Origin of the sequence: Paenibacillus sp. BR2-3 (assembly GCF_046529485.1) — a bacterium.
Classification (GTDB): Bacteria; Bacillota; Bacilli; order Paenibacillales; family Paenibacillaceae; genus Paenibacillus_AQ.
Genome location: NZ_CP126311.1, coordinates 1,326,444 through 1,384,114 on the forward strand (window position 1 = coordinate 1,326,444; position 57,671 = coordinate 1,384,114).

General features: G+C 41.4%; 38 protein-coding genes and 2 pseudogenes (1 of these 40 only partly in view). 32 read left to right on the top strand and 8 right to left on the bottom strand.

The features are described from left to right. Nucleotides 1–211: 211 nt before the first annotated feature. Nucleotides 212–649: pseudogene (locus PaeBR_RS06365) on the top strand (sigma-70 family RNA polymerase sigma factor); the annotation flags it as partial. Between the two features lie 652 nt (nt 650–1,301). On the opposite strand, the gene PaeBR_RS06370 reads toward PaeBR_RS06365, so the two are convergent. After that, nucleotides 1,302–1,868 carry an IS630 family transposase gene (locus PaeBR_RS06370; protein WP_410515095.1) on the bottom strand — a complete coding sequence of 189 codons (567 nt, stop codon included), beginning with the start codon at nt 1,866–1,868 and terminating at the stop codon, nt 1,302–1,304. Between the two features lie 150 nt (nt 1,869–2,018). Next, the gene (locus tag PaeBR_RS06375) at nt 2,019–2,414 is read right to left on the bottom strand and encodes a helix-turn-helix domain-containing protein (protein WP_410514025.1); all 396 of its coding nucleotides are present in this window, start codon (nt 2,412–2,414) and stop codon (nt 2,019–2,021) included. Nucleotides 2,415–2,771: 357 nt separating this feature from the next. Between PaeBR_RS06375 and PaeBR_RS06380 the strand changes: the two genes are divergently transcribed. The 3 genes from PaeBR_RS06380 to PaeBR_RS06390 all read left to right on the top strand — a co-directional run bounded on the left by PaeBR_RS06380 (nt 2,772) and on the right by PaeBR_RS06390 (nt 11,249). Beyond that, nucleotides 2,772–4,388: a hypothetical protein gene (locus PaeBR_RS06380; RefSeq protein WP_410514026.1), complete on the top strand. Its 1,617-nt coding sequence runs from the start codon at nt 2,772–2,774 to the stop codon at nt 4,386–4,388. A 726-nt stretch (nt 4,389–5,114) separates the two neighbouring features. Continuing rightward, entirely contained in the window at nt 5,115–10,988 is a 5,874-nt protein-coding gene (locus PaeBR_RS06385; protein WP_410514027.1) for an RHS repeat-associated core domain-containing protein, read from the top strand. A gap of 12 nt (nt 10,989–11,000) precedes the next feature. Continuing rightward, nucleotides 11,001–11,249 carry a DUF1871 family protein gene (locus PaeBR_RS06390; protein ID WP_410514028.1) on the top strand — a complete coding sequence of 83 codons (249 nt, stop codon included), beginning with the start codon at nt 11,001–11,003 and terminating at the stop codon, nt 11,247–11,249. 256 nt (nt 11,250–11,505) lie between these two features. Here the strand turns inward: PaeBR_RS06390 and PaeBR_RS06395 are convergent, their stop codons facing one another. After that, nucleotides 11,506–12,243, bottom strand: coding sequence for an ExeA family protein (locus tag PaeBR_RS06395; RefSeq protein WP_410515096.1), 738 nt, complete (start codon nt 12,241–12,243; stop codon nt 11,506–11,508). Nucleotides 12,244–12,734: 491 nt separating this feature from the next. On the opposite strand from PaeBR_RS06395, the gene PaeBR_RS06400 reads away from it, so the two are divergent. The 4 genes and pseudogenes from PaeBR_RS06400 to PaeBR_RS06415 all read left to right on the top strand — a co-directional run bounded on the left by PaeBR_RS06400 (nt 12,735) and on the right by PaeBR_RS06415 (nt 15,914). Continuing rightward, nucleotides 12,735–13,244 (top strand): DUF2247 family protein, encoded by a 510-nt coding sequence (locus tag PaeBR_RS06400; RefSeq protein WP_410514029.1) that lies wholly within the window; start codon nt 12,735–12,737, stop codon nt 13,242–13,244. A gap of 552 nt (nt 13,245–13,796) precedes the next feature. Then, nucleotides 13,797–13,895: pseudogene (locus tag PaeBR_RS06405) on the top strand (RNA polymerase subunit sigma-70); the annotation flags it as partial. Between the two features lie 336 nt (nt 13,896–14,231). Beyond that, nucleotides 14,232–14,867 (top strand): DUF4433 domain-containing protein, encoded by a 636-nt coding sequence (locus tag PaeBR_RS06410; RefSeq protein ID WP_410514030.1) that lies wholly within the window; start codon nt 14,232–14,234, stop codon nt 14,865–14,867. A 12-nt stretch (nt 14,868–14,879) separates the two neighbouring features. Next, on the top strand, nt 14,880–15,914 hold the full coding sequence (locus PaeBR_RS06415) for a macro domain-containing protein (protein WP_410514031.1): 1,035 nt from the start codon (nt 14,880–14,882) through the stop codon (nt 15,912–15,914). A 51-nt stretch (nt 15,915–15,965) separates the two neighbouring features. Here the strand turns inward: PaeBR_RS06415 and PaeBR_RS06420 are convergent, their stop codons facing one another. The 3 genes from PaeBR_RS06420 to PaeBR_RS06430 are packed head-to-tail and all read right to left on the bottom strand — an operon-like array spanning nt 15,966 to nt 19,004. After that, a complete protein-coding gene (locus tag PaeBR_RS06420; RefSeq protein WP_410514032.1) occupies nt 15,966–16,892 on the bottom strand; it encodes a tyrosine-type recombinase/integrase in 927 nt (308 codons plus the stop codon). 11 nt (nt 16,893–16,903) lie between these two features. After that, a complete protein-coding gene (locus PaeBR_RS06425) occupies nt 16,904–17,998 on the bottom strand; it encodes a tyrosine-type recombinase/integrase (RefSeq protein WP_410514033.1) in 1,095 nt (364 codons plus the stop codon). 4 nt (nt 17,999–18,002) lie between these two features. Further along, a complete protein-coding gene (locus tag PaeBR_RS06430) occupies nt 18,003–19,004 on the bottom strand; it encodes a tyrosine-type recombinase/integrase (RefSeq protein WP_410514034.1) in 1,002 nt (333 codons plus the stop codon). Here PaeBR_RS06430 and istA point away from each other — a divergent pair. The 3 genes from istA to istB all read left to right on the top strand — a co-directional run bounded on the left by istA (nt 18,972) and on the right by istB (nt 21,249). Beyond that, complete coding sequence (gene istA, locus PaeBR_RS06435; protein WP_410514035.1) at nt 18,972–20,087, top strand: IS21 family transposase; 1,116 nt, start codon at nt 18,972–18,974, stop codon at nt 20,085–20,087. The two genes, PaeBR_RS06430 and istA, sit on opposite strands and share 33 nt — an antisense overlap. A 48-nt stretch (nt 20,088–20,135) precedes the next feature. Then, a complete protein-coding gene (locus tag PaeBR_RS06440) occupies nt 20,136–20,417 on the top strand; it encodes a hypothetical protein (RefSeq protein ID WP_410514036.1) in 282 nt (93 codons plus the stop codon). Between the two features lie 88 nt (nt 20,418–20,505). Further along, nucleotides 20,506–21,249, top strand: coding sequence for an IS21-like element helper ATPase IstB (istB, locus tag PaeBR_RS06445; protein WP_410514037.1), 744 nt, complete (start codon nt 20,506–20,508; stop codon nt 21,247–21,249). 89 nt (nt 21,250–21,338) lie between these two features. Here istB and PaeBR_RS06450 read toward each other — a convergent pair whose 3' ends face one another. Both PaeBR_RS06450 and PaeBR_RS06455 read right to left on the bottom strand, forming a co-directional pair. Then, complete coding sequence (locus tag PaeBR_RS06450; protein WP_410514038.1) at nt 21,339–22,109, bottom strand: hypothetical protein; 771 nt, start codon at nt 22,107–22,109, stop codon at nt 21,339–21,341. Between the two features lie 731 nt (nt 22,110–22,840). Continuing rightward, entirely contained in the window at nt 22,841–23,455 is a 615-nt protein-coding gene (locus PaeBR_RS06455; RefSeq protein WP_410514039.1) for a hypothetical protein, read from the bottom strand. A gap of 260 nt (nt 23,456–23,715) precedes the next feature. Between PaeBR_RS06455 and PaeBR_RS06460 the strand changes: the two genes are divergently transcribed. The 21 genes from PaeBR_RS06460 to PaeBR_RS06560 all read left to right on the top strand — a co-directional run. Then, the gene (locus PaeBR_RS06460) at nt 23,716–24,666 is read left to right on the top strand and encodes a helix-turn-helix transcriptional regulator (protein ID WP_410514040.1); all 951 of its coding nucleotides are present in this window, start codon (nt 23,716–23,718) and stop codon (nt 24,664–24,666) included. Between the two features lie 30 nt (nt 24,667–24,696). Continuing rightward, nucleotides 24,697–25,053, top strand: a complete 357-nt coding sequence (locus tag PaeBR_RS06465) for a hypothetical protein (RefSeq protein ID WP_410514041.1) — start codon at nt 24,697–24,699, stop codon at nt 25,051–25,053. 95 nt (nt 25,054–25,148) lie between these two features. Then, nucleotides 25,149–28,058 carry a PD-(D/E)XK nuclease family protein gene (locus PaeBR_RS06470; protein WP_410514042.1) on the top strand — a complete coding sequence of 970 codons (2,910 nt, stop codon included), beginning with the start codon at nt 25,149–25,151 and terminating at the stop codon, nt 28,056–28,058. Beyond that, nucleotides 28,051–31,290 carry a UvrD-helicase domain-containing protein gene (locus PaeBR_RS06475; protein ID WP_410514043.1) on the top strand — a complete coding sequence of 1,080 codons (3,240 nt, stop codon included), beginning with the start codon at nt 28,051–28,053 and terminating at the stop codon, nt 31,288–31,290. The genes PaeBR_RS06470 and PaeBR_RS06475 overlap by 8 nt, the downstream gene beginning before the upstream one ends. Nucleotides 31,291–31,320: 30 nt before the next feature. Next, entirely contained in the window at nt 31,321–32,004 is a 684-nt protein-coding gene (locus tag PaeBR_RS06480; protein WP_410514044.1) for a hypothetical protein, read from the top strand. After that, nucleotides 32,001–32,138, top strand: coding sequence for a hypothetical protein (locus tag PaeBR_RS06485; RefSeq protein WP_410514045.1), 138 nt, complete (start codon nt 32,001–32,003; stop codon nt 32,136–32,138). Before PaeBR_RS06480 ends, PaeBR_RS06485 begins: the two co-directional genes overlap by 4 nt. Before the next feature lie 81 nt (nt 32,139–32,219). Beyond that, on the top strand, nt 32,220–33,803 hold the full coding sequence (locus PaeBR_RS06490; protein ID WP_410514046.1) for a restriction endonuclease subunit S: 1,584 nt from the start codon (nt 32,220–32,222) through the stop codon (nt 33,801–33,803). An 11-nt stretch (nt 33,804–33,814) separates the two neighbouring features. Then, entirely contained in the window at nt 33,815–35,296 is a 1,482-nt protein-coding gene (locus PaeBR_RS06495; protein ID WP_410514047.1) for an N-6 DNA methylase, read from the top strand. Beyond that, nucleotides 35,286–36,575 (top strand): restriction endonuclease subunit S, encoded by a 1,290-nt coding sequence (locus tag PaeBR_RS06500; protein WP_410514048.1) that lies wholly within the window; start codon nt 35,286–35,288, stop codon nt 36,573–36,575. The genes PaeBR_RS06495 and PaeBR_RS06500 overlap by 11 nt, the downstream gene beginning before the upstream one ends. Then, the gene (locus PaeBR_RS06505; RefSeq protein WP_410514049.1) at nt 36,576–39,755 is read left to right on the top strand and encodes a type I restriction endonuclease subunit R; all 3,180 of its coding nucleotides are present in this window, start codon (nt 36,576–36,578) and stop codon (nt 39,753–39,755) included. Nucleotides 39,756–39,979: 224 nt separating this feature from the next. After that, complete coding sequence (locus PaeBR_RS06510; protein WP_410514050.1) at nt 39,980–42,028, top strand: DUF4145 domain-containing protein; 2,049 nt, start codon at nt 39,980–39,982, stop codon at nt 42,026–42,028. Between the two features lie 72 nt (nt 42,029–42,100). Further along, nucleotides 42,101–42,223, top strand: coding sequence for a hypothetical protein (locus PaeBR_RS06515; protein ID WP_410514051.1), 123 nt, complete (start codon nt 42,101–42,103; stop codon nt 42,221–42,223). Between the two features lie 79 nt (nt 42,224–42,302). Further along, nucleotides 42,303–42,521 carry a hypothetical protein gene (locus PaeBR_RS06520; RefSeq protein WP_410514052.1) on the top strand — a complete coding sequence of 73 codons (219 nt, stop codon included), beginning with the start codon at nt 42,303–42,305 and terminating at the stop codon, nt 42,519–42,521. A gap of 49 nt (nt 42,522–42,570) precedes the next feature. Then, nucleotides 42,571–42,810 carry a hypothetical protein gene (locus tag PaeBR_RS06525; RefSeq protein WP_410514053.1) on the top strand — a complete coding sequence of 80 codons (240 nt, stop codon included), beginning with the start codon at nt 42,571–42,573 and terminating at the stop codon, nt 42,808–42,810. A 120-nt stretch (nt 42,811–42,930) separates the two neighbouring features. Beyond that, nucleotides 42,931–43,992, top strand: coding sequence for a hypothetical protein (locus tag PaeBR_RS06530; protein WP_410514054.1), 1,062 nt, complete (start codon nt 42,931–42,933; stop codon nt 43,990–43,992). After that, nucleotides 43,989–47,072, top strand: coding sequence for a hypothetical protein (locus PaeBR_RS06535; protein WP_410514055.1), 3,084 nt, complete (start codon nt 43,989–43,991; stop codon nt 47,070–47,072). Before PaeBR_RS06530 ends, PaeBR_RS06535 begins: the two co-directional genes overlap by 4 nt. Continuing rightward, on the top strand, nt 47,069–49,555 hold the full coding sequence (locus PaeBR_RS06540) for a pPIWI_RE module domain-containing protein (RefSeq protein ID WP_410514056.1): 2,487 nt from the start codon (nt 47,069–47,071) through the stop codon (nt 49,553–49,555). Before PaeBR_RS06535 ends, PaeBR_RS06540 begins: the two co-directional genes overlap by 4 nt. Before the next feature lie 231 nt (nt 49,556–49,786). Further along, nucleotides 49,787–52,477, top strand: a complete 2,691-nt coding sequence (locus tag PaeBR_RS06545) for a DEAD/DEAH box helicase (RefSeq protein WP_410514057.1) — start codon at nt 49,787–49,789, stop codon at nt 52,475–52,477. Between the two features lie 54 nt (nt 52,478–52,531). Then, nucleotides 52,532–55,240: a DEAD/DEAH box helicase gene (locus PaeBR_RS06550; protein WP_410514058.1), complete on the top strand. Its 2,709-nt coding sequence runs from the start codon at nt 52,532–52,534 to the stop codon at nt 55,238–55,240. A 93-nt stretch (nt 55,241–55,333) separates the two neighbouring features. Then, nucleotides 55,334–57,127: an McrB family protein gene (locus PaeBR_RS06555; protein ID WP_410514059.1), complete on the top strand. Its 1,794-nt coding sequence runs from the start codon at nt 55,334–55,336 to the stop codon at nt 57,125–57,127. Next, on the top strand, nt 57,124–57,671 hold the start of the coding sequence (locus tag PaeBR_RS06560) for a 5-methylcytosine restriction system specificity protein McrC (protein WP_410514060.1). Its footprint extends 829 nt past the window's final position; 548 of the gene's 1,377 nt are visible here — the first part of the coding sequence; its start codon is at nt 57,124–57,126; its stop codon lies beyond the right edge, outside the window. The genes PaeBR_RS06555 and PaeBR_RS06560 overlap by 4 nt, the downstream gene beginning before the upstream one ends.

Below are 57,671 nucleotides of genomic sequence, written 5' to 3' on the forward strand. Positions count from 1 at the left end.
TCTCAATTATCATCTTCAAATACGGTCAGTTGGATAAAGAGTTTCCTATCACTGGTCTGAATGAACGCTTATAGAATCAGGATTCTTACTTCGTTGACATACTATATCTTAAGTCATATTTATAGCTGGTAGCGATGAGGTAAGGTGTGATTTTTAAATAAGACTCACAAGATTACATCATATCGTGTCCATATCGTCAAGAAATTTGACAACGGTGATCGAAAGCTACCGTCCCAACAAAGGGACGAAGCTGGCCACTTTTGCTGCCCGTTGTATTGAAAATGAAATTCTAATGCATCTCCGTTCACTCAAAAAGACCCGAAAGGACGTGTCGCTGCACGATCCCATTGGAACGGACAAAGAAGGTAATGAGATTACTTTGATAGATATTTTAGGCTCGGGAGCCGACGATCTGCTGCTCACCGTAGACCTTAATATTGAGAAGAGTAAAATCTACCGGAACCTAGATATTCTGGACGACCAGGAGAAGGAAGTTGTGGTTGGACGCTTTGGGCTGGATACCGGCGGGGAAGAGAGGACCCAGCGGGAGATCGCGAAGGAACTTGGGATAAGCCGGAGTTATGTGTCACGGATTGAGAAGAGGGCGCTCATGAAGCTGTATCATGGGTTTTATAAGGCGAAGCGATAAATTTTGAAAGCGACTTGTCCTCGGATGAGTCGCTTTTATTTTAGAATGTGCAGTGTTTAAATTTCTAAAATCATTTCAGCTGGTGTCAATGCAGAGAAAGCCGACTCAACTATCAGTTATTTCTTCTACACCATTGGAAAGAATTTAAAATCTGGTTTCTTCATTAAATGAAAAGCATACAAAATTAGATATATGTAGCACACGATCACCCTAACGGTAGGGTGATTTTCTTTTCCCTCTTTTTTGTTTATTCCAAAAGAAGGAATAGTGTCGTTTGGACTCGAAATTAAAATCGTGCCTTACTAGAGGAGGGGATATTTATGTATCAAAATGTTAGCATCAATTGGGATGTTTTTAATTATAAATTTTCAGGGAATAATCGAAATGCCTTTGAACAATTGGCATATATTTTGTTTTGTCATGAATTCAATAAACCATTCGGCCTCTTTAGATACTTTAATCAAACAGGCATAGAAACAGAAGTAATTCAAGTTGATTCCGATGTTATCGGTTTTCAAGCGAAATACTATGATGCCAATATTAATTTATCTAGTAGAAAGGATGACTTTATTGATACGATAGATAAATCCATACAGAATTATCCTGATATTACGTGCTTACTTTTTTATGTAAATAAGGAACTAGTGCCCCTTCAGAGAACCTTGATCTTGTTTTGCTCTCTTAAAATAATGACCTTGCGTTTGTTTTTGTTCCGCCAACGCAGATACGCTTGAATAGCTAGCCTCAAGTCCTGGTGTTTAGCAAAATCACTGCCTTCGAGTACGAACTTCCGGAGTGGACCAAAATGGCATTCAATTCGGTTGAGCCATGAAGCATACGTTGGGGTGTAGACGAGTTCCACGTTGTGGTCTTCCGCCCAATCTTTGACCTTATGATGCAGATGCGGTGAGAAATTATCAAGAATGATATACAACCGCTCCGAGCGATGGAAGCGACGCCGAAGCACCTGGAAGAAACGGAGAAGATCCTGATGCTTTTTCGTTCGGGAAGCATGTCCGTAAAGTTGGTCTGTTTTCAAATCCAGTGCGGCAAGCAAGTGTTTGACGCCATGAGGACGGTTGTATGTCGCCCGAAGCCGAGTGGGTCTCCGTTTGGGAAACCAGCCTTTGCCCCGATAGGGCTGAAGCGACAGCGGACCAAATTCATCCACACAGATTACACGCCCGTCCGTTGGAGGGTTGTGGTAGAGGTCCTCGATTCGTTTTTTTTAGACTCAAATTCGGGATCGGTTGAAGCTTTCCACGTTTTGGTGTTTTGATACGTGATTTTGGCCTCATTTAAAATGACACGAAGCGTCTCGATGGAAATCGAAGAAACGATTTTCCGTTCTTCCACCGCTTGTTTCAATTTAGAGAGCGACCAATTCGTAAACGGATAGCCAGCCACTTTTGGGGGGGATTTGGGCAAGTTCGATGATCTCGCTCCGCTCTTCTGGAGTGAACGTGGGCGGACGGCCACCGCAGTACTTCGGTTTCAATGAATCCATTCCTTCGTCGTTGAAACGGTGAATCGTATGGCGAATATGCTCGCCGGAGATATGGTAAAGTCGGCTGATTTCCGGCACTTTCATCTTTTGGGCAGAGGCCAAAATGAGCAAAGCTCGGCGCACTTGGACAGGGTCTGCTCCTTTACGGGCAATTCGCAAGAGGCGATTGCCTTCTTCCAAGGTCAAATCACGAACAAATATAGTCATGCTGCTCACCTCGAAATAGTTGGTTTTACGGTATATTACCCTTTTTCCCAACTACGATTTCAGAGAGGGCACTAGAGTAATTTGGAATATTCTCAGAATAACATCACCGCTTACTGAATCTTAGAATTTCTGGCATTATCCTGGCATCATACAATATTCAAAGGCTTCACCTGCACTATTGTAATATATTCAAAAATAAAACTATTTTCCAATTCTGAATTTTATAGTACGCTAATATGCGACAGGTAATATTTACCTTATTCCTAGTAAAATCATTTTAAGGAAAAAGAGGGTGATTATTGAATTGAGCCTTACTTTTACCAATTTAAATAAAATGGAGGTTTTTCTTTGAAAAGGTGTCTTAGTGTTCTTCTGTTGTTGCTTTTTTTTCTGACAGGCATGTTTGGTATGGGAACAACCATTAACGCAATTAATGATAGCGCTACCATTGCTAAAGATCAGCAAATTGAAGAAAGTATATTGGGCAGTCTGCTAAATAAATCAAAAGAACCCATTGAGTTGGTAGATCAGCGGACACAATTCACACGAACTTTTAAAAATTCAGATGATACATACACAACAGTGTCATCAGGTCAGTCTATTAATTATTATAATAATAATAACAAATGGGAGCCGATCGATACTGATATTGTTTTGGATAATACAAAATCTGGATATGATTATGAAGTTTCCAAAAATAATATTAAAACAAAGTTTCCAAAGTCGATCAATAATTCAATACGAATCGGTGATGATGTAAAAACAATTCAGTATAAGGCCATGAGCACGTCTGGTTCTCAAGCAGTCATAACAAATAATAAAATTCAATACACAAATGCATGGAAGAACACTGATCTTATTTATCAGGTTAATAATGATTTCATAAAAATGGAAATACAATTAAAAAATAGTGAGGCTCCGAATAAGTTTCGATTTGAGCTTATTACCCATGGATTGTCTTATCGAGTTAATTCTGATCACAGCATTGATTTTGTTAACAAACAAAATAAAGTCGAGTATACGATACCACCGATGTGGGTTAAAGATTCTTCCAGCAATGACCTGCGTTATGACCTAATTCAAATGGAAATAGAGAAATCTGATTCGAAATCGTATATTTCTATGACTTTAAATGATCAAGGGCTTGTATATCCGCTTGTCATAGATCCGACAACGATTAGTATAAGCGTCTCAGGGAATACGACTTATCCTAACCAAACGAATTTGCTTAACGTAAAACTTCCATTCCCTATTCATAAAAAAGAAATTCAAGAGATTAAATATCTGATTTTTGGAAAGAGAGGGGATTATTATATGACAGGGGCACAATTCTATGCCACTCTGTCTAACTATGAAAATCAAGCGTCTTATAGTCCGAATATACCTCAAGGATATAATATGGTCGACGTAAGTAATGGGTTGACAAAGAAATACGATTCAGCTGGAGCATTGGAGTGCACGATTCCATATTCGGTTATCCAAGATAAAATCCCCAACAATAGTCCAATGGTATACGGAGGTATGGTTTGGTTAGGTTCAACATCTACTAGCTTTTTAAATATGGCCGTTACATACAAAGCGGATAATTCCCAGATAGTATCACATACATTTCCATCTAAAGTTTTTATTGATAACAGCTACACGTTTGATATATCTATAAAAAATACCGGGGAGTTGACTTGGAGCCCAGGGACTGCAGGATATATAGAATATATGTTATTTAATGAAACATTAAACCGTTTTTTTCCTATGTACTATAATAATAGTGTTCCACCCGGGGGAACCGCACTCTTTAAAATAACCCTTACTGCTCCACCTGAAGTAGGAAATATATCATATGTATGGAGAATGGCTTATCAATATACTCCATTTGGAGCTACCTTACAAACGCAAGCTAAAGTTGTGGAAAAAGGAATCAAATACTACTATGACAGTGCTAATCGCCTGACCAATATCGAAAAGGATGGAGACGTTATACGAACTTATGAATACGACAAAAATGGTAATTTAAAGTATATTAGGTAAAACTAAAATCTTTTCCAAGATAAGAAATAAATACTGATTAGCATCAAGAAGTTTGTGTATCAGAAAAAATAGATTCACATGTTGTGGTAATGGTGTTCTTGGGATAAAGACTTCCTTTCTCAATTTTTCACAGTTGCATAGCCCGAGACACAAAAATCCACTGTCAGTAGCGTTCATTGTAATCGATGAGATGGAGATAAACACTCTTCTCCACCACCGCATATCTTTTGATTGAAATTGGGCTTTACGGGCTTTACCATCTCAAACGCAGTGCTAACTACCTCCTCATCTGTAGCTGTCAAATCTTCTTTGGATCTTCAGTTACGGATTCGGTATTTTGAAAACGTTGCACGTATTTTTTAGGATGAAAACGTACTCTCATCTGTTTTCGGATAAGATTTACGAAATTCTGCATCCAGATCCAACAGTCAAGTTCCTCTGTTTTAGAGATCTTTCAGCATTACACCAATTGCGCTTTTTGGACGCCTACATGAAACCGAGGATTTGTAATGGCCGTTTTGGTCGATGATCATTGACGAAATATACGAAATCACAGTTAACGGTATCTGTCTGTCTTTACTTAAACGCGCGATACCCCGCGTGCCCATTCAGTCCATGTACATCTAGTTCACGGGCTTATCCAATAGCGATTGTATGACTCCAACAGTTGATTCTTGAACATTCCCTGAGGGCCAATGGGTTCTCTTCTCTCCACATTTCCATATTGTGTGTGTAGATTTCAGTGCAATACTTATTGCGGCTGTTACAGTAACCGGCTACATCGCTGGATATGGGCTCTTGGATTTTCGCTCGATAATGTATTTCAGGCATTGTTTTACAAATATTGGTTTATTGTATCTATTATATTTAGGATACATTGGTGGAACACCTCAGCACTTCAGAACTGAAAATGAAAATGATGGGAGAATTTTTGTGACAAATGGATGGAAGAAATTCTTATTAGTTGTATTAATTCTTGCTCTAATGGTCCCTTCTCTTAATATTACACCGGCCAACGCAGGTACTGCCAAAGAGCTAAGCAAGCCAAATGAAAAGGGATTTTCCGCTAGTAATGATGAGATAACTACCATCATCAAAGGAATTGACCCTGTTCCTCAAACCATACAAATGACATCCGTAACCGGTGCGGTGTATGAGCCGGAATGGCGAAAAAAAGTACAGGAAAAATCTTTGAAGAGTTTTAACAAGCGACTACATAAACAAAATACATTCGTATACACCAAAAAAGACTTGGAAGAACTACTTCTTAATGGGGCAACCGAAGAAGATATTTACGTATCTGACCAATTAGGAAATGAATGGTTAACCCAACCACGTGAGTTAATTGAACGAAAAAAAGAGTTGAATCAGACATGGGAGGAGATTGAACAAAGCCTGAAATCTGAGAAGGAGGCAGAATTAAAAGAATTAATAAATGAAAATCCAAACATAGAAGCGAATTTGAAAAGAAAAAATAGAAGTTTAAGTACCGCTGAAGAAATTGAAATTATTAAAGCAGCTAAAAACAACAATAAGAAATCTATAGATGTAATCCTCCAAAGCTATGAACTGAATGGTAGCAACGAAAAGGCTAAAAATGAATCAGAAGTGAACTCTATCGATGAATTAACGTCAGTTACTGAGTCTACCTACAATTTATCAGTTACGGATTCCGTGTACTCTACGGACACCCTTAATAAAGTTTCTACAACACTGTTCATGACCAATTATTCACAGGATATAAATAGTATTTACAATGGTCTAATTACTCAGATGCAAATTAATCAGACCAAGAAGCCCCAATTCTCAGATCATAGTGGCTCTAGCGAGACCACGGATCCGGCATCAGGTAAAATGGTGTGGAAGAAAACAGATATCAGCTTACCCGGTAGAGACGGATTGAATTTAAACATTGGGGTCATGTTTGATTCTAATAACGCATTCCCTTACATGAAGAATTACAATTACGGATCTAATGACATGAAAAAGTATAACTATTTGATCTCCCGTTATGACCTGGGCATGGGGTGGTCGTTCATGTTCCCTTCCATTCAAATGGCTGAGGGCGGATATATGTATTATCATCGTGGAGATGGAGCCGTATATCAGATAGATTTGAGCGCAACGGATGCCGTGGGGAGTTATACTCATTTAGTTGGTTACTCCGGGAAGGACCTACGCCTGGTTCAGGACTATCAGGGTTTATTTAGTAATGGACAAGGAACTTCTGCTTATTATTTAGAATATGCCGATAAAAAACGGGAATATTTTGCGATGGACGGCCGGTTGCTTGGGATTGTGGATCGTTATGGCAACGTGATTAAGTTTCAGCATACCGATCGCACGGTCTACGATGGACAAACGTATAAAGTGATTTCCTCAATCACCGATACGATGGGGCGTATCGTAAACTTTGCGTATCAGTCAACCCTTCAGACACCGGATGATGCCAATTTTGCCGGAGAATCTATTGTCGTCACGGTTAAAGATCTGAATGGCACAGACCAGCAGCATGTGACGTATATGAAATCCAGGGCGAGTTTAGCACTAAATGGTCAATTTCAGGGATATGTACCTGCATTCCAGTATATTCAAAGCGCCAATAATGAAAAAGTCAGCTTTCATTATGTGAATGATGGGTATACCAATTTTGACTACTCGCGAAAGCAATATCTGAGTTCGTATACTAGTACGAATTTTTCCGCGTTGCTACAACTGATTCAATATCCGCGTTCTGTGACTTGGTTTCAATATGAGAAGTTCTCCAGTAATTTGGGGGAAGCTGGCTTTACGGAAGAATTCCGTGTCAAGACAAGAAAAGATACATTATTTAAATACGAAGCTAGCAGTGGTGACTTTAGCACTTCCAGTGCAGATCCTGGATATAATCAAATAAATTATACGTATACTGGTGACTATACCGGCTACACATCAAATTATGGTGTGCCAAGCGCTTATACCTACTCTAGTACCTCGACGATTCAGAGTACATCTGCGATGAATGGGTTATCAACTACCAGTCTATTTAATCAGGATGGGCAGACCCTGTCCACGACGACTAGAGCCGCCAATGGAGAACGAACCGTTGTTACCAATCAAAGCTTTGATCCAACATACAAAAGTAAGCCTACCCAGATCCAGACCTCAGATTATAGTAGTGACAATGACGCTTCACCGAATCAACTGTATTCCCAATTGAGTTATACTGACTGGGGAGGAACAAAGAGCGAGACGAAGTCTTTAACCCAGGCCCAGTTTAATGATGCTGCAACCAAAGAGAAATACACTGTCTCATATACGTATGATCCCAACTTTTATTTTCTAAAAACGAAATCTTCGTATCAAAATAATAATACGCTGTTAACCGAGCAGTACGATTATTATGCGAATGGTCGTGTGAAGAGTTATACCAATGCCAAAAATGAAGTGACAAGCTATTCTTATACGGCTATCGACGGAAGTACGATAACATCTAACTTCTCGAACCCCAATGTTAATGTAGTTGGAAAGCTGATGAGCATCCGGGAAACCAAAAATTTAGAGAACGGCAAACAAGCTATAACTACGAGTAATCTATTCGCAGATACCAATTATGTGTATCCGGGTGAAGTGATCAGCACCTTTACGACGAAAGACAGCACAGGACAAAATATCACCCAGACCGTAAAGAAAACTATGACCTATGATTTAGCCACCGGTTTAATCCGGACAGAAAGCGATGGAAATGGCAACGTGACTTCGTACGCCTATGATGCATTAGGTCGGATTACGAATGTGACGTATCCAAGCTTCAAGAATCTGAACAATGTGGCCTATAGTGTTTCAGATGAATATTCCTATGAAAATACCAATACACCCGCCGATATAGACTCGCAGAACTCGGGAACGCTTAGTTTATGGGTTCATTACAACCGCAAGTATACGGAAACCGCGACGGGTAAGGTGACCCTGTTATCGAACCAGAATTCATTTTATGACGGACTGGGCTTTTTAATGTATGGTCAGCAGTTCAGTGAGGGGCAGGTACAGACCACCCAATACCGTGCGGATGATCTCGGGCATGCTATTTATCAACTGGATCCAATGGGGAATACCGTAACCAATGCTTATGATGCATGGGGTGCAGAAAAAGAAGCGCTTGATGCGTATGGAAATCTTTATGTATCGGAATCTCGACTGAAATCCCGTCAATTGGTGAATTATTTTATAGCTGCCGGAGATGTTGCAAGCTACCGTAGTAATCCGTCCCAAAACAGCCTAAAATCCAGCTATGTGGAGCAAGATTATGACCATTGGGGTCAACTCATTACGAACCGGGTGTATAAAGATTGGCCGAATGTAAGTGCACCTTCGACCGAAAGCTATACCTATGACATTGCTGGAAATCTAGTGAATTATGTCGATCCAAAGCGTAATCTGAATGGAGAGGGTGTCACTACGAAGTATTCGTATGACGCGCTCAATCGATTAAACGAAGTGAAGAATGCATTGGGAGAAATCTCGAAGTATCAGTATGATGCAAATGGGCAAATCATCGGCTCAACCTTGCAAAGCAATGAATTCAGTTCTCCGATTACAATCAGCGCCAAAACGTTCAACGAAATCGGATCATTGGCTTCAAAGGCAGATCCGGCGGCCCAAGAAACCTCTTACATGTACAACAACCTAGGTCAACTTAAGCAAATGAATGATCGTAACGGAAGTGTGTTTACGTATCAGTACGATGAGCAGAATCGTATGACGATACAAAATGCAATAGGTACAACAGGGGAAACCCAGCAGATCAAGACTATCATTGGTAGCAATGGAATTCTGTACGACACCCAAGAAAAATACACGAATGGTACCCAAATATCTTCATTGACCACCCAGATGGATGGTTTGAAGCGAATTGTATCTATTCAAATGCAGGGTGCGAACAGTTATTCCTCGAGTCTGCAATTAAATTATGACAAGAACAATCGGATCAGTCTGCTAAATGTAAGCGGAGACGGTTCAACTGGTGTATTTTCCACTCGGTATAAATACGATAAATCCAGACTGGATAAGGTGCAGACCGACGGTCAATCAACCCTGAATGAGTCGGATGCGGCCAATGTGAAATACACCTACTATCCCAATGGACAAATTCAGTCTATAACGTACCCTCCGTTAGCAGATGGAAGTGTTCTACGGACTGAGTATATCTACAATAATTTAAACCGGTTAACAACCATTGCGAATAAAAAAGGTTCGTCCTTGTTATCCTCCTCCAGTTATAGTTATGATGAGAATGGTAATATCCTAACTACAACTCAAACGGCAAGTAATCAACCGACACAAACGAATACGTACACTTACGATAAACTGAATCGCCTGGAGAGTATCGTACGTAGTGACGGGTCCTCAGTGAACTATACGTATGATTTGCGGGGGAACAGATCGACATTAATCGATACAGCCAATGATTCATTTGATATATCTGATACTGGCTATCGATATGATTTGTTTAATACATTAATCGCTACAACTAAAGGTAACAGCACTACAACGTTCGAATATAGTGCAGATGGCATGCGGTATAAGAAAATAACTGGAACTAGTGTGAATCAATACCGGTATAATACAAATCGGGAAGTAATCTCGGAAGTAAACGAAAGTAACGCTGTTACAGCAGATTACGTTCGTGGAGACCGCTTGTTGGTTAAGAAGGATAGGTTATCGAATAAAGAGTATTACTATCTCTATAATGGTCATGGTGATGTGATTCAAATCGTAGATAAGAGTGGGACCATCGTTAACTTCTACGCTTATGATGAGTGGGGGAATATCACCAGTCAGGTAGAAGGAACGCAGAATTCCTTCAAGTACGCCGGAGAGATCTATGATGAGGAAACCGGACTTTATTATCTACGGGCACGGTATTACGATCCTAGTGTAGGGCGTTTTATAAATGAGGATACGTATGAGGGGCAGATTACAAATCCGCTGAGTTTGAATTTGTATACGTATGTGAGTAATAATCCGTTGATTTACTCCGATCCAACGGGACATAGGCAAGAATGGGGTTCAGGTGGGGGCGGAATGGGGAATTCCAATTACGTTGACCTTACATCTTTAACACAGATTCAATTGTCAGCAATTATTACAGATAATAATCAGCCTAAGGCAACAAGACAGGGGGCAATGGATGAAATTGTAAGGAGAAACTTTTTGTTAGTTGAAAATGGAGTGTTTATAGCCGCAAAAGGTGTTAAAGCAGCTATAAATGGCGTAAAGAAAGCAATGAAAGTAGAGGGAACTATCAAGGTTGCGAAAATAGGCGATAGCTTTGGAAAAGCAGGAACACTTGTAGAAAATCCTGGAACTAAAATTGATTGGTCAAAAGTCACTTCACACGGCTTGGAAAGAATGACTTTGCGAGGAGTGACGAAAGAGATGGCTGAATCTTGGGTTAGGAACGGAAAAGCCCTTTCTCAAAACAATGGGAGCAAACATTTATTCTTCTCCAAAGAAGGAGCCGCTGTGGTTGCCAACGATGGAACGCTTGTAACAGTAATTCCCAAGAGTAAATTTGATGATGTGTACAAGGTACTCTCAATATCCCTATTTGGTAAATAAGTGAGGAATTATATGGATAATAAAATTATCAAAATAATCAACAATTGGAATCCAATTGAAATACACCCTTTGTTGCAGGATGAATATCATACTGAATCCAAACGAATTCAGTATGCCGCTTTGGATTCAGTATCAGTTGAAACACTATCTAAAGAGGTGTTTAGTATATTTAAGAATAGTTTTGGAAAAGAATTTACCAAATCCATTGAAGAGTGCAAGGTAATTGCAGAAGAGATATTAAGATGCAAGTTTGAAAACTAACAGATATTAACCTTGTTGGCTAAATGTCTTCAAGGTTTCTTTTTTTGGTGGAGAGGGTGTCGAATGAATCCATCATTCAACCAATAACACACGTAACCCATGTAATACCACTACAAGAATTTCCTCGTTTCCTTTGTACGCACATAAATGCTCGAATAGTGTTACTGCTAAACCATAATGTCCAGAGATTGACGGTGTAAATTGTCCTGCTGGTGACGGCCAATGTGTCCGCAGCCAGATAGAAAAACAGGGAGAATCATGACAATTCTCCCTGGATCACGCGCTTGACCATATGGTCGTCCACAATCCGGTGCTTGTTCTGTGCGCCGTAGATTAGAGCGTGGGTGCACAGCTTGTTCACCAGCCGGGCGGCTCCGCTGGAAAAACGGTAGATTTCATCCACCGCCGCCTCCGTAAACAGTTCATGCTCCGCACCCGCAGCGCTCAGATGCCTGTCTACATACGCGCCAATCTCCGCCCGGTCCATATGCGGAAGGTAGCACTGCATATCAATCCGCTGGCGAATCGCCGCGTACGCTTGCAGCCCCAATCGGTCCCACAGCTCGCTTTGCCCTACCAGAATCAGAGCCATGGGACTTTGTGAATCCATTTTCATGTTCAGTAGAAAGCGCAGTTCCTCCAGCATCTCTCGGTCCAGCAAATGCGCCTCGTCAACCACCACGACCGGCTGCAACCGGTGAATCCCACGCATGAGCTCAATCTCCCGGTGCAACTGCCGTTTCGCATCCCCCCGGTAAAACTTCGACTCACATCCAAGCTGCTCCAACAGCCCTTTGTAGAAGTGACGCGGCGTCAGCTTCGAATCGGACAGGTAGAGCAGCTTGAATTTCGCCTCGTCCAGTTCCTCGGAAAGTCGCCTTATCGTCGTCGTTTTCCCGGTACCGCAATCGCCCGTTGGGTAAAAGCTGGAGAAGGGGTTTTTACAGCTGTTGATTATTATACAGGCGGAGCAATTAGTGATTATGTGAATAATTACAGCGGAAAGTCATGGACCGCTAAACAGTTTTTAGATGCGGGAGGAATATTCATTCAATTTATCCCGATATCAGCGGCTGAAGCGACAGCTCTAAAAGTCGGTCAGACAGCTGAAAAAGCAGGAGTAAGCCTAATCCAAAAAGCAGGGCAGTGGATTAAGGTTGTTTTTAAAGGCGAGGCTAGAGTTGTCGAGATAAATAACCCAGTACTTGAAAGCGTCCGTACGGGCAGTGCTTTGAAGTTAGATGCTCAACATGCTTTTAATGACATTATTGATAATTATGCTACTTGGGCGCAAGAATTTGATTTAGTGGGCAATGATAAAGTCATAAGACAACTTTATCAAGTAAAAGGTTCACTTAATGGAAAAGAAGGTATTTTTGAGTGGATCGTTGACCCCGACCCATTAAAAGGAGTAACTCATAGAAGATTTATTGAAGGTGTGGAAATAACGGGTAAGCCAAATGCATTTCCAAAGAGGTGAATACAGTGTACAATTTTGAATTTTTTGAGCAATTTTCAATTCCATTTAGTTGGTCTACTTTATTGGCTGGATTAAAACTCAATTTCTTATCAGTTGAGCAGGTTGATGATTATGCAGTGAAGTATATTTCTGAGAATCCTGAAGTGGAAAGTGAATTCTTGTTAGAACTTGCATGGGAAAAGAAGAATTATGAAGAAGTTTTCCTTCTTATAGAAAAATTCCTAATTGAAAATGGTATTACAAATATTCCTAATATTGAAGAGCAAAAATGGAGGTACTGTATCTTACAAAACATCCGCAATGAAACACAGGATTATAATTTGCTCTTTGAGAAATTTGCAGAAGTGTATAGTACCTTTAATTATCCTGAGGATATGGAGGAACTGATATACTACAACGAGCCTAAAGATGGTTATAATGTTTTATTACACACGAAAGAGGATAATATCAACCGATTGCTTTTTAAAATTGATACATTTTTAACATCAGAAAAGAAAAGATTATCCTTCTGCTAATCGTGAGCCACATGTGAGCAAACCTCCATGTGGTTTCTTTTTGTCCCTATTAAGCTCCCCCACCCAGTGCCGAATGGACTGAATCGGTTCATTCAAATAAACTTTATTGTCGTATTTTCACGATAGCTATTTCTCCGATTTAAGTGTACGCACATAAAAAACTATAATATTATCCCCATATATCAAAAGCCAACTGAACAGCCCATGCACAGAACCCTCAGTTACCACCACAAAAATCGGAATATGGGAATGACTCGCTGAACCGCCTTGTCGATTACACGGTCTGATAGCAGAAATAATTCAGTCTCTACGGTGAGCAGGCTTGCTTGTGGATTGACAGGGACAAGAGAAACAGAGAGGCACATTAAGCTGATACCTAAAGCGCATAATCATTAAGAGTTAAATCGCTTAGGTCAGCGAGTGCTATGTCCATATTAGCAGATGCTGATCATCAGTCTTTTGCTGTCTCACTGTTTGATGTTCGATGAAGTGGTCGAAGGTTTATTCTAATTAATACTCATTTACATCGTATCGTGTCCATAACCTCAAGAAAAGGCTATTGAAAGCTACCGCCCCAACAAAGGGACGAAGCTGGCCACTTTTGCTGCCCGTTGTATTGAGAATGATATTCTAATTACAATAGTGGCGCTATTAATTTTAGGTTTATTTATGAAGTCACATCAGAGTATGTGGCTTTTTTTCATGAATTAGGATCAGTGAAAATTAGATGATGTTAGTGGGGAAAAGTATACTTTTACGTTTTTTCTATAGGAGTCGATGATTTTGATTAGGAATTCACCGTTTAAATTGGAGCAAAGTAGGTAATACATGTCTTTTGACTTAATTGATAAAATTGAGTATAATTGCGATGAAGCGAACGTATATTCTTATTTTCTTGATGATTGAATTATATCATTGATTAAGAGGAAAACCCGATCTTTTGTCGAATTAACTTTAAAACGTGAATTTGACATGGAGTGTAGCATAATGGTCCCGAATCCAACATTAATTTATCATATTACGAGCGTTGAAAATCTACACTCGATACTGGACAATAATGGACTCATCAGCATTAATAAGTTACAGAGGGATGGAAGCTCGTTTGTTAATATTGCTTTTGAGCAAATCCAGTCGAGACGTTCGGAGAAGCAAGTACCTTTACCTCCATATGGTAATTTACATGACTATGTTCCTTTTTATTTTGCGCCGCGATCTCCTATGTTGTACACAATTAAGCAAGGAAATGTCCCGCAATATCAAGAGGGACAAAGTCAGATTATTTATCTTGTATCTACTATACAGCAAGTTATCTCTGATCAAATCCCATTCGTATTCACTGATGGACATGCAATCATTAATTATTCTGAATTCTATAATGACACTGAGGATTTAGATCAAATTGACTGGGGCATAATGAACTCTCGATATTGGAATGATACTACAGATTATCCGGATAGGAAGCGAAAACGGCAGGCTGAGTTCTTAGCCTTCGAGTATTTCCCACTCGCCAGCATACTTGAAATCGGTGTAATCAATGGTAGTATTCATGATCAAACATCAAAGATCATTCAGGAAAAAGAAGTTTATATTCCCGTCAAAGTACGCAGAGATTGGTATTATTAAGGTGGTGAGAATGTGATTGAATATAAAAAAGGAAACTTGTTAGAAGCTGAGGCAGAAGCGCTGGTAAATACAGTGAATTGTGTCGGGGTTATGGGGAAGGGGATAGCCTTACAATTTAAACAAGCCTTTCCCAGTAATTTTAAGGAATATGCAAAAGCATGTAAAAACAATGCAGTCATGCCTGGGAAAATGTATGTGGTCCCTACAGGATACATGCTCAATCCTCAGTATATAATTAACTTTCCAACCAAACGGCATTGGAAGGAAAAGTCCAAAATTGAGGATATAAAGTCAGGGCTTATCGATTTTATAGACACTATTAAAGAGTACGGAATCAAGTCAGTTGCTGTCCCACCTTTAGGTTGCGGTAATGGTGGATTGAACTGGAGTCAAGTAAAACCCTTAATAGAAGCATCAGCTCAAGAGGTGCCGGATGTCTTATTTATGGTTTATCCTCCCGAGGGTAGTCCGGAGCCGGATAAAATGCGCGTAGGAACTGAAAAACCAAAATTAACACGGGCTAGAGCTCTTCTTATAATGCTAATGAACTTGTATGCTGCCCCGGGATACAAATTGTCTATGTTGGAGATTCAAAAGCTCGCCTATTTTCTACAAGAGTCAGGCGAAGATTTAAAGCTAAGATTTGTAAGTGCCCAATATGGTCCATATGCAGACAATCTAAATCATGTTCTTCAGCGACTTGAAGGGCATTTCATAAGAGGCTATGGAGATCGTAACAGAGATGCTCAGATCTATTTATTACCTGAAGTTATTAAGGAGGCGGAAGCTTACTTAAACTCGATCGAAGATGCCACCTCTGAGGAAAGACTTGAGAATACAAAAAAAATAATTGAAGGCTACGAAACACCGTATGGACTTGAATTATTAGCTACAACCGATTGGGTAATTAAACATAATCCGGATGCCCAGGCTAGTGAGGATCGTGCAATTGACCATTTTAAAGCATGGAATGATCGTAAGAAGAAAGTATTTAAAGAATCTCACATCAAGATGGCGTGGAGACACTTAACTTCAAATGAAATTTAAATGTCACAATATGAATGCCCTATCCAATTTAACTTGGCAGGGTATTTTTTCTTACTCCTCATCCAAAATCAAACTATCCGAAATCGATAGATATTCCAGCGTAGTTCCTAACAGCTCGTGTCTTAATTGTTGCTGAATTGCCCTCAAGTTCGCACCACTTTTAAGCATTAAGAATCCTGTAGTTCTTCTTAAGTCATGGGGAATGACTTTTCTATCAATTTCAGCTTTTTCAGAGATGGTCCTAACTATAGAAACTAATTGTTTATTCGAGAGTTTCCGATTATTCCTAGAGAATACATTTGGACTAAAATCTTTTTCAATAGTCTCCTTGTAATGTTTGAAGTGTTTCAGTTCATTTGTTAGGAATCGAGGAATAGCGATTCCCTTGGCGTTTGTTTTTTGACCTTTGTTAACGATCACCATGTTATTTTGAAAGTTGATCTGCTCAAATGAAAAGCAACATAGTTCATTGTTTCTTAGCCCGGTTGTAATAGCTGTCCAAAATAACAGATAATAATATTTGGAAAAAGGGTCTTCCAGAAGAGCTGCTTTCAGGAGCGCTTTACACTCAACTTCAGTCAAAAAATTAATATTTATATTTCGTTCATAATATTTGTTTGTATAATGGGCCATCGGGTTGTGACTTATCATGTTTACTCTATCAAGAAAGTTGAAAAAGCTCTTCAATGAACTGATTTTATTGTAAATTGTTTTGTTTGAAAGCCCTGGATTGGATGATACAAGATATTGAATAAATTGATCAATGAACGATTTATTAATCGGTTCAAAATCATTTGATTTAACATAATATGTAAATCGATCAAAATCCAGAATACCTTCAAAACCGTTCTCAATTAGAAATTCTTGAAGTGTAGTGAGAACCTTTATAGTTACTAGGCATGCTGGCTTTTTTAAGCCAGAGTGTTCACTCCAAGTTTTAAAATAAGTCGAGTCGAATACGACTCCAAAGAGTATCATTTGTCTCCACCTCAATCAAATAAATTGGCTGCTAACGAACGAGCAAAAGGATGTTTTTCGATTGCCTCCAAAAGCATGCTGTTAAAGAGCTCCAGATAAATGGTTGTTGTTTTTAGTGATCTATGCCCGAGAAATTTTGAAATACTAACAATATCAACGCCTCCCTCTAAAGCGAACAGTGCGAAAGAATGTCGTAAAGAGTGAACAGACAAACGCTCTTTCTCTTCTTTAGAAATGCTCTGCGCCTCAGTAATTAATCCATCTAAGATCTTTTGAACTGCACTATCACTAATTGGATTAACTCCTTTGTCAGTTGAAAAAACATACAAATCAGTGTATTTAGGATGGCTTTTAAGTGCGCCATATTTAAAGCCTACATATTTTCTAAGTAGTTCTAATGATGTAGCTGTAATCCTTCGAGGAACTTTTTGAAGTTTTTTTCCTTTTACACGCACTTCTATGTTCTGTGAGTTGTAGCAAATATCCTTGATTTGTAGTTGGGTTAACTCGTTAAGGCGAATACCACTCCCAAGAAACGTCCATAGGATGACAAAGTTTCTAAAACCATCGTTGGTTAGGCGCGACAAGTTTATAATTTCCTCAACTTGTTCCTTCGTAAAAGCTTTTGGAAGATCTTCATCAAACTCAACCTTAAGCACCAAGGTTTCCTTGATTTTTTTAATATCTATCTCGAAAAAACGTGTAAATGTAACAGTGAAAAAGTCTCTTAAAAAAGAAGACTTTTTAAATCTGGTATTTTGAGTTTTAACTGGCTTAAGATAATCCAGTAAAACTTTAGGATTGTTTTCAAATGAAAATAGATATGGAGCTTCAGGTAGCGAATTAATAAATGAAACAAACTGGTTCAATTCAGAGCGATACGTTTTTTGAGTTGCTTCGCTCTTTCGTGCAAATTCAGAACTTTGTAAGTACCAATGAACAGCTTCTCCAAACGTTATATCTTTCGGTTTTTTAGGCTCCTCTACGAAAATAAGATTGCTTTTTTCCAAAGCTTGCTTCATATTATCATGACTGTTGGTCGCAGCAAGTTTTTGCAATTGGGCCATTAGATTAGTAACAGGTGATAGGCCTTCTACTTTGAACATAAATTCATCTCCATATAGAATCGATTTTGTGCATTGCATCATTGAGCTCTTGATCTTGTCTATGCAAATATTTTGATGTAGTCTCAAGTCTGTCATGTCGAGCTAAACGTTTGACCAATTGCGGATGAACTTTTTTTCTGAGGCTAAGTTTTGTAATAAATGTATGCCTGAACAAATGAAGACCTCCAGGGAAATTCCATCCGGAAATCATCGCGTATAACCTGTATTTATCTAACATCTTTTTATAGAAAACTTTTTCAGGGCGGGTTCCCTTAAAAACAGACCCTTCACGAGAGCTAATTTTATGCAAATATTCAAAATATTGATAAAGTTTTTTCGGTAAGTGTAAAGGTACAGGTTTTCCAACTTTACCTTTACCACGGATTTTTATTATCCTTGCTTGGAAATTAATATCATCCCAAATAAGTCGCCCGGCTTCGCAGAAACGCAGTCCGAGATGAAGAAGCGATCCAAAGAACGCCATATCAAACTCTGGTTCATCAGAGTAACTAGCTATAGTATTGAAGAAATTTGACAATTGATCATCACTGGGAATATCTCGATGTATGTACCTCTCTGCGGTAATTCCTCTAATTGATCCGATATTCTTTGGAATAATTCTGGTGTTATACAGGTACTTAAAGAAAGAGATAACACAGTAGAATTTATTGCTGACAGTTATCTCGCTATAAAGGCCTTTTAAATGGCAACGTTTTAGGTAGTTCTCAAATTCTATAATATGGTCTCTTTCAATTAACCAAACTGGTATCCCATTCGCTGAAATTTCATTAAAACTAGCGTAATTTGAATACTCCGGAGCAAATTGAGCCATCGTTCCGGTGAGTGAGAGCCACCTCTCCGGCGTTTTTGAGCCACCCTTCCGGAAGAGAGAGCCATTGCATGGAACTCCTGCTAGAATGATTTTTATGCGTTGTTGAAAGATAGCGCAAATCATTCGTGAGGAGGTCATACCATGACCCCATATCGTGAAATCTTTCGGCTTCATAGCCAAGGGATTAGCCAACGTAACATCGCCCTCAGTTGCGCCTGCTCGCGCAACACCGTCTCCAAAATCATTCAACGAGCAGGAGAACTTGGGATTGTCTGGCCGTTAAAGAAAGATCTAACGGATGGTGAGTTTCGCCAGCGGCTGTTTGCTGAGGCGACCCAGGCTCCGACCCGCAAGCATCCGGATTACGCGTACATCCACAAGGAGATGGCTAAAAGCGGGGTAACGCTTAGTTTGCTTTGGAATGAGTATTGCGAGAACTGCCGAGCGAGCCAAGAGATTCCGCTCATGTATTCGCAATTCTGCCACCACTATCAGCAGTACACCATGAAATCGAACGCAACCATGCGTATCCAGCGTAAGCCAGGCGAACAGCTTGAAGTGGATTGGGCAGGGCAAACCGCGTCCATCATCGACCGTGAGACAGGCGAGATCATGACCATGTATGTTTTTGTTGGCGTGCTGGCCTACAGCCAGTATGCTTATGTGGAAGCCTTTGCTTCGCAAGATCAGGAGAGCTGGATTACCGCCCATATCCATATGTATCAATTCTTTGGTGGATCCACTCGTGTACTCATTCCGGACAATCTGAAGACGGGAGTAGAAAAAGCATCCGGGCACTCCCCAGTGATCAATAAGATCTATCATGAGATGGCTGAGCACTACAACACCGCCGTCATTCCTGCACGTGTCCGTAAACCAAAGGACAAGCCGAATGTGGAGGGAGCCGTTGGTGTAGCCTCCACATGGATTCTAGCGGCGCTACGTAAACAACAGTGTTTCAGTGTTGCTGAACTAAATCTAGCCATCCGGGAGAAACTCGATGCCTTAAATGCAAAGCCCTTTCAGAAAAAAGAAGGGAGCAGGCACAGTGTCTTTATGACGGAAGAAAAACCGTTCTTACTCTCCTTGCCTGCTACCCCCTATGAGTTGGCGACCTGGAAGACCGCCACTGTCCAATTCAATTATCATATAAGCGTTGAGAAAATGCACTACTCTATCCCCTATGAATATATTAAGCATCGCGTAGATGTACGAATGACGAGGGGCGTGATTGAAGTCTTCTACCAGAATAACTGAGTATGCTCCCACCCGCGCCTTCATGGAAAGCCGGGGCAGTACAGCACGGTGGAAGATCACATGCCGGAGAGCCATAAAAAATTCATCCAATGGAATGCGAACCGCTTTATCTCTTGGGCACAAAGTGTTGGCACGCATACTGCTGTTGCGGTCCAAGCGATCCTCAACTCCCATAAGGTAGAGCAGCAGGGCTACAGAAGCTGTATGGCCCTTCTCAAGCTTGCCGACAAACATGGCGTTATTCGCCTTGAAGCAGCCTGCGCCAGGGCATTGTCCTACACGCCAAGGCCTAGCTTAAACGATTCTAACCACCGGACAGGATCGGCTTGAAGCGCAGCCAGAAACACAAGAACCCTCATCCCCTTCTGAAAGCCATGGCTTCATCCGCGGCGCAGATTATTACGGGAGGGGTTAACCCATGGTGCATGAACCGACCCTACGCAAACTACACGAAATGCGCCTTTCCACTATGGCGGACGCCTATCAAAATCAATTGTTGGATCCAAACTTTCAAGCCCTTTCGTTTGAAGAGCGTTTTGGACTCCTGGTTGACACGGAATGGTCTAGAAGAAAGAACAATCGGCTGACCACGTTAATCCGCAAGGCAGACTTTCAACAAAGCAACGCGTACATTGAAGACGTTGAATATCACGCCGATCGCAAACTGGACCGGACACAGATCCTTCGCTTGGCAACCGGCACGTACATCCATGACAAACTCAATATCATCATTATGGGTGCGTCAGGTGCAGGTAAAACCTATCTGGCTTGTGCCTTCGGCATTGCCGCCTGTAGGAACTTCTACCCGGTCAAATATATACGCTTGCCCGAACTGTTAAATGAGCTGGCAGTCGCACGAGGGGAGGGGATCTTCCAAAGGGTGATGAAAAGTTATAAGAAGGTTCCTTTGTTGATCCTGGATGAATGGCTGCTTGTTTCGCTAAAAGAAAGCGAGGCCAGGGATCTACTTGAAATTGTAGAGGCACGCCATCAAAACGGGTCCACCCTATTCTGCTCACAGTTCGCTCCTGCCGGCTGGCATGGAAAAATTGGTGAAAGCACATTGGCAGATGCTATTCTCGACCGAATCGTACATTCATCCTACACGATCACAATCGAAGGCATGGACTCCATGCGTAAGCGCAAAGGACTTATCAACTAACCATTCCTACTTTTACGGGAGCTACCGATTACTGGTGGCTCCCACCACCGGAGAGGTGGCTCACTTTTCCCAGAGGACTGGCTCACTTATCACCGGAATGATGGCTCTATTTCATCGAAATATTCATAATTATCAACAAGCCAATTTAAAAATTGCATCACATTTCGATTTGTTTCCTTGGCATGGCCTTGTGTATAACCTTCCGATTCAAGTTCGTCATTGAATTTAATTAAAAATGGATGTAGATTAAGTTCATTTAGTTTAGGTCTAGTTTTAGTATTGATTTTGACTACACTAAACTTCTTGTTTGGAAAAAACAACTTCGCGATCTGACAAAAGAAAGACTTTCTTATTTCCGAATCGACATATTTCAAACAATGTTGAAAGCTCTGTTCTGTAATGTCTAAATCATTCAGATGCCATACCGGTTTTTTAATATATGTAGAGATTCGGTTTTGGAATTCCAACGCTACGGTGTAATAATTATAAAGTTTGATCGGTTCCTTTGATGTCTGAATCCGTTTCAAAAATATTTTCACTGTGTCCAATTTGATATTTGGCTGAACTCTGTTTTGCCATAACCAACCAGAGATGCTTCTTTTAGAATGGGAGGCATCAATAGAATCGTTGTAGTCATAATTAAATAGCGTATCCATAGTGTTCCTCACTTTGCTCTTACTAACGTCCCAAACGGCGTTAGTTATAGGATGATCATCGTGAGGACTTTTTATTCCATTTGTAATTATTTCTGTAGAAGAAGCATTCCACAGAAATAATTCTGTTCCTTTCCACAATTCGTTTTCTGCTACGAAGCTACTGTTCATTAAATCATTAATCACGTTTTTTGAATCTTGATCCATCAGGAAACCTCCTCAAATTGGGTATGTTTAAATTTCAAAAAGTTATAACAGAGGTGAGGAAATGGCAAATGTGCAACCCGTCGAAATCAAAGTTAATTTTGGATACAATCATAAAAAATCACTTTGGTCAGCAATCGATCTTTTGAAGTCTAAAGCAATAGATGAGACTCCGGATACGTTAAGGAAAAGAACGAGTTCAGTTAACGTTTCAAAGCCTGTTTAGTTATTGAACTTTGCGTCTCTATTAATTTTGCTTTTGCAATGGTCTTAATCGCCGACTGAATGTTATGCTGAAAATATTCACCCTTAATACATGTGATTCGCTTAGGCGTAACAAGTGCCATAACATTACCTCTTTCAAAAGTGCATCGGAAAAACAAAAAAGGGATCCAGAATACCACAGTTACCTGTGGAAATTCGGATCCCTTTCGCCGCATGGCCAGAGACTTATATTCATTAACAGTTGAACTATTAAGAATTCAGCAGAAAATTATACCAAAACACTGCCTATAATTTAGACTATAAAATAAATAAGGGCTTGATGTCAACTCATATTGAAGTATCAACATTTCACTTGAGTCATACCTAATCATAATCAGTTGAACCTTACAAACCTGATTCCATTCCACGTACTAGCGAGGAGGATTCGGGTTTTTTATATCGACCAAGGCACATGTGATAGAACCACCGATAGGGCATCCATGTAAGTTAATCCACATTCAACATGAATTTTAATCTCGGTGCATGAAAAATTCAGGTTTAATCATGTATTCAACTGGATAGACGTCTTCGCGGGCAGACAGTAATCCTTTGAATAAGGCGATGGGCTGGATCTCTGAGTCATTTGAATAGCGGATTCCAAGATCTTCAGCTTTTCTAAGTTGTACAATAACAAATGCATCCTCTGCATCGGTCAATTTATAAAGGACATTCTCAGGATGAAGCACATTCTCTAAATGATCAAAAGTAACCAAATGGAACTCATGGCCTCTCCATTCGGTTCGAATTACTTTAATAGCCTGAGTGCTTACAAGATCAACAAAGGTATTTTTAGCCAAGGTTAATTCAATACCCATAATATAGCCTAGTTTATTCATATCGTTACCATATTCTGTATCATAAGATTTACCATAATCCGCTTTGAAGGTATTCTCGCTAACAGGCATTTGAATGAGCGTTGGGGTTACATCTAAGTCGGTTACATAAGGAATAGATAGTTTTTCCTTACTGACATATTGGCTTATTTCGTTTCTACTCCAATATGCGTCATTGTACTCAGTTTTTGGTGTTGTAAGATAAATATATCCCATATTACCGTGGTCCCCGTGGAAGCAAGTAATTCTCATATTTTCCGCTCCTTTAAGCTTGATGGTAATTAGACGCAATGTTTGTAAAAGCGTTTCTATTTATTGGATGCGAATTGATTAAGTGTTTTTTGAACAGCCAAATTAAAGGAATAAATTAACAAACGTACGTTCCCTGACAAGTTATGGCGTTAATGATTAGGTATAATGATTAAAAGAGCTTTTCAGTAGGCTATAGAGTGAACGCTGCAGTAAAGCAGTGGATAGATATCATTGGGATTATTATTGTGAGGAGACTAATCATGGTCGAAAAACTTATACGTCTATTCAATATCATTAATGCGATTCAGGCGAATCCAGGTATTTCTGCATCGGATTTAGCTTTTAAATGTGATGTAGACATACGGACGATTTATCGAGATTTGCGCTTACTAGATGCCATCACTCCTATAACGAATACAGGCAAAGGAACGGGCTACCGGTTTATGGGTAATTTTTTTATGTATCCTCTTAACTTTTCAGAACAAGAAGCTTTAGTATTCTCCCTGTTACCTTCAATGGTGGACGAGGACAAACTGCCTCCCGGATTTCATACGGCTTACGATAAAGTCATGTCCACACATCACAAGGAAAAATCCAAGCAAAACAGTATCATCGAGGACATCACCAATATTATTCAGATGGGTACACCAGCTTACCGTAAAGAAAGCCCCAATTATCTACAGCCTATTATTCAAGCGATTTTAGAACAGAAGACAATTGAAACCACATATCATACCCAGTATCGGAACGAGACTACCGAGCGCAAGATTGATCCGTACTACCTCGTGCCTCGTGATCAGCGCTTCTATTTAATCGGTTTCTGCCATACCAAGCAGGACATTCGGACGTTTCGAATCAGTCGTTTCCTCAAAGTGGATTCTACGGCTGAGATGTTCGACAAGAGTGATTTTAATATCAAAAAGTATCTCAAGAACACGTGGTCAATTGAACAAGGTGAGAAAAATATAACCTTTAAAGTACGGTTTAATGCTCAGGTTGCCAGGTACATAAGGGAGGAAGAACTGTTCGTTCATCCTCGAATGACAGACAACAAAGATGGGAGTATGATTTTTGAGGTGACTGTAAATAACGAAAAAGAGTTTATCCGCTGGATTCTGCAGTATGGGCCAGCCGCTGAAATATTAGAGCCTGCTTCTGTGCGGCAAACAATAAAAGTTCAGCTGGCTGAGTGGACCGAGATGTATAAATAAAGTTCGATTCAAATGGAGGTGGGACATAGGATGATAATAACTAAAGGGATGATTCAAGCTAGCTACGGTTATGCGAAACAGGTGTTTGTGTTTCATAAACAAATAGTTAAGACAACGGCTGTTAATAATCTTTCTCGTCAAATTGGAATGCGTCGCGGAAGTGCTGGGGATTATGTCGGGGCGTTTTATGCAATGATGAGTGGGGATAAATATACAAGAACTATTAATACTGAAGCGACTCGGCACTATTTAGAAAATATTAACAAAGACTATGGTGCCGACCAACTTAAGATCGCCCTAAAAGCGGTAAAGAAACACACGGAGTATTATGGGAATTTAAGTAATGGAAAATTGAGAAGTATTGAAAAACTGTTGGAAAGCTTCTGATGATCGGTGTTGATTGAAAGTTATACAATGGCTCAGCTAAGCAGGAACTGATCATGATTCCTCGAAATATACAAGCTAGGAAGGATGTGGGTCTCTTGAACCATAATTGGTTTGCGGATTTGTATGAAATATGCAATAACGATCCCTTTCGTAGAAAGATCCTCCTTGTGGATCATAATGATCAGGGTGAGCAGTGGCTGAATCGGATAACGAAGGAACACGGCCCTCTTTTAGGTGTGGAAACAGAGACGTTAAGGTCACTTGTTGTGAAACGGACCAAACCAGAACTGGTGAAACGAGGGCTTCGTCTAGTAAATAGTAAACAGACATTCTGGGCTGTCCAGAATCTTATGGTTGATATGGCAGAGCGTCAAGATAAATATATACCAGCTGAGATGATTACCCCAGGTATCGTTCAAAGCTTTCACCACGCGATTGAGGAACTCCGAGGGGCGGGGATTTGCGCTTCAGGGCTTTCTATTTCTGTTTTTGAACATGAGCAAAAAGGTCTCTATATTACTGAGCTACTCGCTTTATATGAACAGTGGCTGGAGTACAATCACTTTATAGATTTTGTAGGACTGCTTGAATACATACCGGAAGCTGATACAACCGCGAATAACCATCTCTTCATCCTTAGAGATTTGGAGCGGTTCTCTTCTGTGGAGAAAGAAATGCTGAGATGCATCGCTGGAGATAGACTGCTCATTCTTCCGCAAACTGGAACTTTCCCGTTATCCCTGCAGAATGGTGATCATGTTGCTGTTCAGCTGTACCATACCACAGGAATCTTAGCTGAGGTTCGTGAAGCATTCCGACGTATCTGCAATCAAGTTGATTCTTTCGATCAAGCAGAAATCGTTGTTTCTAATTATGAGACTTATTGTTCAACGATATATACGCTCAGCCAAGCTCTCGATATTCCTTGTACATTTTCCCAAGGTCTGCCCGTCACTTATACCAAGGTCGGAAAGGCTGCGCTGGTTTATCTCGAATGGCTGGAATGCAACTACGATGTAGAGTGCTTACTTAAGGCTCTTCGGCACGATTATATATCATTTCATCATATTGGAGAATCCGTGGATCAGGCTGATCTCATACTCGCTTTGGAGCAAAGCGGAATTGGCTGGGGAAGACAGCGGTATTCCATGTTAGAGGCCGCAGGCAATGCTGAGTTAAAGGGTAAACACTATGAAGCGACCAGGTTGTTAGATCTGGCGTTTAAAGGATTGTTTCAAAAAGTGCCTGATACGCGTCAAGTAATGTGGACTCCTATGGTTATTTTGCACGCATTGATAAATTTTCTTGATAAGCACACCGTTCCGTCCAGTGAGGCTGACTCACTCGTTATCACTGAACTGATTGATCAAATGAAGCTGCTGGAGGTTGTCTCTCCTCGTACGTTGTCCAGCGAGACCGCGCTGCGTTATGTAAAAGAAATGGTAGAGGGTATTCGTATCTTTGGAAGCGGACCATCTTGCGGAAAGCTGCATATCTCTTCTCTTCAAGATGGCGGCATATCGAGAAGAAATCAGACGTACATCTTGGGCATGAGTAATGAGGCTTGGTCCTTACAGCTCCGGCAGGATCCTGTATTACTGGATATGGAACGCAGGAGTCTAAAGGGGTTACTCTTATCTACTGAGCGGACTGAGCATATTATTCGTGAACGTGAGACCCGATTAGGATTGCTGTCAGGACAAGTTACGCTGGGCTATTCCAGCTATGATCCGGCAGAGCAGAAGGAAATCATTCCGGCCTTTGCGTTATTACAGGCTGCTAGAATAGTGACGGACGATCCCCAGATGGATCTGACTGGACTAGAACAGGTACTGGGTAAACCGGTTGGATATATGTCGATTGACCCGAATGGAGAGCATTTGTTGGATGGGACGGATCGCTGGCTTGGACGGTTCCACACTGAGGGGGAACTGAAAGATGGACTTCCCTCCCTACGCCAATCCTTTCCATTTGCTGCTAAATTAGAACAAGCAGAGATGCGAATTAGCGAAGAAGCCCTATCAGAATATGAAGGAATGCTCTCGACGGACACCTTTGCGGTTCGATATCTAAATAATCCTGAGATGTATCTTAGTGTGACGCAGCTCGAACGATATGCGGAATGCCCAAAGAGGTTTTTCTTTTTTCAAGTACTGAAGCTCAGGGCAAAGGAAACTGCTGAATTCGATCGTTCCAAATGGCTGGATGCGGCTAGCAGAGGCAGCTTGCTTCACAGTATCTTTTACCACTATCTGAAAGAAATGTCCGCAGGTTCTATAAATGAGAATAGGCTTAAGCATGATGAACACAGGCTTCAGGAAATCACAGAGCAGGTCATCCGTGAGTATGAAGCGATGGTGCCACCGCCAACTCCACATATCTTTCATAAAGAATGCAATTCGCTGCGACGTGATGTCGCCATTTTTTATCAGATGGAGCAGAAAGCTCAGGGACGGCCACGTTTTTTTGAGCTCGAATTGACATTAGGCGGACAACCCATGAGCGTCAGGCTGGATAATGGTATGGTGATCAGAATGAAGGGATTTGTGGACAGGGTTGATGAGATCGAGCCACACTTGTACAAAATTTATGATTACAAAACAGGCAGTCCGGCGAAGTATGACGAGAATGAGTATTTCTCACAGGGGACGCAACTGCAGCATGCGTTGTATGCGGTTGCGGTTGAACAGTGGCTTAAGCATACCGGTATGGATACGGAGGCGCGTGTTGTAGAGTCAGCCTATTACTTCCCAACGGAACGAGGCAAAGGCGATGAGGTATCCCGGGTTCAAACTAAGACGGCTGAGCTTTCGGAGTTAGTGGGACATTTATTAGCTTCGATGGAGTCAGGAACATTTCCCGCAACTACAGAGCTGAAACGATGTTCCTATTGTGATTATGGAGTAGTGTGCAAGAATGAATCAGAACGTACGAAGGAAAAATGGAATTTAGAACCCAACACTCCATTGCTTCACCATATCAAGGAGGTCGAGCGTTTTGGTTGATGATCAGACGGCCAGAGAGCGAATTGCAGAGATACTAGACCGGACATTGATGGTGGAAGCAGGGGCAGGATCTGGAAAGACGACATCACTCGTTGGCCGAATGATTGCTCTGATTGAGTCAGGGAGCGCCGTGGCTGAGCAGATTGCAGCCATTACTTTCACGCGGAAAGCAGCGGATGAGCTGAAAAGCAGGTTCAGACTGGAGCTGGAGCGGCGGATCCGTAAGGCGATTGAGCCGCAGAAGGCTCTGCTGCAGCGGGCTTTACAGGAGATTGATCGCTGCTACATTGGCACGATTCATTCTTTTTGCGGCAGACTGATTAGGGAGAGACCGATTGAGGCGAGACTGGATCCCATGTTCCGTGAGATTGAAGAAGATGAAGCTAACTTATTGCAGGACCAATGCTGGGATGAGTATCTGGTGAGCTTGATCGAGAACGGTAAGGAAGAAGGGATGGCGGACCTTGCGTCCTTGCAAGTAAACGTGGAGGATCTGCGCCAGGTATATAAACGGGTATGCGGCTATACCGATGTACACATTGAGACGGTTGCCTCTCCTAGACCTGACTTTGACCTTATTCGCTTATCTCTACCGCAGATGATAGCAGAAGCTGGGCGTTACATTCCGACACAGAAACCAGCACAAGGCTGGGATGCGCTGCAGACAATGGTTCGAGATGGAAAGAGAATGCTTATACTACACGGACTTGATGATGATATGCAAATACTGCAGCTCGCACTGATGTTTGAAAGAAAGATCAATGTTACCTTAAATAGGTGGACAGATAGTACGATGGCTAAGGAATACAAAGTGAGGTTCTTGGAGTGGCAAAGCCGAGTTTTGTTTCCCTTTCTTGGTGCATGGCGAGAGCATCTATATCCGCAGTTGATTGATTTTGTCAGACCGGCTGTTGCTTATGGTGCCCACAAGCGAAACGAACTAGGCGTTCTGGACTTTCAGGATCTGCTGATGCGGGCGACGGCTTTACTCCGTGAGCATGAGCATGTACGGCGTTTTTTTTCTGCCCGTTATACACGCCTGTTCGTAGATGAATTCCAGGACACCGACCCTATTCAGGCAGAACTTATGTTTCTGCTAACAGGAGATGACCCAAGGGAAGCGGATTGGAGAAGGATCACTCCCAAACCAGGTTCTTTATTTATTGTTGGAGATCCGAAACAATCGATTTACCGGTTCCGGCGCGCAGATATTTCAACCTATAATTGGGTCAAAAACAAGATCAGTGCCTGTGGTGAGGTCCTGCAGTTAAGTGCGAATTTTCGCTCCGTCCACCGGCTTGGACAATTCACGAATGATGAATTTAGTGACCGGTTTCCAGAGGCTGAATCTGAACATCAGGCGGCTTTTGTACATATGGATACACGAACGGCTAACCCGGAGAATGGTGTACAGCAGGGAGTCTACACGATGACTCATGCGAAAATGGCCGGAGGTCAGACGGCGATTGCCGAAGCAGATGCAGAGCGGGCTGCTCGTTATATTGCCTGGGCTTGCAGTGGTCAATTGAAGATTCAGGAGAAGCAGCCGGGAAGTAACGGTGGTTTCCTTGTAAGGGATGCAACTCCAAGTGATTTCCTGGTACTGCTGAAACGAAAAGATTTTCTGCACCTGTACGCTGCAAAGCTGGAGCAGTATGGAGTACCCTCTGTTACGGCTGGAAGCTCGGTGATATACGAAGAGATCGATGCGCTTGCTATGCTGGCAAGTTGTCTTAATGACCCTGGAGATCCGATGTCCCTGTTAGCTGTGCTGAAGGGGATGTTATTCAGTGTCAGCGATAATGCACTCTTCCATTATAAAATGGAGGGGTTCCCAATCACTTATACTATTCTACCTAATCAGGCAGAAGTCGGGACAATAGCGCTGCCGATATATGAAGCGCTGGTACGACTTGCTGAATATGCGGATATGATTCGTAAGATGCCGGCATTATCTGCACTGTTATATATCATAGAGGATTTGGGGATGATTCCCCTCGCAGCCCTTCGTCAGACCGGCCGGGCGCGTGCCGGCACATTGATCAAGCTCCTGCATCTGCTGCACAAGGAAAGTTCGGTCGCAGCAAGCTGGCCGGAACTGAGTTCGTATCTAATGCGGGTCGTAAAAGAAGCGAAGCTGGAGTGCGGAGATCTGTTCGCAGGTGAGCAGGATGCTGTTCGCATCATGAACCTTCATAAGGCCAAAGGGCTTGAAGCACCTGTGGTTATCCTGGCTTGTCCATGCGGAGAGTCCGATCATGATGCCGCAGAGCACGTGGATCGGACGGGGGATTCCGCACGCGGATATTTCAGCATTACGCGGCGAAGAGGATATCAAGAGGATGTGATTGCTCATCCTCCAGGTTGGGAAGAACTCGCTGAGCGGGAACGATTGTACATGAATGCGGAGAAGGAAAGGCTGTTATATGTCGCCGCTACCCGCGCCAAGCAGCTTATGATCATTAGCCGATATCCGGACAAACCGGCGATCGATCCATGGAGCAGCTTCTATAGTGGGATTCAGGAAGATAGAGAGCTGGAGGATCCTGAGGTTATGTCTGAGGTGCCTTCGCGTTATGAAGTTCTGCACGACGAAGTGCAAGATGAAGTGACGGGCCGTGAGTGGCGAAGTCGGCTGACACAGCCGACGTATCAGACGACTTCGGTAACGAAACTGGCGAAGTCCGGAGCCGTTCAGCCACCTCGTCCGCTTGCGGGCAGAGGCATGGCGTTCGGCAGCGTGGTTCATCGCTGCATTGAACTACTTGGGACTGGCACGAAATCCGAGCAGATGGAGCTGCACATCAGGATGATCGCTGAAGAAGAGGGTATGGATGAAGCGCTGATTCCAGATGTTCATAAGATGCTGGATGATGTTGTAAATCATCCGTTGTGGATACGTGCGTTAGCGGCGAAGCGGCGGATTCATGAGTTGACGTTGCGTACGGTGAGGACGGACATCGAGCTGTTTGAAGAAGAGTTCATTATAGGTTCCACAGCAAAGACGGTGTATTTAAAAGGCGTTATTGACTTCCTTTTTGAAGAAGAGGACGGCTGGGTGCTAGTTGATTTTAAGACGGATGTGTATGAAGAAGGGCAGCAGGTGGCATTTGTGGAATTTTATAAGCCGCAGGTGGGGGCCTATCGGGAAGAGTTGGAAAGAGCGTTGGGGTTGAGGGTGAAAGAAATGGGGCTTTATTTTTTGCATGGGAATGAGTATGCGGTGTTATGAAAGAGCCTTGGTACCATGGGAGGACATAGAATGAGATTATTGCTGATTGGAGTCGGGAGCAGCGCAAGGTCATGCTTTAATCGGCTTCCCGATAGCAATGATTGGGTTAAGGTTTTTTTCTTAAATAATGATTCTGGATTAAACTCGGTCCGCGCAAACCATAAATTTAATTACAGGGAGAAGAGTAGCTTTGAAGGTCTGGATGGCGGAACGACACATGCCAAAGGTGGAATGGCAAAGTTAAATGATCCAATTGTTGAATTAGTAAAAGAATCATCATGTGCTGCAGTAATCATTATTTGTTTTCTTGGTGGGGAAGCGGCATATGGCTTACCTAATCTTGTTAACAGTATTCGGGTTTCCGGCAACCCGATATATTTGGTTACAAGCATTCCCTTTGCTGCTGCAGGCAAAAGAAAGAGATCGCATTTCAAAGAATGCCTTGATTCTATTGTGGATAGGCTGAGCGGCATTTATCTGCTTGATTTGGAAGAAGTTTATCAATATGCGTTAATAACCGCAAAGGAACAGAACATGCTGAATTTTCTTCGGTTTTCTGATACGATCCTTCTTGATTTCTTCGGTCCTTTTGTGAGTGAACTGGTAAAAGCAGATCAAAACGGACAATATATTTTTTCATATGATTATTTAGAATCAGAGCTGACTTTCCAAAAGGTACCGAATTTTCGGGGAAATTTGTATGGTTTATTATGAAATTGACCGTATCGTACGATTCATATATTGTTATGGCAACAGATCTCACCACGCCTCTTAACAATGCGTATCAAGGTGGGCATTTTATTATTCTGGAGGAATTCAATGGATCTATAGGACTTCACGGATTATAACTTATTATATTTTAGTATTTGCATACTAAAATATAATAAGTTATAATATGAGCATTGAAAGATATAGAAAGGAGGGGGACAGTGAGCAACAATATTGAAATAGCCTTAAATGAATTATACCAAAGGCAAATTACTTCCAGGGATCAACTCCTAAATGAAATGCTGAGAGTTAAAATGACATTAAGAGCACTTGGAGATCAGCCAAATCTAAAAACAGATAAAGAAACGTTATTTCAGCTTATGAAAAATTCAACTGAAGAAACCCTTGGATTTTTTCCAGCAGATCGAGATGACTTTCTAGAAATCTTTGATGCACTGAAAGCAATTGAAATAAATGATTTTGCATTAGCCATATACAAGAATGACAGACTTGGTGTAGTAGTCTCACCGCACTATCTGACAACCTATATCCGTGAACGTGTGAAGAGAGTGGAGCCACATACCATTTTGATTACTGAGGCTGAAAAACACCTCGCTGGATTACAAGAATTTGTAGATGAATTCAAGAATTGCCAAATCACTTTAACCACACAGCATAATCTCATGAATAAATTCTTAAATCAGGTTTTTGGTGAGTATCCAAACGTCAATGTGGTATTTGAGTCTATTTATACAGAGTGCCTATTGGATACAAAATTCGACTATATTTATTCTTTACCAGCCTTTGGATACAAACCAGATGAAATTGGAAAGGGTTTTATGACAAAGGACAGTGACGGGATTGCCATGGAAAGTATGCTAGGGCACTTAAATGAAGATGGTGTACTGGATATCATTATTCCCGCGAAAATAACCTTTGCTGCCCAAGGCTACGAGAATCTTAGAGCATACATTGTACGGTATTTTCAGGTGAAGAACATTTACATACTACCAGAGGGCACCTTTAGGCCAACAACGTCCATTAAGACCTACTTGTTTACAATCGCCAAGGACTCAAATGAAAGTATAGAAGTGGGTACAATGGAAGTCATAAAGGATCGATTTGAAGTAAAAGAACCTAAGACTTTGCCAAAGAGCGATTTTTTAGCCCATGAAGATTGGCGCATTGAGTTATTGTTGTCAGATGATGATGACAATATTCAAAAATTTAAGAATTCTAATCTAGACAAGGTCAAACTAAAAGAAGTAGCTGAAGTGTTTCGTGGAAAATCTATTTTGAAAAAGGACACTACTGTGGGCAGTGTAGGCGTTCTCAATATATCCAACATTGAAAATGGTGAAATTAACTATACAGGTATGGATACCATTGAGGAAGAAGAAAGAAAAGTAAAGCGATATGAGTTGGAAGAGGGAGATGTAGTGCTTTCCTGTAGAGGAACAGCCATCAAAACAGCCGTATTCCACAAGCAAGAAAAGACCATTATCGCATCTGCAAACCTAATTGTCATAAGAACAAAAGCGACCATGCAGGGGGATTATATTAAGATATTCTTAGAAAGTCCAATTGGATTGGCAATGATCAAGAGCTTTCAACGTGGGACCACCATCATGAATATTAATCATTCAGATATTATGGAGATGGAAATACCGCGGCTCGAAATAGAACAACAACATGTAATGATAAAGCAGTATAAAGAAGAACATGAAAGCTATAAAAAGGCTGTTCAAGAAGCGGAAAAGAGATGGAATAACGTAAAATCGAATGTATACAATCAATTAATCTAGGGGGCAGAACTATGGCTGTGAATTTAGATTTTGAAAATGATTTATGGGCAATGGCAGATAAGCTTAGAGGTAATATTCAACAATCGGACTACAAAGATGTGGTGTTAGGACTGATCTTCCTGAAATATATCTCGGATAGTTTTGAAGATAAGTACAATGACCTGGTAGAAGAGGGGGACGGTTTTGAAGAAGATCGCGATGCTTATGCTGAAGAGAACATTTTCTTCGTGCCACCAAGCGCTAGATGGGACTTTATCAAGAAAAGTGCTAAACTCAGCACCATTGGTCAAATTATTGACGATGCAATGATCTCTATTGAGAGAGAGAACAAACATCTTAAAGGAGTACTGCCTAAGAACTATGCTAGACCTGAACTAGATAAAACCAAGCTGGGTGAGCTGGTGGACTTGTTCTCATTTAACTTAGGCAGCAAAGAAGCGAAGGCTCAAGACATTCTGGGCAGAGTCTATGAGTATTTCTTGGGTAAATTCGGTTCAAGTGAAGGTGAGTTCTATACACCACCAAGCATAGTTAAATTACTGGTTGGTATGATAGAGCCATTCCAAGGTAGAGTCTATGACCCTTGCTGTGGTTCAGGGGGAATGTTCGTTCAGTCTGCTAAGTTTGTTGAAGAACACCAAGGTAGAAAAGACAATATTCGAGTCTACGGTCAAGAGTTTACGGCAACCACATGGAGACTATGTAAAATGAACCTTGCTATTCGCGGAATAGATGGGGACCTTGGCGAACGGGATGCGGATACCTTTGGCAATGATCTTCACAAGAATTTAAGAGCCGATTATATCTTAGCGAACCCGCCATTTAACATTAGTGATTACGCCTTAATTCAAGACGATGTTCGTTGGAAGTACGGTATACCACCAGCAAACAACGCCAACTATGCATGGATTGAGCACATGATTAGCAAACTTTCACCAAATGGTGTTGCGGGTTTTGTTCTTGCCAATGGTTCTATGGCTACATCGACAAAGGCTGAAGCAGAAATTAGAAAGAATATTTTGGAGGGAGGTCTTGTGGACTGTATTGTTACAATGCCAACAAATCTATTCTATAACGTCACTATTCCTGTTTGTCTATGGTTCTTGTCTAAGAAAAGAGAAGTGCGTAAAGATAAAGTACTCTTTATTGATGCGAGAAAAATGGGTTCCATGATAACTAGAAAGCATAGAGAGCTTTCGGATGAAGAAATTCAACAAGTATGCGAAACCTATCACAACTGGAGAGACGGAAAAGAAATGTACGAAGATGTTCAGGGGTTCTGCAAATCTGCCAGCATTGAAGCAATCAGAGAGCATGAGTACATATTAACCCCTGGAAGATATGTGGGTATTGAAGAAGTTGAAGAGGATGATGAACCCTTCAATGGGAAAATGACAAGGCTAACGGAAGAATTGGCTGAAATGTTTGCGAAATCTCATCATTTGGAGGAGGAGATCAAGCAGCGATTGGGGGCGATTGGGTATGAGTTTTAATGAATGGCGAGAAGTGAAATTAGGAGAAGTTAGCAAAGTTTTATCTGGGTATGCTTTTAAGTCGAAAGATTTTTGTGAGAGTGGAATACCTGTAGTTAAGATTAAAAACATTGTTCCTCCAAATGTTCAGATAAATGATGTTCAATTTGTTTCAACAGAGTTGGCTAAAGAAAAAAGTAAGTATTTGCTAGGATATAATGATGTTTTAATTTCAATGACTGGATCAAATGTAAATCAATTTTCTTCAGCTGTAGGCAAAGTTGGAAGGGTTAGAATTCATAAGCCGATGTTGATAAATCAGCGTGTTGGAAAGTTTGAAATAATTGATCTTGATTCTTATAATTTAGATTTCTTATACTACTTAATCTCTACTGACGAGATGCATTATAAACTTGCGTTAAATGCAAGTGGTGCTGCGAATCAAGCCAATATAAGCCCCTCAATTATAGAGGATATAGTGCTACCATGTCCGCCAATTGAAGAACAAAAAGCTATAGCCGCAACGCTGTCTTGCTTTGACGATAAAATTGAACTGATTAATCGAATGAACAAAAACCTAGAAGATATGGCTCAAGCTATATTTAAAAGTTGGTTTGTTGATTTTGAGCTATTTCAAGACGGAGAGTTTGAAAATAGTGAGGTAGGAATGATCCCTAAAGGGTGGAGAGTGGGTAGGCTGGAAGAAGTATTGTCAGAGATTGAAGCTGGAAATAGGCCTAAGGGCGGAGCTGGCAATCTTGAATACGGAATACCAAGTATAGGTGCGGAAAATATTTTAGGATTGGGTAAATATGATTTTTCAAAGGAGAAGTTTGTTCCAGAAGGATATTTTAAAAGCATGAACAGAGGTATTGTTAAAAATTGGGATGTGTTGTTGTATAAAGATGGAGCTCAATTAGGGAGAAAAACCATGTTTGCAAGAAACTTTCCGCATGAAAAGTGCTGCATAAATTCTCATGTGTTTATACTGAGAAGTAACGAACTAGTTAATCAACCCTATTTATATTTTTGGCTAGATCAAGATTATATGACTCAAAATATTGTAAATTTGAACACAAACTCTGCACAGCCAGGAATTAATCAGCCAGCCGTTAAGACTCTGAAAATTCTTATTCCTGACAAAAATACTGTTGATAGATTCCAACATATCATTGAAAAAATCTTAGTTTTAATTTTTGAAAATTGTAAAGAAAGTAGAAAGTTAACTATTCTTAGAGACACCCTGCTCCCAAAACTCATGTCCGGTGAAATCCAAGTCCCACTCGAGGAGGTGCAATAGATGGCGAGAAATGGTTTTTATGAATCACAGCTTGAAGCAGCAGCTCTTGAGTGGTTTGAAGAACTAGGCTATGAAGTGGTCTTTGGGCCCGATATTGCACCAGAAGGTGATTACCCAGAACGTGAATATTATGGGGATGTGATCCTGGCGGTAAGACTAAAGGACGCGCTTCAAAGAATCAATCCCAAGATGCCAAACAGCGCCATTGAAGATGCTTTTAGACAGATCACAATCCCTCAGAGTCCAAGTCTGCTTATGAACAACAAGGCGTTTCAGAAGATGATCACAGATGGCATTGATGTTCAGGTCAAGCAGTTAGATGCAAGCTACCGAACTGAAAAAGTTTATGTCTTCGATTATGAGAAACCTCTAAATAATGAATTGATGGTCGCCAATCAGTGTACTATCGTTGAGCATGGTGTAGAAAAAAGACCTGATATTATTGTTTTTGTCAATGGCATTCCTTTGGTAGTCGTTGAACTGAAAAGTGCTATCGACGAAAATGTGGATATTAGTGATGCCTACAATCAGCTTCAAACCTACAAAAATGTCATTCCCTCTCTCTTTACCTACAACTCTTTTATGGTAACCAGTGATGGGATCAACGCGAGAGCAGGTACCCTGACTTCAGATGAAGATCGATTTATGGCATGGCGGACCATTGATGGTGAAGGTACTGCATCTATTTCGATCCCACAGTTAGAAGTGCTTATTAAAGGCATGTTTCAAAGAGAACGTCTTATAGATATTATTAAGCATTTCATTTTGTTCCAAACGGATGGCATGAATACATATAAAATCTTAGCTGGATATCACCAATACCATGCGGTAAATAAGGCAGTTGATAGTACTGAAAGAGCTACCCTCGAACAAGGGGATCGAAGAATTGGTGTGGTTTGGCATACCCAAGGCAGTGGTAAAAGTCTTTCAATGGTTTTCTATGCAGGTAAACTAGTTATCAATGAGGAACTAGAAAATCCAACGATTGTAATCATTACAGATCGAAATGATTTGGACGATCAGCTTCATGCGACCTTTCTCAAGAGTAAGGATCTGCTTAGATGTACGCCAGTGCAGGCAAAAGATCGAACTCATTTACAAGAGTTGCTTAACAATCGAACCAGCGGTGGAATTATTTTTACCACGATCCATAAATTCGCGCCTTCAGTAAGTGAGTTTAATGAAGAAATGACAGAGTATATGGTAGCTGAAAAGAGAAGTGACTACGGTTCAGGTGTATTGACCAATCGAAGAAACGTTATAGTCATGGCAGATGAGGCACACAGAAGCCAGTATGGTTTTGGAGCAGAGGTTGTCAAAGAAGATACAAAGGCAGGCGTTAGATATGGCTATGCCAAGTACATGCGAGATAGTTTGCCAAATGCTTCATATATTGGCTTTACGGGAACGCCTGTCGAATTGACCGATAAAAATACTAAAGCTGTTTTCGGAGACTATATTGATGTCTATGACATGACTCGCGCGGTTGAAGATGGAACGACAGTTAAAATTTTCTATGAGAGTCGTATTGCTAAACTTGAACTGCCAGAAGAGATGAAACCGAAGGTGGATACCGAGTATGATGAGATCACTGAATACCAGGAATATAGTCAAAAAGAGAAGCTCAAAAGCAAATGGGCTAGATTAGAAGCTATTGTTGGTGCAAAAGATCGCATCCGGAAAATTGCTCAAGACATTGTTGAGCACTTTGAAAAGCGTGAGCAGGCACAAGTGGATGATGGCGGCAAAGGGATGATCGTTGCAATGAGTAGAAGAATTGCGATTGATCTCTATAACGAAATCATAACGCTTCGACCAGAGTGGCATGGGGATGATGTCATGTCAGGTAAGATCAAAGTCGTCATGACGGGAAGCTCTTCTGATCCTGAAGATTGGCAAAAACACATTGGTACAAAAGCAACAAGAGAAACCCTTTCTAAGCGTATGAAGGACAAAAGCGATGAACTTAAACTGGTTATTGTTCGTGACATGTGGCTCACAGGCTTTGATGTTCCAAGTATGCATACTATGTATATTGACAAGCCTATGAGTGGTCATAACTTAATGCAAGCAATCGCAAGGGTCAATAGGGTGTTCAAAGACAAGCAAGGTGGTCTTGTGGTTGACTACATCGGCATTGCTGAGAACTTAAAAGAAGCTCTTAAACAATACACGGAGAGCGACAAGAAGACTACCGGGATAGATACAGAACTAGCGGCACAAGTGCTTCTTGAAAAACATGACTTAATTAAAGAACTGTTGCATGGACATGATTATAGCAAGTTCTTTACAGGTAAACCGAGTGGGAAAATGCAGGCTATTGTGGAGACCATGGACTTTATTATTGGTCTTAGAGAAGAACGTAAAAACGATTACGTCAAGCTGGTTAACGAAATGGCTAGAGCGTATTCTCTATGTGCAACCACAGAAGTTGCTGAACACCTTAACCTGGAAGTTGGATTTCATAAAGCGGTAAAGGTAAGCCTTGTCAAAATTATCAGCGAAGATCACAAGAAGAAAACAACCTCTCAACTCGATAATGAACTCAATCAATTGATTTCAAAAGCAATTTCATCCAATGAAGTTGTTGATATCTTTGGCTCGGTGGGCCTTAATAAGCCCAATATCGCAATTCTTTCTGATGAATTCCTTGAAGAAGTAAAGGGGATGAAGCAAAAAAATCTAGCAGTTGAACTTTTGAATAGACTATTGCAGGGCAATATCAAATCCTTCTCCAGACGGAACCTCGTACAGTCTAAAAAGTTCTCAGAGCTGCTAGAGGCTTCTATCAGGAAGTATCAGAATAGAGCCATCGAAACAACTCAGATCATCATGGAACTGATTGAATTGGCTAAAGAAATTGCTGAAGCGGAAAAACGTGGTGAGGCTACAGGGCTTACAGCGGATGAGCTGGCATTTTACGATGCCCTCGCTGATAATGAATCTGCTGTAGAAGTATTGGGTGATGAGATTTTAAAACAAATCGCTAGAGATCTGACCCTTTCCATAAAGAATAATATCAGTGTGGATTGGAATATAAGGGAAAGCGTTCAAGCGAAGATGAAAATGACCATAAAACGACTTCTTAAAAAATATGGATATCCACCTGATAAAACTGATAGAGCGGTTGACACTGTACTGGAACAGACTAAATTAATGTGTTTGAATGAAACACGTTAAGGAGCATATCAAGAATGAGTATTCACAAAAATTTGCATGTATGGATATAAATTCGTCCCAAGAAATAGTACTATAGAAGTATAATGTTAATCTTACTTCACAGCAAAAAAGAAGCGATTAGAATGCGCACATTACATTGCGTGTATCCTCAGGTGCTGCAGAAGCTGGCAGGCCAGTGATACACGCTTTTTTCTAATTTTATACAGGAGGCGATCAACCAAGATATGGTGTCATTATTTTCTTTTTTACAAGAGGCCCATGAAGGGCTCTCCGCCTTGGCTGTTGAAGCGGAAGAAATGGTATGGAGTAACCCGCGTGCGACGCTTACACAAGGCAGATTATTCAGTGAAGAGCTGGCTTCTATAGTATCTAAGCAAGAAAGCCTGGAAAACGTATTTAGTTTGAAGCATAACGAACGTATCCATAAGCTCTCCCGAGAAGGGATTCTGCCAGATGAGATTAAGACTAGTTTTGAATGGCTGAGGTTGAGTGGTAATCAAGCCTCCCACAATGTCAAATCAATTCCACTAGATCTGGCTATTACAGCACATCGTCATATTTTCACATTGGCTTCTTGGTATGTTGAATCCTATGGATCCTTGGAAATCGAGACTCCGGCCTATCAAATGCCGCAATCATCCAAGAGTAGTCCGGAATCCGCTCCAAATATACTCGTCAACGAACAATTGGGACAGATGTTGAATGAGCAGATTGAGACGAAGTTGCTGCCGACATTAACGGAGCAGTTTAAATTTCTGCATGAAAGCATCTCTAAGGTGGCAGGTAGTCTAGATGAATGGACACGGCAAAAGCCAGTGCCAATGAAAGACAGTAATTTAAGTAGCAGAACGTTATCTATGGCAAAGGTTTCTAATGTAATAGAGTCAATCGATTCTTCCACTATAAATGGGAGGGTGGAAATCGGCAATTATCTGACAGCCCGTGGACTTTCTATCATCGACAAAAGGTCAAACGGTGGGGCTTTGTGGGTAATCGGCGGATGGGAACTCAAAGTGGAACTATTCCACTTGAAAGATCAGGGTCTGTATTTCAAATTCGCTAGAAACGGCAGCCAATCAACCAAACGGCAGCCGGCCTGGTTTTTGACAGGGAAAGTCTCTTCTGCTGAGCGCTATTTAAGCATTAATGGAATTCAGGAACAAGGCCTAGTTCATATTCAGGAGAACCAAGGGGCTGCGCTTGAACCGGTTAATGACGATCTGTCGATAAATGATCGTGAGGAGGAGCTTCTCGGCTCGCCTGTTGAATTGTTAAACGAACCGGATCTGCTGGATCTTAAGACTGCTCCTGACGTACAGGAAACGAAAGATTTGAGAGCAGAGGCAGTTTTGGAAGAACCGTCTATAGATGGCGAATCAGCCGACCAAGAAGATATTGTAAGGACTTATCGACAGCGGGAAATTCGTTTCCCGACTTCTATGTCAGGCCTTATGCTAGATGAACTGCAAATCACCGGATGTGATGTACTGCTTCGCAGTATGCGTGAAGAACTGGGCTGGACAGCGATTCATGATCTTCCACAGGAGCTTTCGAAAATTACGGAGGGTGTTAGTGGAGCTGGAGAGAAAACCGTATCCAAGTTCATTAGGCAGCTGGAACAATCGATCCAGGATGAGAAGAAGCTGATCGGTTCGGGTAGCCGAAAGGTTAATCTGGTTGTTACTTATAGAACGCTACAAAAGAAACTTGGCCGACGCCCAACTTACATGGAAATGCATTATCATGGCGGTTGTGACAGCAAAGAGTTTCGCCAACTGTTTGGCTCTTACTTTATATTTCTGTTAAGGGCAAAGGAATTGGACAAGCAGGAAGCTACAGCAGCTCAGCGCTATGAGAAATGGCTGTTGGAAGCAGAAACAACGATAATGCGAAAAAGCTATAAAATGGTTGTTCTGCTATGTATGCTGGAGCGCGGATCGGACGGCTGGATGCAGCCGATTACAGCCGAGGAAGTGGGCACCTTTTTCTTTGCTTATTACATGGATAACCCGGACAAGAAAAGCATTGACTTCTCGGATGATGAATCGCGCAAGCTATGGGACGAACCACTGGATAGAACTGCTCGCCTTATTGCAAAAATGCCAATGGGTACCTGGAGCAACAGCTCCGATAAAGTTGTAACTTATACTAAGGGGCAGTTCAAACTGTTGTTTAACATTCGGGAGAATGATAGGAAGTTGGTTTATGACTGGACGCGAGAGATATGCGAGTATCGACTTGCTAGTTATTTTGAGCGGAAGTCTGAGATATAAACTAGTTTCAAAAATATGCTGTAATCTCTGTTAGGATGAAGAGTTCTTTGTTGATCAGGAGGAATACTTAAAATGACTGAGACTCAAGAACTATGGGATGAAGATTATGAGGCAATTGAGATAGCCCAAACTATTGCTCGACGTTTGTTAAGACGTTCAGAGATTACACCAAATCAAGTGATAGGACGCACTTGATAGATTGCCTCTTGTGACATGTGGTTCGCAATGTCGATTCGAAATAAACAGTAAAGCAGGTACTGGAGAGTTTTATGAAATGATTTCGATTGTTTTCGAAATAAATGAATCTGAATTTGAAATATTCATAAGTAGTTATAGTTATGATCCTGTTGTTGGCGGAGATAGTTATTCCGAACCTGGTTGGGGTTTTGGTATAAATGGCTATAGCAATAGGAAATGTGAACTTTATAGCCTTCAGGAGAGAATTGAAGGCGTACTTAATCTGAACAGTGTGGAGATTATAGTCGGATTTTAATTGAGAACATAATTAAAGGACTTATTTGATATTTAGTGGTTGGTTCGATTTGAAAATGGCTCAAGTTGAACTTTTAGATGACGCTAATATTTCGATTTTGGCTGTAAGACTCGAAGGAAATAAAGTGTACTTCATAGATTTCAAAGAGCTTAGGAAATTGATAACTCCTGATTACATTGTATTTACACCTCATATAGGTGAACATTGGAAATTTTTTGTTTGGGAGTCTTATATCGAAATTCAAGGAAATCGAAATAAATATTTTACTCAGCCAGAATTGGTTTCTTGAAATAGTGATTTCACAAGAGTTCAAAAATTCAGTTTAGGAACATACATTCGCTGACAACTCTTAGTCACACCCATAGTTTATCCTATACCTAACCTAATCTTCTAAATAGGATGGTGCTCTATGGCTAAAACACATGACACTCTTCTGTCCCTGATCACAGGCATTAACGAATGGCAAGGCAACTACGGCAAGATTCCGGACGAGCTTTATAAGGGAATGCTTTTATTCATAGAACAGACAGCTGCTTCTACAGATCAACCTCCGGTTGATTTGTATCATCTACTGAAAATTCTTCATCGCCCCTCCAAAGAATGGGGAATCCCTGACCTCAAGGACTATTACCCCGAAGACGCTCCTTTATTGGAAGAATTCATTGGCCTGACGCCGGATGCTGATGAGTTCCTGAACCGTCATGTCTCCCCACAGGATGCTGAGCAACAGACTATGTATGAGATCCTGATGTACTGCCGAGAAGAAGGCCGGCAGCTTCAGCAGGAATATACTCGCATCCGCACGTTTCTATCTAATCCACAAAATGCCGTAGTTACTTCCTTTCAATTGTCCCAATTTGCTGATACATTCCTTGATGTTCAACTAACGAATCTGATCAAACAATGTTATGAAGAAATAACACCTACGGTGGCAAACTTTCGGAAGTGCCCCCACTGTGGCTGGACCCTGGAGTATAAGAATGACCGGTGGCGTTGTAATAAGGAAGATATCTGTCATCTGCTTGCTGATTTTGAGCGCATGAGTTCTTTTGATTTTGGTAGGGAAAGAGTATTGCGGCTTGTGTCCGGAATTCAAAGGTTTGTATTGCTACCGGGAATATCTGAAATTAGAATCGCCGAACGATTGATTCATAAAGGATATCAGGTCGAGCTCTATCCCAATGTGGATGAATATGATCTCTTGGTATCCGGGGATGGCAAGAGAATACTTCTTGATGTCAAGGATTTCAGAGATCCACGGACGCTTGCTAATTTCTTCAATCATCAGAGTCCTGTCTACCTGGAAAAGTACAAGAATAAATGCCTTATTGTAGTTCCGAATTATCGCAGCCAGCTCTTGGCATCTTATCGTGAACGAAGTATGAATCTGCTAAACGAAACTGCTCGGGAGTATATCGAAATGATCATGGAGAAGGAAATTGAATCCACGCTGAAGAAGGTGTTTCTGTGAGGCAGACTTATTGGGAGCTTTCAGAAGGTATCATCAAGGAATTTGAATCACTTCAACTGCGTAAATCCGAAATTAACCTTCTGGTGAGCATGGAATTATTCATTACAGGATGCACTTTGATCGATCCTAAGCTATCCATCCATCAGGCGTGGTCAGTTCTGGTTGGTTACAATGAACCCATTCTGAAACATACAACTCGCTCGGATATCATCACCCGGCTGAGAATTCTATTTCCTGAACTGCGAACCAAGAAGAATCTCCTGAAACGAATCAATGCCTATGGGGAAATTGGGAGTGAGTATCGGTTATACGAGATCAAGGAGGATGAAGGAGCTATTCGAATTGCTCCGCGTTATTTAATTGACCGTTCTTCTATCTATAGCAGTATCCTTGAACACCCCATACCACGCCAGTTGAATACTAAACCCTTTGCTAATGAAAAAGAGTTTACATACTCTCGAAGGATTCGAGGTGGGCAATGGATCACCTTCAACGGGAAAATCCCTGAATCAATGATCTCAAATGAAATCAAATCTCTGCCAGCTTATCGGCCTAAAAGAATATTTAAGCTTTCGGTCCCATATAACGGAGCTGTATTAGCAACTAAGATGGATCAACTCATGGGAGCATCGGCCATGTGGGTAAGTAGAGCCAAGTCTGTGCTTTTGGAATCGCTTGATGGTATGGATCTAGAATTTGTGTATCAAGGGAATCAGCACATTGGTGGGGGACTTGGAGCAGGGAAGTCGACTTTTATGATGATGGAAGCCTATCGGTTGGTAAAACAAGAGGGTGCAAGGGTAGGATTCATTGAAGGTAGCGTTATGCAAGCCCTCGAACGTGTCAGAGAACTACGTAAGCTTGGAATACTTGCTGTTCCTGTTATTGGGAGAACCTCCAGAGAAGATCATCTTAATAACTATTTGTTTGCGAATAGCAGTGGCATTCAAGAGATTAGTGATTGGCAGAGCCAGCTGTATGAGTCACTTATTCATTTATCTGACGTCTGTATCATTAAAGCTTTGGCTGAAGATTATGATCGCAGCAGTAGATATCCTTGTATCCAGTTGCAGCAAGATGATACATCTGTGAAATGCCCGCTTGCACATGTCTGTGGTGTATATAAAGATCTATCTTCCTTGCAGAATGCTGAGGTATGGGTTGCAACTGCGCCGAGTGTGCTGAAGACACGTATATCAGCAGTGATTGATCCCTTGGAGAGAACGATTTACGAAGCCATGTATGACCTACTCGATGTTGTTTTTGTAGATGAAGCAGATCAGGTGCAGAAGCAGTTTGATGAGACCTTTTTGACACAATACAATGTGTTCGGGGCAACTGACGATATCTTTGAACAGCTGAGATATGAGTCTAATGAACTTACTAGAGGACAATATGGTCAGTATGCTGGTGATTCTGCCATTATCGAGTGGAACGATAGACTCCGCATGCTTGACCAGATGATCTGGCAAATTTATCGTAAGCTGGAGTTATCTCAGACGCTGCGGAAGGATATACGGAATAATCTGATTCGGGTGGCAGCACTGGCTGGCACACTAAGTGAAAAACTCTCTGACAATTCTCAATTACAGTCAAGATTATTCAAACGTTTCAGCGAATACGCCTCAGACCCATACAAGGATCCATTACTCTCAAGAATCGTTGATGAGATTGTAGAGGCAGAGAGCCCCGAGCAGAAGCAGAGACTCCTGGAGCAGATTATAACCAAAGTAAGCGGGGTCCTTAAACCAAAGGTGAAAAAAGAACTGCTCTTTGTGCAACTTGAATTCTTCTTGTACTTATGTAGGGCAGAGGAGAGTATCAAATACATTTTAACTACGTTTCCTATGATTCAAGCTAAACTTGGCCTATCGATTAATTTCTCACCGTTGTTTACTATGCAGAAGGATTGTCAGGCATTTATGAAAGAAGCGATGACCGGGATTACCTTGGGATATAAATATGACTTGCCTGACAATGAAAAGACCGGGAAGTTCAAGCTGATTGAATACACTGCTGTGGGCCGTCTGCTGCTTCATGATTGGCATAATCTGTATCAAGAATGTGACGGGAAAGCAGGTCCTGCGGTTGTATTTCTCTCTGGAACCAGTCATGCTCCGAAGTCGGCTCATTATGACTTGAAGACACCTTCAGAATGGTTGCTACGAGCAAACCGCAAGAGCTCAGTTATTCAGATGAATTATAAGCCCGTGCTTGATGAGGTTCGTGGAGAATTTTATTCGGTGTCAGGTATTCGTGATCCAGAACAAAGAGATCAATATTTAAGTGGGATGGTACAGCATCTAAAGCCAGATATTGAATATGAACTGAATCACTGGAGAACTGAAGGTAACAGCAGGAGAGTATTGCTGGTTGTGAACTCTTATGATGATGTTGAAACTGTCTGCAGTGTTTTTCGAAATGATCGAACTTGGACGGGCAGATATAAGGCGCTCTCAAGAGATGATGGTCACCAAGAAGATCAGTATTCCAGAGTATTGATCGAGTCCTTTTATCGGGACCGGGCTGAGGTATTGATTGTACCCCTATTGTCCGTTGGTCGGGGATATAACATATTAGATAGTCAGGGAGAGGCCCTCTTCGGTTCAGTATTCTTTCTGGTTCGTCCTTACCCCATACCCAATGATCTGAATTATCTTGTTCAGGTCCTGCATGCGTATTTGCCAGAATATTTGCGTCGGATAGAAGGAAAGAACCTTGTTTACGATAAGGCGGTTACCAAACTACGGCAAATTAGCAGCGGTAAGCTGGAGCATATGTATATGAAACCGGATTTCTGGTCGATCTTAAGTCCGAAAGAAAGAGAGATTATGGGGTGGTACACTTTTGTTCCGGTGTGGCAGATGATCGGCCGTTTGCTGCGTGGGGGGTTAGATGCCCGTGTCTACTTCTGTGATGCTAAGTTCAACGCTAAGCCAGCAGGTAACCTTGAAGGATATTCGATGCTTGAAGTATGGGCAGCAATTATGCACAAGAACAAGAAGGATACTATTTTCCAAAGTTTATATGGGCCCTTTAGCGAAGCGATTCATAATATGAATATGGGAGGCAGTATATGAACAAAATGGAGCTCTTTGCACTGGAAGTAAATGAAGCGGTATTCTATCATGAAACGATTCATGTCATGCATATGCCGGACAGCTGGCGCAATTTTTTTATTACACAAGCGACACCTCAAAACCACAAGCTTGCATATAAGGTTGAACCTCTTTGCAAGAAGCTAAAGAGTATATTCCCGGAGATTGTTCATGTGGATTTAAATAATAAAGTATTGCAAAAAGACTTGCCATGGATTGTTTCTACTGTTGAAATTCCAAAGTCTCATATTAAAAAGCTCACTCTAGGCTGGTTTGCACATTTAAAAGGATATTCAGCAGCTAATCTACCGGAGGAGATTAAAGAGGCTGAAATGGAATGGGAAACTTCTACTTTTGGTGAGCTTCATGAATCTATTGATAAATACCAATGGCTTCCTGGCTTGGCAGCTCATAAGTTCTGTGAAGAACTGCGAACGGTTGAGTTAGGGCAAGGTATTGTAGAGGAACTCCAGTTTCATCATACGATCTTTAATAATCAGCATGAATGTGTCTCCACTCCGATCAGGAAATCAACAAAACACGATCCTTTTTCTTATGTACTAAAGGTTGAACTGAAGAATCGTGGTGGGGATGCTGATAGACCGCTTATTCTTGTTACTGTAGGTACAAGGCGGTATTTGAAGAACGCACAAATTAAGGAAGGTTCCTGTTATTTAAAAGCGGATCATGCCTGTTCTGTTCTTGTGTCAGTCCGTAATCCGTATACATTGCAAGAGAAGCTTTCTTTTTCACAGCTTCAGTTTGAGCGTCGTGCTGGTAGTGGACAGGGAACACCGCCTTTTGCAGTCTGGAAAACAGCCCTGGATGGTTTGTATTGGGATGTTCTGTACGGAGAATCCTTCGAACCGGATATGTTGCTCTCTAATCCTGCTGCATTCCTGGACGGAAATGGTGAAGTTACTGCCTATGTAGTCAATCATCATTCGTTCAATGGAAAAGGTAACTTTGTGAAGTCAGGACTCGGGTTGTCGGAGAAAAGTGGTCTGTTTAATAATTTTAAAGAAGTACTTGCTATGTATCATCTAACACCGTTATTTCATATTCCGGAGATCCCTCGTAAGCGTATGAATGATATTCGGTTCCCCATTGTCGCGCATCAAGCAGAAAAGCTAATTATTGAGGTTTATAGTAGTGAAGCAATGTTTACTGCAATGAAAGAAGTTTATACGACTGAACAAAAATCACTGGAAAATAAATCTATAATCTTTAATCGTCAAATTTCAGAGAATGTTTATGGTCTCAATTGCGATAAGGATGTAACCGTAGAATTCGTACACTGCAGTCCTGTTGAAATTGTAAGTGAACTGGAAGTTGGAAGATATAAAGCTGATGTTGCCTTTATCAAGCGAGTGAATCAAATTAACAAGCTGCTTAATGAAGAACGGTCTTCCGGGGATCAGCGGTCATTGGCATTAGTGGAGATTGCGCCTAAAGAAAACTGGAGCAAAGACGGTGATCCTAAGAGAGCTATAAGAGAAGGGATGAAAAAGGCAAGACGTCTTACTCAGTTCATACATCCTCTTACAGGAGATGAGAAGGGGGATACTGCTCGCATAATCAATGCAATATTTGATTTGCTTAATGATGCAGGCTTCCTAAGCAACAATGTGTCTAAGCTAGATTCATACGGTCCAATTCTGTCATTCAATATTTTAAAAGCAGACAACAAACATTTACCTGTCATATCAAAAATGGACGGTACAGAAATAATGTTAAAGATATTCGGAATTGAGTCATGGTTACCATTAGGAGAGGCACCTTTTTACCTGGAACAGGTAAAAATGTTGGACAATCCGGGCAAATGGAACCAAAGCAAACAGGTTTTTCTAGATTTTATAGTCAGAGTTATTGAGAGTGAGCTTGGTCAAGATGTGAAGCAGCTAACAGTAATGATGAATGCGACGCTGAGAAAGGACTGGCTTCCAGTCATTCGAAATACTGACCTTCAATACGATAAAGTTCCATATCTGAGTGAACGGCTAGTAAATGATGCCCGTCTTAAGTTTATACGTGTCAATATGACGGATGATGTGCCGCAATATAGGATTATTGAAGATGATGCTGAAGAGAAATTCAACAAAGCTTCGGGGATTTTCAAAGATCCACTAGGGATATATTATGGTGTTGGTGGAAGGCCAAGAGCATGGTCTGGTGTGAGAAACGAGGATATCAAGTTCCTGTCACCTAGCAAACTGCTGCTTCAGCAGAAAGCGGTTGAGTACATCCCTCTGGGAGAGCTGGATGAGATGGAACGTGATGATCTGGCTAATTTAGTTGATCAACTGCGAAGAGTAGGTCTGAACTACGATAAACATACAATATATCCGTATGGCATACGGATCACAAAATTTCTGTCGAAATATTTAACTGGGGAAGAGAAGAATTATGATCCGGAGTTTGATGAGGGAGTGGTGTTTTGGGAGGAGGTTGAGGAGTTGGTGTAGTGTGTATTCTTATAGGTACAGGCAATATAAAGCTGAGATTAATCAAGACGACATACTTGTCGTCTTTTTTAGTTAGCTTTTAGTTAGCAAGGACTTCTGACCTGTTTTGTCGAATTAATTCGAATAAGGGAATATTTTCAAATGAACATACGTTCGCTGACATGTGGATGTCTAGGTAATATGGTCTAATGGAAACAGGCGGTAAGATGAATGGATGGAGGCGGAGTAGAAATGGCATTTCTGAAATGTTCAGTATGTTCAAGCATGCTTAAGGCTGTTCAAATATCTCATAGAATTAGTCAGGTTGGAGAGCAGCGGAGATTAGAGTATACCCCCACTGGAATCCAATGTTCAGATTGGTCACCCATAATGGAAATCTATAAAAATCATCTGGAAGGAGTCTACTGCCCGGAATGTCAGGCCGTTGTCCATCTGGAAAAAGCTGAAATTCCGTTGTGCGAAGATTCTCGGATTCCGGGTGTGAGCAGTAGTGAGTTCTCCGCTCATGAAGTTCTGGAGAAGCTAAAAGCATTAGCCGATGTTGAGGATGCAGAGATCTACGTACATACGTTACCGGCCAAAGAAGCTATTTATGCAGAAATTCCAGATTTCACACCGCAGCCGATACGGGAAGCTTTGAGCCGAATGGGCATAAATCAACTTTATGTTCATCAGAGGGAAGCAGCAGAAGCGGTCCATGCAAAATCTAATGTGGTGTTAGTTACTTCTACTTCTTCAGGAAAGACCTTGTCATACAACTTGCCTATTCTTAGTTATCTTTATGAACACCCGGAAGATAAAGCATTGTACCTGTTTCCAACCAAAGCCTTAGCTAATGATCAGTTGGATCAGCTCAAACGGTTTGGCGAAATAAACCCATCTGCTCAACCATCCTTGGATGATTGGTTTGAGACCCCATTGAAGTTGGGCGAACGTATCATTCATGTAGGTCGACTGGATGGGGATACCGAAAATGGGCCAAGGCAGCGGATCATGGAACAAGCACAGATATGGATGAGCAACCCGGATATGATTCATCATTCTATCCTTGATCAGGTGCAAGTGTTGAAATATACTTCTGGTCAGCATATCCGAAATTATCTCAGAAATCTCAAATTCATAGTGTTGGACGAGATGCATTTGTATCGCGGTACGTTTGGGTCCCATGTTGCACTTGTACTACGCCGATTGCTTAAGGTTTGCCGTGAGCTAGGAAATGATAATAATATCCAGATAATTACCAGTTCGGCTACAATTGATAATCCAGTGAAGTTAGCCCAAGATCTTACAGGTCTCGCGGAGTTTGTCCTCATTGATACGGATGGTTCTGCTCATAAACGCAAAGAAATCGTTCTATGGAATCCAGGGATATCAGCGGGTGAGCAGGTTAGACGCGCCCCTTCGACAGATGCGATTACAATTGCGAAGCAAGCAATGACAATGAACCAGAAAGTAATCAAGAGCATTATCTTTCAACCCTCCCGGAGTCAAACGATGGTATTCACCAAATACATTAAAGATGTTTTGAGACAGCCTCTTCGCCTGCCAAAGGAACGTGTGGAAGGAGAGAAATTAGCCGTTTTTTATACTGGAATATTGTCTAATGAGACTCGGAAACGCATTATCGAACGTCTGAAATCCCACGATATCCACGTCATCATTACTACGAATGCGCTTGAGGTCGGTATTGATATTGGAGATCTGAGTCTGGCTGTATTGGTCGGTTACCCTGGCTCCAAAGCAGCATTCTCTCAGCAGATTGGTCGTGTGGGTCGTAAAGGTGAGGGAGTTGCGATACTTATTTGGCAGGATGATCCGCTTCAGCAATATTACATGCGCAATCCACATGAATTTCTCCATAAAGCTCCTGAAGTTGTAAGAATTAATCCAACCAACTACAAGTTGCTGGCTCTTCATATACCTTTACTAAAAGACGAGCTTGGGCGGGAAATAACTGAAATGGATATGCAAAGTATGTTTCCAAACTTGCCTAAAGAATATATTCAAACCGTCTTGCAGACCGCGGTTGCAGCAGAAGGAATAGATGAAGTAGTTGTTGATAAGAAGTTTAGTCTCCGTTCTATCTCAGGTCAGAGCTACAGTGTATCTATTCGTGGACAGAATCACTCTGTAGTGGATGGCCTGGATGAATGGAGTGCCATGAGGGATTTCCATGAAGGAGCCATCTATTGGACACCAGGCGATAAAGCCTATCGTGTAGATTCCATTAATCGCCGGAAGGGTGAAATTATTCTTTTGCCTATCCAGGAGTTGACTTACCACACTCAATCTTCATATAAAGATAAAATTGATGTTATCCAAACGTATCAGAAACATGATCTTGAAGGCGTTCAAATGGCTTATGGTGAGCTGGAGATTAAGAGAAGTGTATTTGGTTACAGAAAGCTTTTCTTTGGTCAAAAGGGCGATTCGGAACAGGTAGCACTATCCCATCCTTCGGTAACGAAATTCGCTCCGGAAGGAGCTTGGCTAACCATAACAGATTCAGATTGGCTGCAGTTGAAAGAGAATGTCCAGGAATGGGTAAGTGAACAACGAACTGCCGACCTTTTAATAGAGGCTTCGCTGCACGCAGCTCAGCATGCCATGACATCGGTGATTCCTGATATGATTATCTGTGATGCTAATGATTTTACGGGCTTCTCCGCTAGCGGAATATCTGCATTTGCTAATCGACCGGTGATTGGATTTTATGGAGAAAACGGCTCTGGACTTGGAACAATCGAGGCTATTTATGAGAATACGCATAAATTGATGCGCAAGGCACTTGAGCTTATGGAGAGCTGTCCTTGCAGTGAAGGATGTCCAAGTTGTGTTCAACTTCCGGGTAAGTACAATGTTGAACTATTTAAGCCTGGGGCAAAGATACTCCTGAATACTTTAATTGAGAGGAACGATTAAGAGATGCCTCTAATATGTTCAGCTTGTGGAGTGGTTAGACCCTATGGCGATTTTGTGCAGATCAGCTATAAAGCAGACCCCAAAGGGTATTGTCGGGAAATTCAACAACGAGCGAATGGACTGCATATGGCGGATTGGACCTCTCTTAAAGCCGAATATGATAATTATAGCAATCAAGAAGAGGGTATCTTTTGCATTCAAGATGGAAGTCCCATGATGAGCAGTCTACTGATGACTGAAGAAGTTGATATGCTTCTGGATAGAAGACTTCCAGTGCAGCAAACTTTTCAAAGCAGTGTCCAGGCTGGACAATTAATAGAATTAAGTGAACGCGTTCGAGCTGAAATATATGTGCATGAAACTGATGAGGTCCAAGGTGTGTACGATGAGCATATGCCTATGGCGGGGTGGATGCGCAGTAAGCTTGAAACCATGGGGGTTAACAAGCTATATAAGCATCAGGCTGAGGCTGTGGAAGCGATAAGAGAAGGACGTAATGTGGTCATTTGCACAAAGACGGCATCCGGTAAATCATTGTCTTACAACATTCCAATTATGGAGAAGCTCGTAGCTGATCCAGAGGCTTGCGCGCTCTATTTATCCCCCTTTAAGGCCTTGGTTGAGGATCAATTTGCTCATTTACAACAGTGGGCGGATTTGGAGGAAGAGAGTATAGACAATTTCAAAATGTCTGGCTACGCTAAGCTTAGGCTTCATGGAACAGAAGTGACGGCGGGTCTTCTTTTTGGCCAACGAAATATTCCCCAGCATTTGAGGAAAGATCGAGCCTCCAGTCTGGTATTCGAACAAGGACGCTATTGGCTTACCAATGTTCATTATTTGCATCCCATTCTTCAAAGTATAGGAGCACAAACAGGGAAGGCCCCACAGTTAATGCGGTTTCTGAAAAATCTTCGTTATATTGTAATAGATGAGCTGCATCATTACTCGGGCCTAATCGGATCGAAGGTTTCCATGCTTATACGTCGCATAAGAATGATATGTGAAAGATTAGGTAATAGGGAGGTCCAATTCATAGCCTGCTCTGCTACTATTGCAAATCCCAAATATTTGGCTGAAGAATTAACAGGTAAGAGAGGTATACAAGGGTTTTATGAAGTGATGGAAAGCAAGGCACCAATTAATAAAAAGGATATTGTTCTATGGAACCCTGGTCTTATAGAAATGGAGCATAAAAGAAGAGCAGTTGTATCCGATCTTTATGAAATCCTTAAAACTACTTACAGCAATGGGCAATGGCCGAGAAGTATTATTTTCTCCAGTAATCGTCAACAGGCTCAGCTTCTTAGTCGAGAGCTCAATATGATTCTAAGAACACACCTTAATGAGTGTGGAACGATGGAGTTGAAAGAGGGGCAGGATTTATTCCTTCCTTATCATGCTAATTTACCTCAGGAAATCAAGGAGCAAACCATTAAAAAGCTACAACAAGGCGAAATATTGGGTGTTGTCACTACCAAAGCCTTGGAGGTAGGAATTGATGTGGATTGTCTGGATATTTGCATCATGCTCGGTTATCCTGGATCTCATGCTTCATTCTGGCAACAAGCTGGTCGAGTAGGGAGAAGCGGAGATGGTTTAGTGATCATGATGGTACAAGAAGAGCCGCTTCAACAATATTATGCTCGTAATCCGCTAGAGTTCTTCCAACAGTCTCCGGAATCTGCTGCTATCAACATTAATAACCCCAAAATATTAAAGGAACATCTTGTTTATGCCGCATATGAGCAAGCTGGGACGATCTATAATGCCATTAATTACGTTCGGGCCGGTGTTCTTCGGAAGGTTGTCGCTGAGGTTGACGAACAATGGCAACATTCTGAAGGGAAACTAGTATATTTGGAAGAGCCTCCAAAGTATCAGACATTAATAGCAATGGGTGAAACCTACGTCGTTGTGAGCAAAATGGGCTGGAATGAAACGATATTGTTCCAAAATGTGGATAATCGATCTCTGATAAGAGATTACCATGTAGATGCCGTCTTTTTGGGATCAGATAACCGCAGTTTTTACAAAGTGAAGTGGATCGACAAGAAGCAGCGGAAGGTCTTGGCGGAACAAGTACGATCGGACTATCTTACGCGTGGAATTGTAAGGGATAGTATCGAAGTGAGTGATATTACTAAATGCATATTTGATGGCAATGAGTTGAAAGCGAATATTGGTAATATAATTGTCAAACGAAGCACATTCGGCTACAAGAAAATGTACACACACAGCGCCAAACCATTGGAAACGGTGCAGCTAACCAATACTTATCCGGTTTCGTTTCAAACGGAGGCCTTGTGGTTGATATGGGATGAACATGGTAAAAGTGAGTTCAGAAATTTTTTTGCGAGCATACAAACAGTATCAGATCTTACATTCGAGGAGCTTCTCGATGGAAGTATACATGCTGTTGAACATGCGCTTGCCGCAGCAATTCCAGCTATTGTGAAATGCAGCGCTGCTGACTTTCAACATATTTCATTTCACTCGAGTTCAACATTATTCGGGATGCCGGGTCTATTCATATATGATAGTCAAGCCGGAGGGGGCTCCGGGATCGTAGAGGTTGTCGCTGAAAAGTTTAACGTGCTGTTGAAAAAGGCTGAACTAATGATGACAAGCTGTAGCTGTTCTAATGGCTGCCCGTCTTGTGTCCAGCTCTTCCAATGTGAGCGTCAGAATGAACCATTGCATAAGGCCGGTGGGGTGGTTGTTATTCAGTCACTTCAGAGATATTTCAAGGAAATTCTATAAAAGTTATTTAGAGATCGAGAATTAAGGCATTTATGTAATTGAACTGAATGGTTTGAATTAATGAAATTACAAAACTTGAGAGGACTAAAAATCATGGCAAGATTTAAAGAATGGGATACTTCAGATGTCTATCGCTACGCGAATGAATGGAAAGAAAAAAGTCTTATGGATGGGTCATCTTTGCTTTGGCCATCGGACAAGATATGGACTACTGATAATTTGAATGCATTTAGAGCTTGTTTCATTGATAATACCGATGAATCAGCCGAAGCATTCGAAACGAAATTGAAGGGACAACTTAGTGGCCAGAAATCAGAGGTTGTGAAGCTCGCTTGTGAACTGGTCTATCTTTATTTGCTTTTTCCATCCAGCATAAGCTATCGCAGGAAGAAAGAACTGCTTAAGACAATAGCGTCCTTTGCGAACCTATTGCTTGATGATCAGAATAATGCTCTAACTGCTCTTGAACATGGTATCGGTGGACCGGGAATAGCCTACAATACAAGACGCTATAATGAGATACGATACATAGCAATATTTGCTGATACTGTGCTGCAAATGTCAGAAGAAGAGAGGAAAGAACTTGCAGCAGACCATCTAAAAGTTCGCGGTTTGTTAGATAAACTTAAGGAAGAAGGGAATCCACTCTCCCGCCATATTCTTTTGCATCTGTTTTATCCTGACCTGTATGAGCGAATGGCGAGTGCTAGTCATAAACAACAAATAGTCGAGGCTTTCTTGGATATGCTGGATGAGGATTGTATCCCTGTAGATGTAGATGAGCGTATCCTAGCAATTAGAAAACAATTAAGTGATATTCTCAGTGAACCGGATCTTGATTTTTATCGAAGTCCTCTCATGGAGTGTTGGGATTATGGTGATCATGAAACAGATGTGCTTCCGATTCAAGGTTTAGAAATCAAAAAGCAAATTGTTATATATGGACCTCCAGGAACTGGGAAAACGCATGAAGCGAAAGAATTAGCAGAGCGTTTTATTCGGCAGGAGACATTGCGTCAGTGGGGAGCGGGTAAATTTTTTAAGAATCAGAATAACATAGAAGAACTGGTACAGCAGAGGGTTCGGCGTGTACAATTCCATCCCGGCTATGGCTATGAAGATTTCATTCGAGGAATGCAGCTTGAACAGAATCGGACCGTTTACAAAAATGGTGTATTCCTGCAAGTCCTTGAAGATGTGAAGGCAGCGGAAAACGGAATAGGTAAAGGCCTGCCTTTTGTCTTCATTCTGGATGAAATGAACCGTGCGGATTTAAGTAGGGTGCTGGGGGAATGTTTCTCCTTGCTGGAAGATCGGGAAAGTGAAGTGCTGCTGGCTGGACAGGATGGGAACTCATTTTCGCTTGCCGTACCTGACAATCTTTATATTATTGGGACCATGAATCTGATTGACCAATCGCTGGAACAAGTTGATTTTGCACTTCGCCGCAGATTTTTATGGTTTTTCCGGGGTTTTGAACGTGAAGACTTAATATCCTTGGTGAAAACAAAATGGGAACGATGGCCGCAAAAGTATGGTAAACCCCGACAATGGAGCCGAGTAGAGGAGGAGTTTGAAGTACTCGCAGACCGATGCGTCCGGATAAATACATTAATAGCGAATCATGAACTCATGGGACCTCTCTACGTCATTGGTCATACTTATTTCAGCGATGTTGTTTCTTTTGCACAGAAGTACATTTATTCTCAACCCGGAGTTCAGCAGGTTTTATGGAATCGAAAAGGGCAGGGCCGTGGACCAATTTCTGGATTGTGGAATTATTCGCTAGCTCCATTATTAGAGCAATATCTGTCTGGAGCAGATGCATACGAAAGAAAGTTGTTAATGCAACAGGTGAAAGACATATTCTTAAAAGGGCAAGAATGAGTACTTCACAGGGAAATATAGAGATTATTGCGAAAGATTTGTCTGAGATCAACCTGAAACATAACGATGAGAAGCTATGGATACAGGATTTATGCTGTAATCTGGACAAAGAACGTTTCACCCTTCGTCTTACTGGGAAAATAGCAGATGAAGAGCCGATTATCGAATTCCGCAATGGACAATGGTATGCGGGACGTTATGTCGGGGAGATCAGCTACAAGCGGAGAACGCTGCGAATCATACCTCGTTATGAAAGCTCATTCCATCGCTGGATCAGTAAGATTTGGGGAGTACGTATGATTCAGAGCAACGGATCTTATCGTGGATCTAACATGTGGTTGTGGGAGTTGATCGCTCGAATTTGGGGTGATCAGCTTATGCGTGGAAGCAAGCACGGTCTACCTTATACCCGCATAGAGGAAACTTTGAAACTGCCTTCACTGCGGGGTCGTATGAAAGTAATGGAAACCGCACTTGAGGTTGGGAAAGGGACAAATCGTCTCGTGAGTTTATCTAGAACCAAAGTCATTCATCCTGCTATTTC

Bases quoted from the DNA above. Each gene is read 5' to 3' on its own strand.
- PaeBR_RS06485 (WP_410514045.1), top strand. From the start codon at position 32,001: ATGAAATTGACCGTATCGTACGATTCATATATTGTTATGGCAACAGAT.
- PaeBR_RS06390 (WP_410514028.1), top strand. From the start codon at position 11,001: ATGGATAATAAAATTATCAAAATAATCAACAATTGGAATCCAATTGAA.
- PaeBR_RS06500 (WP_410514048.1), top strand. From the start codon at position 35,286: ATGAGTTTTAATGAATGGCGAGAAGTGAAATTAGGAGAAGTTAGCAAA.
- PaeBR_RS06455 (WP_410514039.1), bottom strand. From the start codon at position 23,455: ATGAGAATTACTTGCTTCCACGGGGACCACGGTAATATGGGATATATT.
- PaeBR_RS06380 (WP_410514026.1), top strand. From the start codon at position 2,772: ATGGGAACAACCATTAACGCAATTAATGATAGCGCTACCATTGCTAAA.
- istB (WP_410514037.1), top strand. From the start codon at position 20,506: ATGGTGCATGAACCGACCCTACGCAAACTACACGAAATGCGCCTTTCC.
- PaeBR_RS06530 (WP_410514054.1), top strand. From the start codon at position 42,931: ATGGCTAAAACACATGACACTCTTCTGTCCCTGATCACAGGCATTAAC.
- PaeBR_RS06505 (WP_410514049.1), top strand. From the start codon at position 36,576: ATGGCGAGAAATGGTTTTTATGAATCACAGCTTGAAGCAGCAGCTCTT.
- PaeBR_RS06410 (WP_410514030.1), top strand. From the start codon at position 14,232: ATGGTCCCGAATCCAACATTAATTTATCATATTACGAGCGTTGAAAAT.
- PaeBR_RS06515 (WP_410514051.1), top strand. From the start codon at position 42,101: ATGACTGAGACTCAAGAACTATGGGATGAAGATTATGAGGCAATTGAG.
- PaeBR_RS06450 (WP_410514038.1), bottom strand. From the start codon at position 22,109: ATGGATCAAGATTCAAAAAACGTGATTAATGATTTAATGAACAGTAGC.
- PaeBR_RS06430 (WP_410514034.1), bottom strand. From the start codon at position 19,004: ATGAAGCCGAAAGATTTCACGATATGGGGTCATGGTATGACCTCCTCA.
- PaeBR_RS06520 (WP_410514052.1), top strand. From the start codon at position 42,303: ATGATTTCGATTGTTTTCGAAATAAATGAATCTGAATTTGAAATATTC.
- PaeBR_RS06480 (WP_410514044.1), top strand. From the start codon at position 31,321: ATGAGATTATTGCTGATTGGAGTCGGGAGCAGCGCAAGGTCATGCTTT.
- PaeBR_RS06460 (WP_410514040.1), top strand. From the start codon at position 23,716: ATGGTCGAAAAACTTATACGTCTATTCAATATCATTAATGCGATTCAG.
- PaeBR_RS06420 (WP_410514032.1), bottom strand. From the start codon at position 16,892: ATGATACTCTTTGGAGTCGTATTCGACTCGACTTATTTTAAAACTTGG.
- istA (WP_410514035.1), top strand. From the start codon at position 18,972: ATGACCCCATATCGTGAAATCTTTCGGCTTCATAGCCAAGGGATTAGC.
- PaeBR_RS06540 (WP_410514056.1), top strand. From the start codon at position 47,069: ATGAACAAAATGGAGCTCTTTGCACTGGAAGTAAATGAAGCGGTATTC.
- PaeBR_RS06510 (WP_410514050.1), top strand. From the start codon at position 39,980: ATGGTGTCATTATTTTCTTTTTTACAAGAGGCCCATGAAGGGCTCTCC.
- PaeBR_RS06545 (WP_410514057.1), top strand. From the start codon at position 49,787: ATGGCATTTCTGAAATGTTCAGTATGTTCAAGCATGCTTAAGGCTGTT.
- PaeBR_RS06495 (WP_410514047.1), top strand. From the start codon at position 33,815: ATGGCTGTGAATTTAGATTTTGAAAATGATTTATGGGCAATGGCAGAT.
- PaeBR_RS06465 (WP_410514041.1), top strand. From the start codon at position 24,697: ATGATAATAACTAAAGGGATGATTCAAGCTAGCTACGGTTATGCGAAA.
- PaeBR_RS06555 (WP_410514059.1), top strand. From the start codon at position 55,334: ATGGCAAGATTTAAAGAATGGGATACTTCAGATGTCTATCGCTACGCG.
- PaeBR_RS06425 (WP_410514033.1), bottom strand. From the start codon at position 17,998: ATGTTCAAAGTAGAAGGCCTATCACCTGTTACTAATCTAATGGCCCAA.